Below are 56,129 nucleotides of genomic sequence, written 5' to 3'. Positions count from 1 at the left end.
AGTTAACTCAGGAAAAAGCGAAGACCCGCGATTACGCGGCGAGCATGGAACAACGTATTCGGATGCTACAACAGACCATCGAACAGGCGTTGCTTGATCAAGGTCGCATAACCGAAAAAACGGGCCAAAACTTTGAATAACACTTTTCGCTTTACTATGGTAAAGTGATTGTGAAAACAGAATTTCTCTGAGATGTTTGCAAGCGGGCCAGTCCCCTGAGCCGATATTTCATACCACAAGAATGTGGCGCTCCGCGGTTGGTGAGCATGCTCGGTTCGTCCGAGAAGCCTTAAAACTGTGACGACACATTCACCTTGAACCAAGGGTTCAAGGGTTACAGCCTGCGGCGGCATCTCGGAGATTCCCCTTCTGACTGGCGACAGCCATGACGCAACTTCCCGAACTCTCTTTATCACGACAAGAAATCCGCCGGATGATTCGGCAACGTCGCCGTGCGCTAACGCCAGAGCAGCAACGCCGTTTTGGTCAACAGGCCGCCGCCCGAATGCTCAGCTTTCCTCCCGTCGTGATGGCGCACACTGTCGCCGTGTTTCTCTCCTTTGATGGCGAACTCGACACCCAGCCGCTGATTGAACAGCTATGGCGAGCGGGCAAGCGCGTCTACCTTCCGGTTCTTCATCCCTTCAGCCCTGGCAACCTCCTGTTCCTGCACTATTATCCGCAGAGTGTGCTGGTGACCAACCGCTTAAAGATTCAGGAGCCACGGCTTGATGTCCGCGACGTATTGCCGCTGGCAAAGCTGGATGTGCTGGTAACGCCGTTAGTCGCGTTTGACGAAGACGGGCAGCGCCTGGGGATGGGCGGCGGATTTTATGACCGTACGTTGCAAAACTGGCAGCAGCATAAGATCCTACCTGTGGGCTACGCGCATGATTGCCAGTTAGTGGAAAAGTTGCCGGTTAAAGAGTGGGATATCCCGCTGCCTGCGGTGGTAACGCCATCCAAAATTTGGGAGTGGTAGCCGTGTTTTGCCGATTGACAGCGTCGCTTTTTTGACCTAAATTTCTCGGTGAAGGGTGAGGGAGGCGAACCTCCCTCCTGCGTACTCACTGTTAATATGCTGGGCAAGCGATGATTAACAGGATCAGCAGCATGATGACGTATCTCATCATCGTCCCTTTCCTTTTTAGAGCCCCTGCCTCGGTAGGGGCTTTCCCGTTTCAGCGCTATGCTGAGCCCTTATCGTAAATTCCTTTTATTGCTGTACAACACGCAACGCTGCCTTTAATTACCAATTGCGGCAAGGCTCGAAAACAGAATGTATGCGTTACACGAAGAGATGTTGAGGCAGGGAAACCAGAGAAAGGATGGGCAGGTCATCTCCTGCCCATTTAGCGGAAATTAGTACAGCAGACGGGCGCGAATGGTGCCCGGAATCGCCTTCATCGCCAGCAGCGCTTTCTCCGCCACATCGCCATCGGCTTCTATATCAATTACCACATACCCCATTCGGGCGGAGGTTTGCAGATACTGTGCGGCAATGTTAACGCCCTGCTCGGCAAAGATCTGGTTAAGCGCGGTCAATACGCCCGGGCGGTTTTCGTGGATGTGCATCAGGCGACGACCGCCGTGCAGCGGCAGCGACACTTCCGGGAAGTTCACGGCGGACAGCGTCGAGCCGTTATCCGAGTACTTAATCAGTTTTCCTGCGACTTCCAGACCGATGTTTTCTTGCGCCTCCTGCGTCGAGCCGCCGATATGCGGCGTCAGGATCACGTTATCGAATTCGCACAGCGGAGAGGTAAACGGATCGCTATTAGTGGCCGGTTCCGTCGGGAAGACGTCGATAGCCGCCCCCGCCAGATGTTTCGTCGCCAGCGCGTCGCACAAAGCCGGGATATCCACTACCGTACCGCGCGCGGCGTTAATCAGCAGCGAACCCGGCTTCATCAGGGCAATCTCTTTTGCGCCCATCATGTTTTTGGTGGAGGCGTTTTCAGGTACGTGCAGACTGACCACATCGCTCATATTCAGCAGTTCAGACAGGTGCTGCACCTGAGTCGCGTTACCAAGCGGCAGTTTATTTTCAATATCATAGAAATAGACATGCATCCCCAGCGATTCCGCCAGAATGCCCAACTGCGTTCCGATATGGCCGTAACCGATAATGCCAAGCTTTTTACCGCGCGCTTCGAACGATCCCGCCGCCAGTTTATTCCATACGCCGCGGTGCGCTTTGGCGTTCGCTTCCGGCACGCCGCGCAGCAGCAGCAATAGCTCGCCAATCACCAGCTCCGCCACGGAACGGGTATTCGAGAATGGCGCGTTAAAGACCGGAATACCGCGTTTTGCCGCCGCATTTAAATCCACCTGGTTGGTGCCGATGCAAAAACAGCCAATCGCCACCAGCTTCTCTGCGGCGTTAATCACTTCTTCTGTCAGATGAGTACGGGATCGCAGACCGATGAAGTGGGCATCGCGGATGGACGCTTTCAACTGTTCAGCGTCCAGCGCACCCTTGTGATATTCAATGTTGGTGTAACCTGCCGCACGAAGGCTTTCCAGCGCCTTTTGATGCACCCCTTCAACCAGCAGAAATTTAATTTTATCTTTCTCCAGCGATACCTTTGCCATTTCCCCGATCCTGTCTTTTTTTGCCATCTGATGTTGTGTGTGGATTTGCATCCGTCCTTCAACATATCAAAAAAAATTATCACGGCAATATGAACGTTTGCGCCAGCGTCGTGAAGGAATCGCATACAGCGGGAAATAGCAGATGAAAATACCGGGAATAACTTTTTCTTTGGAGGGATCGGCAGGGCAAACGATTAAACGTGATACATGTCACCAAATTTGCCCTGACCGAATTTTTTACGCGGCAGGAAATACGCCTGGCGGGATCATTTTACGATGGTTTTCACCCCGTCCGGCGTGCCGATCAGTGCGACATCGGCGCCACGGTTGGCGAACAACCCTACGGTCACGACGCCCGGAATCGCGTTAATGGCGTTTTCCAGCGCGATGGGATCAAGGATTTCCATACCATAAACATCCAGAATCACGTTGCCGTTATCCGTGACCACGTTCTGACGGTACTCCGGACGCCCGCCCAGCTTCACCAGTTGACGAGCGACCGCGCTGCGCGCCATCGGAATCACTTCGACCGGCAACGGGAATTTGCCAAGAATATCCACCTGTTTAGAGGCATCCGCAATACAGATAAATTTCTCCGCCACGGAAGCAATAATTTTCTCACGGGTTAATGCCGCGCCGCCGCCTTTGATCATCTGCATATGACCGTTGATTTCGTCCGCGCCATCGACATAGATACCCAGGCTATCCACTTCGTTGAGATCAAACACATGAATACCGAGGCCTTTGAGTTTTTCAGTCGAGGCGTCCGAGCTGGAGACCGCGCCTTCAATCTGGCCTTTCATTGTGCCCAGCGCATCAATAAAGTGTGCGGCCGTTGAGCCTGTACCAACGCCCACAATGGTGCCGGGCTGTACATACTGAAGTGCCGCCCATCCTACCGCTTTTTTCAGTTCATCCTGCGTCATAGATCGTTTCGCCTGTGGTGTGAAAATACAGCCGCATTATAGAACATTGTCGGGAAAAATCTCCGTGTCCGTACACAGGCTACGGATTTCATCTGTACCGACGGCAAATTTATGTCATAGTGCGGAAAAAAATAACAGGAGCATGACACAACAATGAAACGTCCGGACTACAGAACACTACAGGCGCTGGATGCCGTTATACGTGAACGAGGATTCGAGCGCGCCGCCCAGAAGCTGTGCATCACGCAATCCGCCGTCTCACAGCGCATAAAACAGCTTGAGAATATGTTCGGACAACCTTTGTTGGTGCGTACCGTTCCTCCTCGCCCCACGGAGCAAGGGCAAAAATTACTGGCTCTGCTGCGTCAGGTTGAACTGCTGGAAGAAGAGTGGCTGGGCGATGAACAAACCGGCTCTACACCGCTGCTGCTGTCGCTGGCGGTTAACGCCGATAGTCTGGCGACCTGGCTGCTTCCGGCGCTGGCGCCGGTGCTGGCGGACTCCCCTATCCGTCTCAATTTACAGGTGGAAGATGAAACGCGCACGCAAGAACGTCTGCGGCGCGGCGAGGTGGTGGGCGCGGTGAGTATTCAGCATCAGGCGCTGCCCAGTTGCCTGGTAGACAAACTGGGCGCGCTCGACTATCTGTTTGTCGCGTCAAGGCCGTTTGCCGAGCGCTATTTCCCCAATGGCGTTACCCGGTCGTCGCTGCTGAAAGCGCCCGCCGTCGCGTTCGACCATCTGGATGATATGCATCAGGCCTTTTTGCAACAGAATTTCGATCTACCGCCCGGCAGCGTGCCGTGCCATATCGTTAATTCATCCGAAGCATTTGTACAGCTTGCGCGTCAGGGCACGACCTGCTGCATGATCCCTCACCTGCAGATTGAGAAAGAGCTGGAAAGCGGCGAGTTGATCAACTTAACGCCTGGTTTGCTACAGCGCCGGATGCTTTACTGGCACCGCTTTGCCCCGGAAAGCCGGATGATGCGCAAAGTGACCGACGCGCTGCTGGAGTACGGGCACAAGGTGCTGCGTCAGGATTAGCCTCTCTATGAATGCCGGATGGCGGCGTGAACGTCTTATCCGGCCTGCATGACCCATTATTCCCTCGTCACTTCTTTGAAGTTCATCACAAAATCATTGCGTTCAGGCGGCAAAAAACGACGCGCCATTGGCTATTTTTTGCTGGCGACAAGGCGATTCAAAACGCTCACCGTATTAGCAAATCTTCATTTCAATGCGTAATACGGAGCAAAAAACGAGAACACCGGGAGAAAACGCGGCCTGGAAGCGCCCAGGCCGGGTGAGATTACTGCGTGCTGGCGGCCGTTGTCGACGTCTGCCCTGTTCCAGGTTCAAGCTGGAATACCACATCGACCTGATCGTCGAACTGAATGGTCGGCTGCTCGTAAGTTTCCTGCGCAGATACCGGCGCAGCATCTGCGGCTTTCATCATTCGCACCACCGGACTCGGCTGATAATTAGAGACATGGTAACGAACGCTGTAAACCGGCCCCAATTTGCTGTTAAAACCGGCTGCCAGCGCTTGCGCCTGATGAATCGCGTCATCAATGGCGGCTTTGCGGGCCTTGTCTTTATAGGCGTCCGGTTGCGCCACGCCCAGCGATACCGAACGAATCTCGTTCAGACCCGCCTTCAGCGCGCCGTCCAGCAGAGAATTAAGTTTATCTAACTGACGCAGTGTCACCTCAACGGTTCGCACCGCGCGATACCCTTTCAGAATGCTTTTACCGTTTTGGTAATCATAATCCGGCTGCGTGCGCAGATTCGCCGCGCTAATGTCTTTTTTCGCAATCTGATTTTGCTCAAGGAAGGAAAGATATTGCGCCACGCGCTCATCGGCCTGCTTCTTCGCCGTCGCCGCATCCTTCGCCGCGACGTTCACTTCAATCGCTAAGGTGGCGATATCAGGCACAGCATCGACGCTTGCCGTACCGGAAGTCACGATGTGCGGGCCTTCCGGCAGTTCGCTTGCCTGCGCCGACATTGCACTTAAACCCACTAATGCCGCCAGGGCCATCACTTTGAACTTCACAGTCTCTCCTCCATATTGCAGTCATTGCCCTGATATACAGGGCGCATGCAGGCAAGCTTAGCGGATATCGGCCTGTTGTCCATCAGACAACGCTTAGTTGAAAAGCGCGTGCATATGCGCGACGCCTTCCCGCGCCAGTTGGAAGGCGATAAGCCACATCACCACCCCAACCAGAATGTTGATAATGCGTTGAGCTTTCGCCGTACGCAGTCGAGGCGCAAGCCAGGCCGCCAGTAGCGCTAACCCAAAAAACCATAAGAACGACGCGCTAATCGTGCCGAGGGCGAACCAGCGCTTTGGCTCCATAGCCAGTTGTCCGCCGAGACTGCCCAACACGACAAACGTATCCAGATAAACGTGCGTGTTCAGCCACGTTACCGCCAGCATCGTAGCAATAATTTTCCAGCGCCCCTGCTTCATAACCTCGGCGCTGGCCAGCTCCAGATTACTGCTCATTGCCGTTTTCAGCGCGCCAAAACCGTACCATAACAAGAACGCAACCCCGCCCCATGTGACCAGCGCCAGCAGCCACGGCGACTGCATCAGCAACGCGCTACCGCCAAAAATACCGGCGCTAATCAGGACTAAATCACTTAACGCGCAAAGCAGCGCTATCATGAGGTGGTACTGGCGACGAATTCCCTGATTCATCACAAACGCATTTTGCGGGCCAAGCGGAAGGATCATGGCGGCGCCAAGGGCAACCCCTTGAAAATAATAAGATATCACGTTAACTACCCTGAGCTGTTTTTCTTAAAGGCAGACTATAGCGCGGGAATATTATTAGCGGAAATTGATAATTTTAATCACTAATAAGAAAAGCTAATAAAGAGACTGAATAACGGATGGCGGCTACGCTTATCCGCTCAATAGCCAGAGAATACTGGAGGCGGATAAGCGCAGCACCGGCAGGCAGCACGGGAGGAAAATTACTCCGCGGCGTTATCTTTCACGCGTTTAAAATTGACGTCCATCTGCGGGTACGGGAAGCTAATACCAGCGGCGTCGAATTCACGTTTAATACGTTCCAGCACGTCCCAGTAGACATTTTGCAGGTCGCTGCTTTTACTCCAGACACGCACCACAAAATTAATCGATGAGGCGCCCAGCTCATTCAAACGCACCGTCATTTCGCGATCTTTTAAAATACGATCGTCGGACTCGATAATCGTCGTTAGCAGTTGTTTCACCTGATCGATATCCGAATCGTAGGCCACACCAATAATGAATTCGTTACGGCGAACCGGCTCACGAGAATAGTTGATGATATTTCCCGCGATAATTTTGCCATTCGGAATCACAATAATTTTGCCGTCTACCGCGCGCATTGTCGTGGAAAAGATTTGCACGTTCAGTACCGTACCGGCAACGCCGCCCAAATCGACATACTCACCGGCGCGGAACGGACGGAACATAACCAGCAATACCCCAGCCGCAAGGTTAGAAAGCGATCCCTGTAATGCCAGGCCAACGGCTAAACCAGCGGCGCCCAGTACGGCAATAACCGAGGCGGTTTGAACCCCCACGCGACCCAGAGCCGCAATCAGCGTAAAAGCGATAACCCCATAGCGCACCAGCGCAGAAAGAAAGTCGGCTACTGTCGCATCAATATGACGCGCACGCATCAGACGATTTACCGTATTGGAGATCACGCGCGCTACAATCAAGCCGATGATGATAATAGCGATAGCCGCAACAATATTCACAGCATAGCTGAGCAATAACGCCTGGTTGCGTACCAGCCAGGTGCCCGCACCATTTATGCTGTCGACAACATTCAAATCTTCCATTCAATATTCCTTGGTCATAGCAAAACAAGCAAATGAGATCATTCTCACGAAAAGAACTTTTTAAAGGTAAACAAAAACAGAGGAATATGCCATTTTTCGGCATCATCCCAAAACCAAAAAAGGCAGGTACACTGTGAGTTGGCCGGATGAAAGCGCTAACTAACGCCGCTCTCCGGAAATAACGATAAAAAAATGGCTTCCCGAGGGAAGCCATTTCAATCAGCAGACTATATTACAGAACGTCAATCGCGTTCAGTTCTTTAAATGCTTTTTCCAGACGAGCGATCATCGAAGTCTGGCCAGCACGCAGCCATACGCGCGGGTCATAGTATTTCTTGTTCGGCTGATCTTCGCCTTTCGGGTTGCCCAGCTGACCTTGCAGATACGCTTCGTTTTCTTTGTAGTAGTTCAGAACACCTTCCCAGGTTGCCCATTGGGTATCGGTATCGATGTTCATTTTCACTACGCCGTAGCTTACGGAGTCTTTGATTTCCTGAGCAGTAGAACCGGAACCACCGTGGAAAACGAAGTTCAGGCTGTTGTGCGGCAGGTTATGTTTCTTAGAAACATAGTCCTGAGAATCACGCAGAATGGTCGGGGTCAGAACCACGTTACCCGGCTTGTAAACGCCGTGTACGTTACCGAAGGAAGCGGCAATGGTGAAACGCGGGCTGATTTTGCTCAGTTCAGTGTACGCGTAATCAACGTCTTCCGGCTGGGTGTACAGAGCAGAAGCGTCCATGTGGCTGTTGTCCACGCCGTCTTCTTCACCACCGGTGCAACCCAGTTCGATTTCCAGAGTCATGCCAATTTTGGACATGCGCGCCAGGTATTTGGAGCAGATTTCGATGTTTTCGTGCAGAGACTCTTCAGACAGGTCAATCATGTGAGAAGAGAACAGCGGTTTACCGGTAGCCGCGAAGTGTTTTTCACCCGCGTCCAGCAGACCGTCGATCCACGGCAGCAGTTTCTTCGCGCAGTGGTCAGTGTGCAGGATAACCGGCACGCCGTAGTGTTCAGCCATCTGGTGAACGTGATGCGCGCCAGAGATAGCGCCCAGGATTGCCGCGCCCTGAGGTACGTCAGTTTTCACGCCTTTACCCGCGATGAAGGACGCGCCGCCGTTGGAGAACTGAACGATGACCGGTGCTTTAACTTTTGCAGCGGTTTCCAGAACAGCGTTGATGGAATCAGTGCCCACGCAGTTAACTGCCGGCAGAGCAAAATTGTTTTCTTTTGCTACCTGGAACACTTTCTGTACGTCATCACCAGTGATCACGCCTGGTTTTACGAAATCAAAAATTTTAGACATGTTTCGTTGTCCTGTATCGTCGGGCTTTGGGAAAAAACACGGGCCGCCCTGAATGTCAGATCGGCGATAAATCAACGGGCAGGAATCCCTGCCCGTAACGATTACTTCTTAGCGCGCTCTTCGAGCATCGCTACGGCTGGCAGAACTTTACCTTCCACGAATTCGAGGAATGCGCCGCCGCCAGTAGAAATGTAGGAAATTTTGTCAGCAATGCCGAACAGGTCGATTGCCGCCAGGGTGTCGCCGCCGCCAGCGATGGAAAACGCTTCGCTATCAGCGATGGCATTCGCCACGATTTCAGTCCCTTTACGGAAGTTCGGGAACTCAAACACGCCAACCGGGCCGTTCCACAGAATGGTTTTGGCATTCTTGAGGATTTCAGCCAGCTGCTGAGCGGAAGCATCGCCGATATCCAGGATCTGCTCGTCTTCTTTCACGTCGTTAACGGATTTCAGAGTCGCCGGTGCGGTTTCGGAGAACTCGGTGGCAACGCGAACATCGGTCGGAACCGGGATATCGCAAGTGGTCAGCAGACGTTTTGCTTCGTCAACCAGGTCAGCTTCGTACAGGGATTTACCGACACTGTGGCCCTGAGCGGCAACGAAGGTGTTGGCGATACCGCCGCCGACAATCAGCTGGTCAGCGATTTTAGACAGGGAATCCAGAACGGTCAGTTTGGTAGATACTTTAGAACCACCAACGATAGCCACCATCGGACGAGCCGGTTCTTTCAGCGCTTTACCCAGAGCATCCAGTTCAGCGGCCAGCAGCGGGCCTGCGCACGCGACATCAGCAAATTTGCCGATACCGTGGGTAGAAGCCTGCGCGCGGTGCGCGGTACCAAAGGCGTCCATCACGAATACGTCACACAGGGCGGCATATTTTTTAGACAGCGCTTCGTCGTCTTTCTTTTCGCCTTTGTTAAAGCGAACGTTTTCCAGAACCACCAGCTCACCTTCGGCCACGTCAACGCCGTCCAGGTAATCTTTGACCAGGCGAACCGGGTTAGACAGTTTGTCTTTCAGGTAGTTAACAACCGGCAGCAGAGAGAATTCTTCGTTGTACTCGCCTTCGGTAGGACGACCCAGGTGGGAAGTTACCATCACTTTCGCGCCCTGTTTCAGAGCCAGTTCGATGGTCGGCAGAGAAGCGCGGATACGCGCGTCGCTGGTCACTTTCCCTTCTTTAACAGGTACGTTCAGATCCGCACGGATAAAAACGCGTTTCCCGGCCAGATCCAGATCGGTCATCTTAATTACAGACATGGTGAATCCTCTCAATGATGCTTAAAGTTTTGTCGACGCTGACGCGTCGAGCCTGAAACCAACTGCGGCCATCGCTAACGTGGTGTCGAGCATCCTGTTAGCAAAGCCCCATTCATTATCGCACCAGACCAGCGTCTTGATCAGGTGGGCGCCACTGACCCGGGTTTGCGTGCCATCAACAATGGCGCTGTGCGGGTCGTGGTTAAAATCTATCGAGACCAACGGTGATTCCGTATAGTCAACTATACCATGAAATGCACCTTGTGCTGCTTTTTGCAGCAACTGGTTGACTTCACTGGCTTTTACTGGTTTTTTCACCGTTACGCTTAAATCGATCGCCGTCACATTAATGGTTGGAACGCGCACCGCAATCGCCTCAAAACGGTCGTTAAACTGCGGGAATATACGCGTAATGCCTGCCGCCAGTTTTGTATCTACCGGGATAATCGACTGGCTGGCCGCGCGCGTGCGCCGCAGATCGGAGTGATACGCGTCGATCACCTGCTGATCGTTCATCGCGGAGTGGATCGTCGTGACGGTACCAGACTCGATGCCGTAAGCATCATCCAACAATTTAATGACGGGAATTATGCAATTCGTGGTACAGGATGCGTTTGAGACAATACGATGTTCCGCACGCAGTTGATTCTGGTTCACGCCAAAAACGACGGTGGCGTCAAGATCGTTGCTGCCCGGATGAGAAAAGAGCACTTTCTTCGCGCCAGCGGCAATATGCGCCTCGCCATGCTCCCGGTTGCCATATACGCCCGTACAATCCAACACGACATCCACGCCCAGTTCGCGCCACGGCAGATCCGCCAGCGTTCGTTCATGCAGAATACGAATGACATCGTCGCCGACAAAAAGCTGCTCGCGCTCGTGGCGAACCTCCCATGCAAAACGCCCGTGGCTGGTATCGTATTTCAACAAATGCGCCATGCCTGCGGCATCCGCCAGCTCGTTGATGGCCACCACGGTAATTTCCGCCCGACGTCCGGATTCATACAAAGCACGAACCACGTTACGCCCGATGCGACCAAAGCCATTAATCGCTATGCGTACGGTCATAGGTCTCCTGCAAGGCTATCCCGATTCAGATGAGGCTGACAGAGTAATGCAGCTCATCGTCGAGTAAAACCTCACCTGTCGCAAACTGCGACTGATTGGTTAATTGTCGAACATTTAATTAACTGAAACGCTTCAGCTAGAATAAGCGAAACGGGGAATAAAAGGAATGTTTGTCCAGTCGAAGAAGACAGTTATCTGACCTGCATCACATTTCATGGCCGCTTACGCTGCAATTTATTCCATATTTAAGAATCACCAGTACATCCGTCAGATCTTTTCATCGTCGCGTCACAAATACTGATTTATATCAGAAAGCGCTGTCGCCAGCGTCTATATTATCAGCGCCACGTCCGAGTCTCGGAGTCCTGTAACGATGACTGTATCTCACCACAATGCCTCTACAGCGCGCTTTTACGCGCTTCGTCTGCTTCCCGGCCAGGAAGTGTTTTCCCAATTACACGCCTTTGTGCAACAGAACCAATTACATGCCGCCTGGATTGCAGGGTGTACCGGCAGTCTGACCGACGTTGCGCTGCGTTATGCCGGGCAAGAAGCGACCACATCGCTCACCGGCACGTTTGAAGTTATCTCGCTAAACGGCACGCTTGAATTGACCGGCGAGCATCTGCATCTCGCGGTATCGGATCCCTACGGGGCCATGCTCGGCGGCCATATGATGCCAGGGTGTACCGTGCGTACCACGCTGGAACTGGTTATCGGCGAGCTGCCAGCGCTGACGTTCAGCCGTAAACCGTGCGCCATTTCCGGTTATGACGAACTGCATATTTCTTCCCGTTAATTGACGACTCTTTAAGAGGTACTTTATGGCGCGTCGCCCGTTTTCCAGCCAGTCTCTGGTGCTGATTGTCATCGCTATTGCCATCAATATGATTGGCGGACAGCTTATTAGCATGTTGAAGCTGCCTATTTTTCTCGACTCGATCGGCACCTTAATTAGCGCGGTACTGTTAGGGCCGTTCATCGGCATGTTGACTGGGCTTCTAACCAACTTGCTGTGGGGGCTACTTACCGACCCTATCGCTGCCGCGTTTGCCCCGGTAGCGATGGTTATCGGTCTGGTCGCCGGGTGGCTGGCGCGCGCAGGCTGGTTTCGTACCCTGCCCAAAGTGATCGTCAGCGGCGTCGTCATTACATTAGCGGTGACGCTGGTCGCCGTACCGCTTCGTACCGCGCTTTTTGGCGGCGTTACCGGTAGCGGCGCTGATTTATTCGTCGCCTGGATGCATTCAATGGGCCAAAACCTGGTGGAGTCGGTCGCGATTACCGTCATAGGCGCTAATCTGGTCGATAAAATTCTGACGGCGATCATCGTTTGGGTGCTGCTGCGTCAGCTACCGTTACGTACGACACGGCATTTTCCTGCGATGTCAGCCGTACGCTAAATGCATCCGTTTACCTCGTTAACCTTATGGGCGCTGGCGGCCTGCACCACGCTGCTACTCCCTGCGCAGACCGTGCTCCCGGTTTATAGCGCGGCGGCCTTCCTCTGTCTGCTGGCGCTGAAATCAACGCGGCGGCGGGCGAAGTATGTCGCCTGGCTGATGCTGTCTTTAGGGTTTGGGCTATGGCTGGTACATGGCGGTTGGCTAACGGAATGGATAAGCGGGCAGCCTCGCGATCCGCAGCGCTGGATATATGCCGTTACGCTATGGCTACGCCTGCTGGCGATCGTGTCGACGTCGCAGCTATGGATGCAGTATGTGCCGGTTCAGCGGTTTATTCGCGCCCTGTTCGCTTCACGTCTGCCCCCCGGCATCGCTTACCTGTTCGCTGGCCCGCTGCTGGTCGTCGAACAGCTCAAACGACAACTGACGATCGTTCATGAAGCCCAGCGCGCGCGCGGCGTACCGCTGGATGAAGGCTGGTATCAGCGGCTACGGGCGATGCCTGCGCTGATCGTGCCGCTTACGCAAAATGCGCTTAACGATCTGACAATACGCGGCGCGGCGTTGGATATGCGGGAGTTTCGGCTGCATCGAGCCCGAACCACGCTGTGGGCGCCGAAAGATAGCGTGTTACAACGGGTTGCGCGGTATGGCATGGTACTGCTAATAGTGGCGGAAGCGGGAGTATGGATATGGTTACGTTAGAGCAGTTTCGTTATCTTCCGTCCGATGCGACACGCCCGCCGGCATGTTTTGATTTCCACTATTCAACACCCGGAATAGTGGCGATAGTCGGCGATAACGGCAGCGGAAAAAGTACGCTGGCGCAACTGATGGCTGGCTGGTATCCGGATTATCTCCCCGGTGATATTGACGGCACAGGCTTACTGCTTGGCGTCCCTATCGGGCGGCTCCCGCTGGTAGAACAGTCGCCCACCATCCAGTTGGTGCAGCAATCGCCATATTTACAGCTTTCCGGCTGTACCTTTAGCGTAGAGGAAGAGGTGGCGTTTGGCCCGGAGAATCTCGGCCTCCATGAAGCGGAAATTCTACGGCGCATTGACGAGGCGCTGACTCTGACAAACTGCCAGTCGTTACGCCATCGCCATCCCGGCACGCTCTCCGGCGGCGAAACGCAGCGGGTAGTGATTGCCAGCGCGCTTGCCATGCAGCCCAGACTATTAGTTCTTGATGAAGCCTTCAGTCGACTGACCTCAGCGGCCACCGGGACACTGCTGGAACGGTTACAACAGTGGGCGCTGGAACGTCATTCTCTCATTGTGCTTTTTGAACGTAATCACTTTCCTTTTCTGACGCGATGCCAGCGGGTATGGCAATTGCGCGACGGAGCGCTAACCCCATTATGTTGACGTTAAATCAGGTCGCTTATCGCTGGCCGAATGCCGCAGCCGACTGTTTGCACGCTATCTCACTTGAACTTCGTGACGGCGAATGGCTGGCGTTGACCGGCGATAACGGCGCGGGAAAATCAACGCTGTTACGGATTATGGCCGGCCTGCTTTCCCCCACTTCCGGCTCGGTAACGCTTAATGGAGGGCCGATTGCGCAGCTTAAAAATCGTCAACGCGCCGCCGCTATCGGCGTACTCTTTCAGGAAGCGGAAAACCAGATTTTCCACAGCAATGTCGCGCAAGAGGTCGCTTTTGGGCTGAAACTACAACGCTTATCGGCAGAGGAAATTTCACGGCGCACGCAGGCCGCGCTGCGGTTATGCCAGCTAACGGACGTCGCCGAGGCGCACCCGCTTGATCTGCACGCCGCACAGCGCCGGATGGTGGCGGTCGCCAGTCTGGAGGCGATGGCGCCGCCTGTGTTATTGCTGGATGAACCCAGCCGGGATTTTGACTCCCACTGGCTAACCGTATTTGAACACTGGCTGGCGACATGCCGGGCACGGGGAACCAGCGTCGTGGCGATTAGCCATGACGCTGCGTTTACCCAGCGTCATTTTTCACGGGTGGTACGGCTGGAAAACGGCAGGTTGTCAAAGGGGGAATAAAAACGGGTCGCCGAAGCGACCCGTTTTATGCCGTATTAAGGATTACAGCAGCGCTTTCGCTTTGGCGATCACGTTGTCCACCGTGAAGCCAAACTCTTCAAACAACAGCTCTGCCGGGGCGGATTCACCGAAGGTGGTCATCCCGACAATAGCGCCGTTCAGGCCGACGTATTTGAACCAGTAGTCAGCGATACCCGCTTCAATCGCCACACGCGCAGAGACCGCCTTCGGCAGCACGGATTCACGGTAAGCCGCATCCTGCTTGTCGAACGCGTCGGTGGACGGCATGGAAACCACGCGCGCCTTCACGCCTTCGGCAGTCAGTTTTTCGTAAGCGGCAACCGCCAGCTCAACCTCTGAACCGGTCGCAATGAAGATAATCTGCGGCTGGCCCGCACAATCTTTCAGTACGTAACCACCGCGGGCGATATTCGCCAGTTGCTCTTCAGTACGTTCCTGCTGCGCCAGGTTCTGACGGGATAGAATCAGCGCGGTTGGGCCATCCTGACGCTCTACGCCATATTTCCACGCCACCGCGGATTCCACCTGGTCGCACGGACGCCATGTGGACATGTTCGGCGTTACGCGCAGGCTTGCCACCTGCTCGACCGGCTGGTGCGTCGGGCCATCTTCGCCCAGACCGATGGAGTCGTGGGTGTACACCATCACCTGACGTTGTTTCATCAACGCTGCCATACGCACTGCGTTACGGGCATATTCGACGAACATCAGGAAGGTGGAGGTGTACGGCAGGAAACCACCGTGCAGGGCGATACCGTTGGCGATAGCGGTCATACCGAATTCGCGCACACCGTAATGAATGTAGTTACCTGCGGCATCTTCGTTAATCGCTTTCGAACCGGACCACAGGGTCAGGTTAGAAGGAGCCAGGTCAGCGGAGCCGCCGAGGAATTCCGGCAACAGCGGACCGAAGGCTTCGATGGCATTCTGGGACGCTTTACGGCTGGCGATTTTGGATGGATTCGCCTGCAGTTTAGCGATGAACTCATTCGCTTTCGCATCGAAGTCAGCCGGCATGTCGCCTTTCATACGACGAGTGAACTCAGCAGCTTCCTGCGGGAAGGCTTTCTCATAAGCCGCGAATTTCTCATTCCATGCAGACTCTTTCGCCTGGCCGGCTTCTTTCGCATCCCACTGGGCGTAGATTTCAGACGGGATTTCGAACGGCGCGTATTTCCAGCCCAACTGTTCGCGGGTCAGCGCGATTTCCGCGTCGCCCAGCGGCGCGCCGTGGGAATCGTGGGTACCCTGTTTGTTCGGCGAACCAAAACCGATGATGGTTTTGCACATCAGCAGGGACGGTTTGTCAGTCACGGCGCGAGCTTCTTCCGTGGCGCGTTTAATGGCGTCGGCATCGTGACCATCAATGCCACGGATAACGTGCCAGCCGTAGGCTTCAAAACGTTTCGCGGTGTCATCGGTGAACCAGCCTTCAACATGACCATCGATAGAGATACCGTTGTCATCATAGAACGCGATCAGTTTGCCCAGTTTCAGAGTACCAGCCAGAGAGCACACTTCGTGAGAAATGCCTTCCATCATGCAGCCGTCGCCCATAAAGACGTAGGTGAAGTGGTCAACGATATCGTGGCCAGGACGATTAAACTGCGCCGCCAGAGTTTTCTCGGCAATCGCCATCCCGACGGCGTTGGCAATACCCTGACCCAGCGGGCCAGTAGTGGTTTCAACGCCAGCGGTGTAGCCCACTTCCGGGTGACCCGGGGTTTTTGAATGTAGCTGACGGAAATTCTGCAGTTCGGACATCGGCAGGTCATAACCGGTAAGGTGCAGCAGGCTGTAAATCAGCATTGAGCCGTGGCCATTGGACAGCACGAAGCGGTCGCGGTCGGCCCAGGACGGGTTGGTCGGGTTGTGGTTCAGGAAATCACGCCACAGGACTTCGGCAATGTCAGCCATACCCATCGGGGCACCCGGGTGACCGGATTTGGCTTTCTGTACTGCGTCCATGCTCAGCGCACGAATAGCATTGGCAAGCTCTTTACGTGAGGACATTTTGACTCCAGATCGGATGTTGAAAGGCCATGCCCGTAACGACTTGACGACAGCGCGTTTTGGGCTACGCCGGAAAATTTGCCAACAATTTACCCCAAGCCGCGCGTCATGTACATGGAACATCCTTTTACCGCTTCAGAAATCTCCGGATCGTGCTCGCATGTTGCGCAATTAGCTAACTTGCCTGCCACGCTTTTCTTTATACTTAACCCAGGCGCTAATTCATCTGCAACGAGCGCATTTCAAAATAATATTAATTCGTATGGAAGAGAAAAATGAAAATTCGCGCTTTACTGCTTGCTTTGGGCATGGCGACGGTGCTGACCGGTTGCCAGAATATGGACTCTAATGGACTGCTTTCTTCGGGCGCTGAAGCTTTTCAGGCCTATACGTTAAGCGATGCGCAGGTAAAAGCGTTGAGCGATCAATCCTGTCAAGAGCTCGACAGCAAAGCGAAAATCGCGCCGGCGAGCAGCGAATACGCTAAACGACTGGCAAAAATTGCCGCCGCGCTGGGGGATAACATTAACGGCCAGCCGGTGAACTATAAGGTTTACGAGACGAAAGACGTCAACGCGTTTGCAATGGCGAACGGTTGTATCCGCGTCTACAGCGGACTGATGGATATGATGACCGACAACGAAGTTGAAGCCGTGATCGGCCACGAAATGGGCCATGTCGCGCTGGGTCATGTAAAGAAAGGGATGCAGGTCGCGCTGGGCACTAACGCCGTTCGTGTTGCGGCGGCATCGGCAGGAGGCGTAGTCGGCAGCCTGTCGCAATCACAGCTTGGCGAGCTTGGCGAAAAACTGGTGAACTCGCAGTTCTCTCAGCGTCAGGAGTCCGAAGCGGATGATTATTCTTACGATCTGTTGCGCAAACGCGGTATCAGTCCGGCAGGACTCGCCACCAGCTTTGAGAAACTGGCAAAACTGGAAGCGGGTCGTCAAAGCTCGATGTTCGACGATCACCCGGCGTCCGCCGCACGCGCACAGCATGTGCGCGATCGTATGAGCGCAGACGGAATCAAATAACCCCCGAACAGTGCCGGATGGCGGCGTGAGCGCTTATCCGGCCTACAAGCATCAATCAGCTGTAGGCCGGATAAGCGCAGCGCCATCCGGCAAAACAACTTACTCGCCCTTCTTCGCCGCCTGGATATAGAGCATTTCTAATGCCAGCGTCGCGGCCGCCAGAGCGGTGATCTCCGACTGATCGTAAGCCGGCGCGACTTCCACTACATCCATACCGACAATGTTCAGATCTTTCAGACCGCGTACCAGTTTAATGGCGCGATCGGAGGTCAAACCGCCGATCACCGGCGTACCGGTGCCAGGCGCAAACGCCGGGTCCAGACAGTCGATATCAAAGGTCAGATAGACCGGCATATCGCCGACGATCTGTTTCACCTGAGCGAGGATATCATCCACGCCGCGATCGTTGACCTGGCAGGCATCCAGCACGGTAAAGCCATTGTCTTTGTCAAACTCAGTACGAATACCGATCTGTACCGAATGATGCGGATCGATCAGGCCTTCTTTCGGCGCGGTGTAGAACATCGTGCCGTGATCGAATTCGCAGCCGTTAGCGTAGGTATCGGTATGCGCATCAAAATGTACCAGCGCCATTTTGCCAAAATGTTTCGCGTGGGCGCGCAGCAGCGGCAGCGTGACGAAGTGGTCGCCGCCGAAAGAGAGCATACGCTTGCCTGCAGACAGCAGTTTTTCAGCGTGCGCCTGTAATTTTTCGCTCATTTCACGGGCATCGCCAAACGCATACACCAAATCGCCGCAGTCCACGACGTTCAGGCGCTCGCGCATGTCAAAATTCCACGGGAAACGGTGATGTTCCCAGGCGAGGTTGGTCGACACCTGACGGATCGCCGCCGGGCCATGACGGCCGCCAGCGCGACCGGACGTTGCCATATCAAACGGTACGCCAGTGATCACCCAGTCGGCATCGCTGTCATACGGCTGGAAGTTCATTGGCAGACGTAAAAAACCAAACGCATTAGAAACCAGTGAGTTATCGTACTGATGACCTAAGGTGCTCATGGCAAAAACCTCTTCTTAGTCAATATAAAAAAACCCTCCCGCGTCGTTAGGCCCGACGAGGAAGGGTTTGAATTTGTTTACGGCTCAAAGTTTACTCTGACAGACCGCATTATTGAAGTCAGTTTAGCCAGGTACAGTAGACAACGCCCGAAAAAAATATATATCCAGCGCAAATCAGTAGGCTCATACGTCCATCGCGGTCAGTTAAGAGGCCTTAGGGATTTGCCGCTGTAAAAACTCAAGCACTAATGCGTAAAACAGCGGTGTTTTTCCTGGCGTCTGGAAAATGGCGTGACCGCTACCGGGAATGAGGGTCATCTCCGCCTGAGGCAGCAGCCGGTACAGCTGCGTTACTTCTTCAACGGTGAAAAATTCATCCCGGTCGCCGTCCAGTAATAGCACAGGAATGTGGATTTTTTTCACCTCTTCTTCCGCCAGCGATGTGGGCGTTGTCCACATTGGCCAGACACCTTTGAGGAACGTGCGCCAGTAGTCTTTTTGCTCTGGATGATGCATGTTCTGATAAAATTTAACCATCCCGGGCGCATCCGAAGCCATTTTATCCAGATCGCGATCCGTCAATTGCCCCTGAGGCATTCCTTTACCATAAAAAATTTCCATCCCCTGCATGTAATGGGTCGTAGCAAAGCGATGCGTTGCGCCGCCGACGATAGCAGCGCGCGCTAGATCCGGGTATCGGCTGGTTAACTTCAGAACGACCATGCCGCCATCGCTGTAACCCATCACCAGCGGTTTTTCCAGCTTTAGCGCTTTAACAAAAGCCGCCATATCTTCCGTCATCAGATCATAGCTAAACGTTCCTTGCGGGTTATTGGTTAATCCATGTCCACGACTGTCCGGCATGATGACGCGAAAATATCGAGATGCCTCTTTCGCTAATCCCTGCCAGCTTTTCGCCGTCAGACCACCACCATGAATCAACAGCAGCGGAGGCCCCTCGCCCTCTTCAACGTAATGAATTTTGATACCATTCGCTTCCACAAATTTATCTTTGTCCATCGTTGTTGCTGAAGCATTTATTAAAAATATAATATTGATAATAAAAATAAATGCTAATTTAAAAATATGATTCATAACACCTCGCCAATCACTTCCCGTGTAAAAGACCATATTATTCAGATTGAACAAAAATAACATCAAAATCGATTTGTATCATTTTCACTTATTTACCGGGGAGACCCCGCATCCTCTTTTTACAGAACGTAAAAAGCCTTTCCGCGATTAGCCTCAACGCGAAAAGGCTCTGAAGTCAGAAAAGTGCCACCTTATTCATTCTGGCTGTAATTCAGGATGACTTGAAGGTCTCTTCCTGAATTGCATTTGGCGCTTTCTTTATTCCTTCGTCTGACAGGGCAAGCTTGACTCGCTAAATGCCGTGGCCGGAATTTTCACAATCGCTTTTTTAACCGGCGCAGGTTTACCACGCGTACAAAGCGGACGGTGGACCTGGTTGGGATAAAAAAGCGCGAAATCGCCAGGATTTAATGTAACGAACTGCTCATTAGCGACACATTCAGGAAAGATGATGTCATCAGGAAGATGCTCAAGCTCCTTTATCCTGGTATCAATTTTGTTGGAATAGCCAATCTCCTCATAACCGCTTAGTAAAATCTGAACATCGATATATTTTTTATGAAGTTCAGCTTTGCGGTTTAACGAAGAGTGTGTTTCTCCTTCGCTTATCATAAGAAATGACTCCGGGAAAGAAAGTTCATATCTACCAGCAGGCTGATCTTCAGCTATCTTCACCGCTTCGATGATAAGTTTTTTAATAATGTGGTTAACGTAAGGTAATAAAGTAAGCTGCTCTATATTTCCATATAGCATACTATAGTTATCCTAAATAATGGTCGTGATTATAATTATCAGCCAATCAGGTACTGGTAAATACCTTCAGCCACAGGAATACCTTCTTTTAAACATTTTTCTTTATAGGCGATTTGCGGATCGTTTGGCGCCAGCACTTTATCAACACCGGGCATCGGTTTTACAGCCCTTAGCTCATTGACCATTGTGCTCATTATTGAGGAAAACAGCGGATTGCCCAACATCTGCGGATCAATAACGATAACCAGACTCGCTAACTTGCGCATCTTGTCATAGTCGCCATACATCCGAACAATATGGTTGCTAAAGTTTGCCCCCATCAGGACGCCCGTGAGCGCATCAATCGCCAGGGCAATACCAGAACCTTTGTGCCCGCCAAAGGGCAGCAGATTTTCAATTTTATGCGGATCGGTAGTGATATGTCCCTCTTTATCCAGCGCCAGGCCGTGACCTATTGGTTTCCCGGTTTCTTTGGCGTGCAGAATTTTACCAAACGCAATGGCGCTGGTCGCCATATCGACGATCATCGGATGGCTGTCTTTAACGGGGAAGCCGAAGGCGATTGGGTTAGTCCCCAGAAAGCGCTCCGCGCCGCCATACGGCGCAACGCAGGTATCCGTTTGCGTCATGGCGATAGCCACCATTCCCTGGCTTGTCGCCTGCTCAATAAACCACGAGAGCGCGCCGCAGTGGGACGTATTTTTGACGCTGACGAAGCCCAGCCCCGTCTCTCTTGCCAGACTAATAGCGTGGTCTGTCGCCTTTATCAGCGCGCAGTGTCCCATTCCATCATCAGAGTCCAGAATAGCGACAGAAGGCGAAATCTGTTCGATGCTGAATGTTGCTTTTGGATTGAGCCCGCCTGCGTTCAGGCGGGTACAATAGTGCTCTACGCGAATAACGCCGTGGGAGTGAACGCCGGTAATATCGGCATGAACCAAAACGTCGGCTACCTGCTGCGCCGTTTGCGCGTCAAGACCCGCCTGGGTGAGTTTATTAAACGCCAGCGCTTTCAATTCATTTTCTTTGACTAATATTGTTGACATAACTATCCCGCTATTAAAATTTGATAACGCCTTTAACCAATTTTTTGTTTTCTACCACGTTCTTCTGGTACTGGTTGCCGAACGTATAGAAATCGAATTCCTGGTTTTTCATCATTGTTTCGCTAATAGCGCCCTGAGCCATTAGCTCAATGACACATTCGAAGTCTTCCCGCGTCGCGTTACGACTGCTCAATAGCGTGGTCTCTTTTTTATGGAAGGTCGGATCGTCAATGACGAGCTCGCCGATATACAGCCCGATGAAGACGATTTTTCCGCCGTGACGAATCAGATCGACAGCGCGGCTCATGGAGGATTTATTGCCGGTGGCATCAAGCACAGTGCCGGCTAATTCACCGGAGAAACAGGCTTTCAGCGCATCAATATAGCCGTCTGACGACGGATCGAGCGTTGCAACGCCTACCTTTTCGGCGACCAGACGACGGCGTTCGGCGTCAATATCAGCTACCGCGACGCGAGCGCCTTTGGCTTTTGCTATCGCGGCGGCGGCCAGCCCAATCGGCCCGGCGCCGACCACCAAAATGTTTTGCTGCGGCTTCACGTCAGCGCGGCGTACTGCATGGGCGCTGATGGCGAAACACTCAACCAGCGCGCCCGCGCTGTCGGTGAGGTTATCCGACAGTTCAACCAGATTTTGTTCACGAACGGCCAGATATTCGCTAAAGCCGCCGTCCTGGTGAACACCATACAGCGAGACGTTCTCACAGCAGTTGGTTTTTCCTTCCCGGCAGGCTGCGCAAGCGCCGCAAGGAATACAGGGAATAACGCTATAGCGTTGGCCGACCTTCGCCGTGCTGCACGATTTACCTAACATTTCAGCCACGCCGCAAATTTCATGACCCAGCACGCGCGGATAGGCAAAAAAGGGCTGGCGACCGGCAAACGCATGGATATCGGTGCCGCAAATACCAACCGCTTTAATTTTTAACAGTACTTCATCGTCTTTTAAATGAGGAATATCCCTTTCAATGTATTCGATATTTCCCGGATTATTACAGATAAGCGTTTTCATACTTAACCCTTTGAAGATAAACGGTGAATGGTGGCCGTGACGCCATGTAATTCAATATGGTTAAAGGCCTGCTGAATGTTGTTTAAAAAGTCTGCGTTGTCGCTGGCCAGCGTTCCAAAGATGCTATTTATCTGCAGCAAAGACAGCGCTTGTTCCCATCGCGTGTTTTTATTTTTAATAGCCGCATTGAAGGTATCATTGAGCGGGTCGGCCACGCTCTGCCCCTGAGAGAGCGTATTAATGACGTAATGGAGCCAGCCCGCAATCAGCGTCGCTAACGCCCTGCCCTTAACACCGCGCGCCTGGAGCGTCAGATAAGGATCGACGGCCCGCTGAGGCAGCTTCTGAGAACCGTCCATCGCAATCTGTCCGGTCTTATGTTTAATGTTCGGGTTGCTGAATCGCTCAATGAGCAACTGCGCATATTGATGTACATCTACCGCCAAATTCGGGCGCAGCGATTTTGCCTGCTCTTCCGTCATTAAATGATGTACGGCGGTTTTAAAAGCGTCGTCTTCCATGCACTGATAGATAAACTCATATCCGGCCAGGCTGCCGTTATAGGCGAGAAACGAATGGCTGCCATTCAGCATACGAAGTTTCATTTCTTCATAGGGAAGTACGTCCGAGACGAACATCGCCCCTGCTTTATCCCAGTCAGGACGACCGGCAACGAAATTATCTTCGATAACCCACTGACGGAAATCCTCGCATACGATGCCGCAGGGATCGGCAAAACCGATCTGGTCTTTAATCATGTCAAATTGCTCTGGCGTCATTGCCGGCACGATGCGATCGACCATGGTGCCAGGAAAGGTGACATGCTTCGCTATCCAGGCCGCCAGTTGCGGATCGAGATTATCGGCAAACGTAACGATCGCCGTTTTGGTCAAATGACCGTTTTCCGGAATGTTATCGCACGACAGTACACTAAACGGGGGAAGCCCTTGCTGGCGGCGTATCCGTAGCGCTTCGACGATCAGTCCGAGTGCTGACCGGGGATGTTCGGGATCGGCAAGATCGTGTTTGATGAGCGGATGGCTGAGATCGAGCGTTCTGGACCGTGGATCGGTGCAGTAACCTTTTTCCGTTATCGTCAACGAAACAATTTTTACCTGCGGCTCAGTCAGCTTCTCGATCGCCGCCTGAATACCTGACTTCGGCGTATGCAACGCGCCGGTGATGGTACGAACCAGGCGACTGTTGATGGCGCTGGCTGACGTTTCCACCACTGAAAACAGCCCCTGTTGCGCATTTAGCGCATCCACCAGCTCCGCATCGCCGAACAGATTCAGTTCAAAAATCCCCCAGCGGTTGCCGGTTATCTCATTCGTGAGATCGTTATAAACAGCCTGATGACCACGGTGAAAGGCGCCAAATCCAATATGTACGATGTTGGCTTCCATTCCCTGACGTGAATAAGTCGTTTTGAATTGGTGCCTTGCGGCGTCTAACTGGCGAGCTATGGTGTCCATGAATTTTTCCCACTCCTGCTTTGTTTACCAATTCTGCTTAAACACCATACCAAAATCCGTGAATATGATCACACTCATGGCACCAGATTCTTTACCCTGGTATGCTGACTAATAGCCAATGAACAAAAATAATTTATTTATCAAATAGTTACAAAAAGCACTTGTCAGGATAAATTTTACGATTCACAAAAGCGTGATTTTGATTAGAAAAATCGGCCACGAATTGGCATACCACCCATACAACCAGTAATCATTAAACACCATGAAAAACAATATCTTATTGAATAACACGCCCGCTGCGAGCGTATATGTCACGCATGATTGGTTCAATAATCACCCGAAATACAGCAAACCAAACCTGATAATTTGTCTAGTGAATTAATGAGCTCAATTTATTATCAGCATCAACGTTAACCTAAGAACATCAGTTACGGTTTTGATCATCCGGGTCGCTGCTAAAGAGATGAGGAGTGAGCCGCCTTTAGACGTAATTGGCAAATTAATCCATTGATTGAAAAAAGGAAAAAATTGATGAAGACGCAGATTAGGTACGTTGAAACAAAGCTTTCAAAGCCCCTCTGACCGAGGTCTTAGTTGACGCGAAACATGGCATAATAGCCATTTCGAACTGGTAACCACGACGATTACGCTGGAAGACGGTTCAACTGGCACCGGATATACCTATACCGGCGGAAAGGGAGGGTATGCAATTAAAGCGATGATCGACCACGATCTTGCCCCGGTACTGTCAGGGAAAGAGGCGCTGCGATTGACGATATCTATGACTTTATGGAATAGCATATTCACTATATGGGTTGCGGAGGCATCGCGTCGTTTGCGATGTCTGCAGTGGATATCGCCCTTTGGGATTTGAAAGGCAAACGTGAAAAACTGCCGCTGTGGAAAATGGCTGGTTGAAGGCGGCGCGTCTGTCGACGAATAGCGGTCGTTTGGTATGCTCGCTCGGTATGCAGGAATTACACGTCAGACTGGTTTCCGCATTCGAGACTGGCTGACTGGAGGTTCACAGTTTCCCGATCGATCAATATACCAAACATCCGCTGGTGGTCGACAATTATCGCGCCGTGGCACCGGACACCTACGGCATTGGCGTAGAGTTTGACTGGGATAAGCTGAGCGTTTACGAAGCCTGATTCCCTCTCTCCGGGTTTGTTTTTGGCGGCAGGCCCGGTTAATCGCTGACAAAAATGTCATCCGCCTGAAAATAGCCGTCAGGTGGCGAAGAAAAAATCATCAAAATCTTCCAGCGAATCATCCTGTTGGAAGATTTTTACCAGCTCATTTTTACTGTTTTCAAGATGGGTCCACGAGGCCTGTCTGGCCTGCTCAGCATCGCGTTTTTGCAATGCAAGGAAGATACTACGGTGATCTTCCACCCATTTCATTCTTAACTCTTTCTTATGTAAATACTTATAGTTTAACTGCTTCCAGCGCGGATTTTCGGTCCTGACAGCCCGCCACAGCTCGGCAGATTGTTTCATTAATACACGATTTTGCGTAGATTCCGCGATGATATTGTGGAACTGGCGATCCAGTTCTTCAAATTTGTCGCTGTCGCCGCCAATCTGCTTTTCCTGCTGCTCAATAATACGTTTAAGCTGCTTAAGTTCATTAAATCTTATTTGCGTAGCGGCAAAACCGGTGATGTTGCTTTCGATGACCTGCCGGGCCTGTAGCAATTCAAAGGGGCCAATGTCTGAGTAAGGCAAGAGCGCTTTTTGATTGATTTTCTCCAGACTATCAATAAAGTAAGTGCCTGCGCCTTGCTTAACCTCTACCACTCCCTTCAGCTCAAGCATAATAATCGCCTCACGAATCGTCGTGCGGCTGGTTTGAAAACGCTCGCTAAGTTCTCTCTCCGCCGGAAGTCGCTCGCCAGCTTTAAATACCCCTGAATAGAGTAGTTCTTCTATTTGCAGCCCTATATCAAAATAGCGCCGCTTGGTTAAAATTTGTTCCATGCACATACCTATGTAGACAGCAATTGCTCCACTTGAGGGTAGTGTAAACAAATCCTAATGTTTATGGTAAACAATTTCCCTGTCAGAGAGTGGTCGTTTCTTTCCCACAACCTACGGCTATGCGCGTCACACAGTCCTTCCCCACCAGACTCGGCAGGAAAGGCACTGATTCCCATAACGCATATTTGACGTTTGATGCCGGGTTTATTTGCGGCAAGGCGGCGGCGCATACCCGTTGTTGTCCGCCGGGAAAGCCTGCGAGGAACAAGGCGGTAGCGTATTTGTTGCTTTACCCTGCAATGCAAAGGCGGCAAAGCCGATGACGCCGATGTTGCGTACATCGCCCTGCGCGGAGTGGGCCGCATAAGCGTCAGCTATGTCGGCGAACTGGAATGCCGCCTCAGTGTGTTTATCTTTGCGAAACCCTTTAATCGCCAGTGAGTCGCCGGCGTTAACAATATAGCCATGATGATTCAGCGAGCCTGCTTTTCCGTTCAACACGTCCAGGCCATCAACCGTTGCGACGATTTCGTAATTGGTATCATGACTGTAATTACGAATATATAACTGATAGTTCATCCCTGATCTTGCAGGAATACTATATTGCCATTGTCCCATTGATGCGTTGTAGCGACGAGTAATTGGAATCGAATTAAAATTAGCGTCGCGCACAGCATATTCAAGATCGCTGATACGTATACTATAAACTTTATCGTAACCTGACGGATATTGAGTGGAGTAATTTATTATCACCATTTCGGCAGGTTCTCGATCGGCACGTTCTACCGAAACGCTTTGTACCGATGAATGCACGTCGCCGCCCCAGGCGGTGCCGACGTCGGATGAAGAGCCATTATTAGATTGCATTCCGCTGGAACAACCGCCTAACAGCAAAAACAAGCCAACAATGACGGCATTAAATTTAAATTTGCTCATACTTAACCCCCTTTTTAATTATTAGGGGGATTGTAGGCCCATAAAATTACATAGAGAAGCGGCACCGCTGATAATTAAGAATTTATAAAATATAAAAGGGTCGATTTAAATAATTAAATCGACCCACAAGCGGAATACTCTTAATTACTCATCTTCAAGATAAGTATAACCGTACAGTCCCGCTTCAAATTCCTCAAGGAACTGCTGCTGCAACGCATCGTCCAGATCCGTCTGTTTTACCTGGTCGCGGAAATGCGTTAACAGCGTTTTTGGATCCAGTTGCACATATTGCAGCATATCCGCAACGGTATCGCCTTCGTCCGACAGCTCAACCTCGACGCTACCATCCGGGAAGACAAACACGTCAACCGCTTCAGTATCGCCAAACAGGTTGTGCATGTTACCGAGGATCTCCTGATAGGCGCCGACCATAAAGAAGCCGAGCATCGGCGGATTCTCTGGATCGTATTCCGGCATCGGCATCGTCGTGGCGATACCGTCGCCATCGATATAGTGGTCGATAGCGCCATCGGAATCACAGGTAATATCCAGCAGCACGGCACGACGTTCCGGTACCTGATCTAACCCTTCCAGCGGCAGCACCGGAAAGAGCTGATCGATTCCCCACGCGTCCGGCATTGACTGGAACAGCGAGAAGTTGACGTACATTTTGTCCGCCATCCGCTCTTGCAGTTCGTCGATAATCGGGCGATGCGCACGGTTTTGCGGGTCCAGTTGCTTCTGCACTTCATGGCACATGCTGAGATAAAGTTGCTCCGCCCAGGCGCGCTCCTGCAAACTAAACGCGCCGGAAGAGTAGCCGATATGAATATCGTGCAGATCCATTTGGCTATCATGCAGCCATTCACGCAGCGAGCGGCGAGTGCCGGGCTTATGCATCTCCTGCCAGGTTTCCCACAGATTTTGCAGCGCGCGCGGCGCATCTTCAGCAGGGGCTGTCGGATCCGTGTATTCGTTACGCTCCACGCCGATAATGTTAGAGACCAGTACCGTATGGTGCGCAGTGACGGCGCGGCCAGACTCGGTAATCACCGTCGGATGCGGTAAACCATGCTCTTCGCAGGCATCGCCAATCGCCCAGATGATGTTATTGGCATATTCGTTCAGGCCATAGTTCACCGAACAGTCGGACTGCGAGCGGGTACCTTCATAATCCACGCCCAGACCGCCGCCCACGTCGAAGCACTGGATATTCACGCCCAGCTTATGCAGCTCAACATAGAAACGCGCGGACTCGCGCACGCCGGTCGCGATATCGCGAATGTTCGCCATCTGCGATCCCAGGTGGAAGTGCAACAGTTGCAGACTATCCAGACGCCCGGCGTCACGCAGGGTCTCCACCAGTTGCAGCACCTGCGTCGCCGCCAGGCCGAATTTTGATTTTTCGCCGCCGGAGGATTGCCACTTACCGGACCCCTGAGAGGCCAGACGCGCACGCACGCCCAGGCGAGGAACCACATTCAGGCGCTCGGCCTCTTCCAGCACAATCGCGATTTCAGACATCTTTTCGATGACCAGATAAACCTTATGGCCCATCTTCTCGCCAATCAGCGCCAGCCGAATGTATTCACGGTCTTTATAACCATTACAGACGATCACGCTACGGGTCATGCCGGCATGCGCCAGCACCGCCATCAATTCCGCTTTTGACCCCGCTTCCAGCCCCAACGGTTCACCGGAATGGATAAGGGACTCGATCACGCGGCGATGCTGATTGACCTTAATCGGATAAACGAGGAAGTAGTCGCCGTTATAACCGTAAGATTCACGCGCACGCTTAAACGCCGCGTTAATTGAACGCAAACGGTGTTGCAGGATCTGCGGGAAGCAGAACAGCGCCGGCAGACGCTGACCTTGCGCTTCGCGCGCTTTCACCAGTTTGGCAAGATCGACACGCGCTTCCGGTACGTCGGGATCGGGGCATACGCTAATATGGCCCAGCTCGTTGACGTCGTAGTAGTTATTGCCCCACCAGGCAATATTGTAAGTGCGCAGCATCTTGCTGGCTTCCTGGGAGCTCATTGCAACCTCCTGCATGGAGCGTAGTACACCCTGTTCGCCTGCTGACGAAGGCGAACCCATAGACATGTCGTCAGACATAGCGAACCTCAATTTTTATTAGCAAGTGTAAAACAGTTGACTACTATCGCAATCCGAAGACGCGATAACAACCCATAGACAAGCGGATTTTCCAGCAGATAGCGCTGATGCTCCGCCTGCGCGACCGGTTTCTTTTTCATATCATTGTAAACACGTAACCGAACTCACAGATAACGGTTCGGCGAAACCACGAGAAAACTCTTGCGTTAACAAGAGCGCCCTTGTTCAGTCTTCAGCGCCATTGCCGGCTCTGGAATCCTGAGAAGCGCCGAGATGGGTATAACATCGGCAGGTATGCAAAGCAGAGATGCAGATTGCGGGGGACATGCGCGCACCAGAACGATGCGACAGATTCAGCAGAATACAACGGTTCATTATCTCGTATCACCTCCACGGCCGCCTCGTAAGACGAACCCACAAGCCAAAGCAACGTTTTAACCCGGCTGGAAGTGGCGACACGAAGAAAACGTCGTGTGCTTTTGTATGAGCCGCGCGTCGCGTTTTATACCCAGAACGCAGAAAAAAAGCAAAGCATAAATGCGCATAATGTCAGCATTATCAGAAACGTTTATCGCCTGATTTTGACCGACATTGCGACGGCCTTCAAAAAAAGCTGGAAATTGGGCGAAGAAGTGACCTAAAATAGCCATCCAGATGTTAATCCATCCATACTGATTAACACTCAGACTGCCAGTGTCAGTAACCTTCAGACTCATGGTAGAATCTTCTGTCATGACTATTCCGCACAACAGTTTGAGCTAACTAAATTCTCCTTAGGTGAAATTAAATATGGCAAAACACCTTTTTACGTCTGAGTCCGTATCAGAAGGGCATCCTGACAAAATCGCAGACCAAATCTCTGATGCCGTGTTGGACGCTATCCTGCAACAGGATCCGAAAGCACGCGTCGCCTGTGAAACCTACGTTAAAACCGGCATGGTTTTAGTTGGCGGTGAGATCACCACCAGCGCCTGGGTCGATATCGAAGAGATTACCCGTAATACGGTGCGCGAAATTGGCTATGTGCATTCCGACATGGGCTTTGACGCCAACTCTTGCGCGGTACTGAGCGCAATTGGCAAACAGTCTCCGGATATCAACCAGGGCGTTGACCGCGCAGACCCGCTGGAACAAGGCGCGGGCGACCAGGGCCTGATGTTTGGCTACGCGACAAATGAAACCGACGTATTGATGCCTGCGCCAATCACCTACGCGCACCGTCTGGTACAGCGTCAGGCTGAAGTGCGTAAAAATGGCACCCTGCCATGGTTGCGTCCGGATGCAAAAAGCCAGGTCACTTTCCAGTATGACGACGGCAAAATCGTCGGTATCGACGCCGTGGTTCTCTCTACGCAGCACGCAGAAGATATCGACCAAAAATCGCTGCAAGAAGCGGTGATGGAAGAGATCATCAAACCCATTCTGCCGTCTGAATGGTTAAATACGTCCACTAAGTTTTTTATCAACCCAACCGGGCGTTTTGTTATCGGCGGCCCGATGGGCGATTGTGGTCTGACCGGTCGTAAGATCATCGTTGATACCTACGGCGGTATGGCACGTCACGGCGGCGGCGCCTTCTCCGGTAAAGATCCGTCTAAAGTTGACCGTTCTGCAGCTTACGCTGCGCGTTATGTCGCGAAAAACATCGTGGCGGCAGGTCTGGCGGATCGCTGTGAAATCCAGGTCTCCTACGCTATCGGCGTAGCGGAGCCGACGTCCATCATGGTGGAAACGTTCGGTACTGAAAAAGTGCCTGCTGAACAGTTGATTCTGCTGGTGCGCGAATTCTTCGACCTGCGCCCGTACGGCTTGATTCAGATGCTGGATCTGCTGCACCCGATCTACAAAGAAACTGCGGCTTACGGCCACTTCGGTCGCGAAAACTTCCCATGGGAAAAAACCGACAAAGCGCAACTGCTGCGCGATGCTGCCGGTCTGAAATAATCGCCCGCGCCTGACGCTGTTTTTCAGTCAGGTAAACCATACCGTACTTATCAAGGCCAGCGCCCTGCTGGCCTTTATCATTGCTGATACACGCAACGTTATCAGATATTCCAGCGTGAATTTATACTGACCTTTTTGTGATGCGCAGCACAATCCACTCTCCCCTTTCGTTTCTTCGACTACACTTTTTATCATTCAGTTTCAGTCATCATGAAAGCGGTTACATTCATTTTCATTAAGAACTGACCGCATCACTATCGGTATGCTAATTCTGCGATGAAAATATTACATAATTTTTCAACTTTGTCTGAATACCAGGCGATTGATATGGTTATAAGATTATTAAAACTATTATTTTTCAGATAATTAAATAATCACCGAGATAAATAGTAGTGTAAACGATTACACCATTGTGATTAGCCTCACATCTTTTTACGGCGTACTCACCTACTCTTAACATCGATAAAATTGCTAACCCAACCGGAGGGCATAATGCCTGACAATAAAAAACAAGGGCGTTCCAACAAGGCCATGACATTTTTTGTCTGCTTTCTTGCAGCCCTGGCAGGATTACTTTTTGGCCTGGATATCGGCGTTATCGCCGGTGCTTTACCCTTCATTACCGACGAGTTTCAGATTACCGCACACACTCAGGAATGGGTGGTCAGCTCCATGATGTTTGGCGCGGCCGTCGGCGCTGTCGGCAGCGGCTGGCTCTCCTTTAAGCTGGGTCGTAAAAAAAGCCTGATGATCGGCGCTATCCTGTTCGTCGCCGGTTCGCTGTTCTCCGCTGCGGCGCCTAACGTTGAAGTCCTGATTATTTCTCGCGTGCTGCTGGGTCTGGCCGTCGGCGTCGCTTCCTACACTGCACCGTTGTACCTGTCCGAGATCGCGCCGGAAAAAATTCGCGGCAGTATGATCTCAATGTACCAACTCATGATCACCATCGGGATTCTGGGCGCTTATCTGTCCGATACCGCGTTCAGCTACAGCGGCGCATGGCGCTGGATGCTCGGCGTGATCATCATCCCGGCCATTCTGCTGCTGATCGGCGTCTTCTTCCTGCCGGACAGCCCGCGCTGGTTTGCGGCGAAACGCCGTTTCCATGATGCTGAACGCGTCCTGTTGCGCCTGCGTGACACCAGTGCGGAAGCAAAACGTGAGCTCGATGAAATTCGCGAAAGTTTGCAGGTTAAACAGAGCGGTTGGGCGCTGTTCAAAGAGAACAGCAACTTCCGCCGCGCCGTGTTTCTTGGCATTTTGTTGCAGGTCATGCAGCAATTTACCGGGATGAACGTCATCATGTATTACGCGCCGAAAATCTTCGAACTGGCGGGGTACACGAATACCACGGAGCAGATGTGGGGCACCGTTATTGTTGGTCTGACTAACGTGCTGGCAACCTTCATCGCTATCGGCCTGGTTGACCGCTGGGGCCGCAAGCCGACCCTGACGCTGGGCTTCCTGGTCATGGCGATTGGTATGGGGATTCTGGGTACGATGATGCACATCGGCATCCATTCGCCGTCTGCGCAATACTTCGCTATCGCTATGCTGCTGATGTTCATCATTGGATTTGCGATGAGCGCTGGTCCGCTGATTTGGGTACTGTGCTCCGAAATCCAGCCGCTGAAAGGCCGCGATTTCGGCATCACCTGCTCCACCGCGACCAACTGGATCGCCAATATGATCGTCGGCGCAACGTTCCTGACCATGCTGAACAATCTGGGTAACGCCAACACCTTCTGGGTCTACGCTGGCCTGAACGTGCTGTTTATCCTGCTGACCCTGTGGCTGGTGCCGGAAACCAAACACGTTTCGCTGGAACACATTGAACGTAACCTGATGAAAGGTCGTAAACTGCGCGAAATCGGCGCCCACGACTAATCCCTCCACGCTTCCTCCTGCCACAGGAGGAAGCGTTTTTCTTGCAGTCCCTCTTCCGTCGCACTATTCTCTGCCGCTATGAAAACCCCTCGTCTCCCTATCGCTATCCAGCAGGCCGTGATGCGCCGTCTGCGGGAAAATCTCGCCCAGGCGAACCTCAAGCTCGATAGACATTATCCGGAGCCGAAACTGGTGTATACGCAACGCGGCACCTCGGCGGGCACCGCCTGGCTGGAGAGCTACGAAATCCGCCTCAACCCGGTGTTACTGCTGGAAAACATCGACACCTTTATAGCAGAGGTCGTGCCGCATGAACTGGCGCATCTGTTGGTGTGGAAGCACTTCGGACGCAAGGCTCCGCATGGCAAGGAATGGAAGTGGATGATGGAAAGCGTGCTGGGCGTTCCGGCCAGACGTACTCATCAATTTGCGCTGCAATCCGTACGGCGCAATACCTTTCCCTACCATTGCCAATGCCAGCAACATCAACTCACCGTCCGCCGTCATAATCGGGTAGTACGCGGCGAAGCGGTTTATCGTTGCGTTCACTGCGGCGAACCACTGGTCGCCGGGTAGTTCCCGAAACGTCCGGGAACTTTCCTGAGCGGACTGATTGCATACAGACACAACTTTCGTTACGTTGCGGGCTCGTTTTGCTATGGAGTGTGCAATGTACCGTAATTTTTCTTTTGCCGCTGCGTTGCTGGCCGCAGCGTTTTCAGGCCAGGCCCTGGCCGATGGCATTAACAATTTTTCTCAGGCCAAAGCGGCGAGCGTCAAAGTCAATGCCGACGCGCCCGGCAGCTTTTACTGCGGGTGCCAAATCCGCTGGCAGGGTAAAAAAGGCGTCGTAGACCTGGAGTCCTGCGGCTATAAGGTGCGTAAAAACGAGAATCGCGCCAGACGCATTGAGTGGGAGCACGTTGTCCCCGCCTGGCAATTCGGTCATCAGCGCCAGTGCTGGCAGGACGGCGGGCGAAAAAACTGCGCTAAAGACCCGGTCTACCGCAAAATGGAAAGCGATATGCATAACCTGCAACCCGCGATTGGCGAAGTGAATGGCGATCGCGGCAACTTTATGTATAGCCAGTGGAACGGCGGCGAAGGTCAGTACGGGCAATGCGCCATGAAAGTGGATTTTAAAGCGAAGCTCGCCGAGCCGCCCGCCCGCGCCCGTGGCGCAATCGCCCGCACTTATTTTTATATGCGCGACCAATACCAACTGAAACTTTCCCGCCAACAAACGCAGCTTTTTAACGTCTGGGATAAGCAGTACCCCGTTACCGCCTGGGAGTGCGAGCGCGATGCGCGTATCGCGAAGGTCCAGGGTAATCATAATCCCTATGTGCAACGCGCTTGCCAGGCGCGAAAGAGCTAACCTACACTAGCGGGATTCTTGTTAACCCATGCCCTGGATAGCCAAACGCCGGGGCCATGACGCGGATTTTTTTATTATGCGTATTCCCCGCATTTATCACCCTGAATTGTTGACGTCCGGTACGCAGATTTCGTTATGCGAAGATGCGGCCAACCATATTGGTCGTGTACTGCGCATGGGACCGGGACAAGCGTTACAGCTGTTTGACGGCAGCAATCAGGTATTCGATGCTGAAATCATTAGCGCCAGTAAGAAAAGCGTTGAAGTGCAAGTGATGAAAGGCGAAATCGACGATCGTGAATCGCCGCTGCATATCCATCTGGGCCAGGTGATGTCGCGCGGTGAAAAAATGGAATTTACTATCCAGAAATCGATCGAACTGGGTGTAAGCCTCATTACGCCACTGTTCTCTGAGCGCTGCGGCGTTAAACTGGATAATGAACGTCTGAACAAAAAGCGCCAGCAGTGGCAAAAGATCGCTATCGCCGCCTGCGAACAATGCGGGCGTAACCGGGTGCCGGAAATTCGCCCGCCGATGGCGCTGGAAGCCTGGTGCGCCGAGCAAGATTCCGGGCTGAAGCTCAATCTTCATCCGCGCGCCCATGCCAGCATCAACACTCTGCCGCTGCCGGTTGAACGCGTCCGACTGCTGATCGGCCCGGAAGGCGGGCTGTCGGCGGACGAAATCGCGATGACCGCGCGCTATCAGTTTACTGATATTCTGTTAGGACCTCGCGTTCTGCGTACTGAGACAACCGCGCTCACCGCCATTACCGCGCTACAGGTGCGTTTTGGCGACTTAGGATGAAGCGTTAACGGAGAAAATAATGATCAAGCTCGGCATCGTGATGGACCCCATCGCACACATCAACATCAAGAAAGACACCAGTTTCGCTATGCTGCTGGAAGCCCAACGTCGTGGTTATGAACTTCATTATATGGAGATGGCCGACCTTTATCTGATTAACGGCGAAGCCCGCGCCCGCACGCGAACGTTGAACGTGGAGCAAAATTACGATAAATGGTACGAGTTCGGCAGCGAGCAGGAGATTAAACTTGCCGACCTCGACGTTATCCTGATGCGTAAAGATCCGCCGTTTGATACCGAGTTTATTTATGCGACCTATATTCTGGAACGCGCTGAAGAGGAAGGGACGCTGATCGTCAACAAACCGCAAAGCCTGCGCGACTGTAATGAAAAACTGTATACCGCCTGGTTTGCCGACCTGACGCCGGAAACGCTGGTAACGCGCAATAAAGCGCAGCTCAAAGCGTTTTGGGAAAAACACGGCGATATCATTATGAAACCGCTGGACGGTATGGGCGGCGCGTCCATTTTCCGCGTTAAGGAAGGCGATCCTAACATAGGCGTTATCGCCGAAACGCTGACCGAGCTGGGCAACCGCTACTGCATGGCGCAGAACTATTTGCCCGCGATCAAAGATGGCGATAAGCGCGTACTGGTCGTCGACGGTGAGCCGGTGCCTTACTGCCTGGCGCGTATTCCGCAGGGCGGCGAAACCCGCGGCAACCTGGCGGCTGGTGGTCGCGGCGAACCCCGTCCGTTGAGCGAAAGCGACTGGGAAATCGCCCGCCGCGTTGGACCAACGCTTAAAGCCAAAGGGCTTATTTTCGTCGGTCTGGATATTATCGGCGACCGCTTAACGGAAATTAACGTGACCAGCCCAACCTGCGTGCGTGAAATTGAAGCGGAATACCCGATCTCTATCACCGGGATGTTGATGGACGCCATCGAAGCGCGTCTGGCGAAGTAAAGGTTTATTGCCCGGTGGCGTGCGCTTACCGGGCCTGAGCAATCACGCCGCCCCGGTCGGATAAGGCGGCGCGTCAGCATCGCCATCCGGCAGTCTATTGCCCGATAAGGCCGCCGTCCTTTGGCAAAAGACGGCTTATATGAGTGACAACCGTCCGCTTTCCCCACATACTGAACGCTGTCGTTTTTTTGAACCAGGAAACAGAACCTCTGACAATGAATTTACAGCATCACTTTCTTATTGCCATGCCTGCGCTCCAGGACCCGATTTTCCGCCGTTCCGTAGTGTATATTTGCGAGCACAACCAGGACGGCGCTATGGGGATTATTATTAATAAGCCTTTGGAAAATCTGCAAATTGAAGGGATTCTGGAAAAACTAAAAATTACGCCGGAACCGCGCGATTCGGCAATTCGTCTTGATAAAGCCGTGATGCTCGGCGGCCCGCTGGCGGAAGATCGCGGATTTATTCTCCATACTCCGCCGTCACGTTTCGCCTCCAGCATTCGTATCTCAGACAATACCGTGATTACCACCTCCCGCGATGTGCTGGAAACGTTAGGTACCCAACAACAGCCTTCCGATGTGCTGGTCGCGCTGGGCTACGCCTCCTGGGATAAAGGCCAGCTTGAACAAGAGTTGCTTGATAACGCCTGGCTTACCGCGCCCGCCGATCTCAATATTTTGTTCAAAACACCCATTGCCGAGCGCTGGCGCGAAGCGGCAAAACTTATTGGCATTGATATTCTGACCATGCCTGGCGTTGCGGGGCACGCCTGATGAGCGACACCTTACTGGCCTTTGACTTCGGCACAAAAAGCATCGGCGTTGCAATAGGACAACGCATTACCGGCACCGCCCGTCCGCTTCCGGCAATCAAAGCACAGGACGGCACGCCCGACTGGATGCTCATTGAACGTTTGCTGAAAGAGTGGCAGCCGGACGAAATTATTGTCGGGCTACCGCTCAATATGGATGGCACTGAACAACCGCTGACGGCGCGCGCACGTAAATTCGCCAACCGTATTCATGGGCGTTTCGGGGTAACTGTCACGCTGCACGATGAACGACTCAGCACCGTTGAAGCACGCTCCGGTCTGTTTGAACGAGGTGGGTATCGCGCGCTGAACAAAGGCAAAGTGGACTCGGCCTCCGCCGTGATTATCCTCGAAAGCTATTTTGAACAGGGGTATTAAAGCCGTTTTGTCAGCAGGCGGATAACGCGGTCACGGTTGCCAGGCTTACTGGGCAATAAGCTGGTTTAATGCCTTCAACGCCTGTAAACGCGCAGCCGCCTCCGCCTCATCAATCCGCCACATTCCCGCAAAGGCCAGCGCTGCGGCGTGCTTGCCTAGCGGTTGCGCCATAGAAACTTCACCATCAGCGTGATGCCACAGCACGTATCCCCGCTGGCGCTGCTGCGCCACATGCGGTGCCAGATTACGCCACTGCTCCGGAGTAAAACGCTGCATTAGCGCCTCATCGCTTTCTGCCGCCAGTAACGCCACTCCTGTTACCGACTGCCAGGCCGGGCACATACGAAACCCCGCCAGCGCCTGACTTCCCTGCGAACCCGGCCTAGAGTGATAAATATAGATAATCTGATCCTCCCATAGCACGCCTAATGCCACCACGATGTCTTTGGGCGCATGGAGCTCAAGGATAGGCAACGCATGGGAGAACAGCGCTGAACCGCGAATCGCCTGCGCCGCCAAAGCATGAATGCCTGGCCCGGGTAAATAGCGTCGGTGCTCATCCTGCATCGTGAGTCCAATAGAGGCCATCGTCATTAACAGGCGATTAACGCGCGTGGTATTAATATCCATCAGCCGGGCAAGCTCGCGACATCCGATAGCACGGTCGCTGGAAACCAGATATTGCAGACAGCGAATGCCATCTATCAGGCTTTGATTCGGTTGTGATGACATCGTTAAATGGCTTCGCTGTGGTTTTAACAAAGCTGCGATTTTAACGCCGGTTCGCCAGGATACAAGCCTGCATGCCGTTCAATCCACCGCGCCAGTCAACACTTTCCTCCCCCCCCTACGCCGCCATCTTCGCTACAGCCGTCCCTGCACCTGACGCCATTGCGCGCTCTGGGCGAATGTCATCATCCCCTGCTGCTGCCCGGTTTGTATCACGTGGGCCAACTGATGGAGTTTGCCTTCACGGATCAAATTCCCTGTGGCTGGCGTATTAATCAGTAATTCAAACAACGCCACGCGCCCATCCTGTCTGTCGACCTCCAGTTTTTGTGATAGTACGGCGCGCAGACTACCCGCCAGTTGGCTGCGTACCGGTTCTTTTTCCTGCGCCGGAAAACTATCCACTAATCTTTCCACCGCCTGCGCCGCACCGCGAGTATGCAGGGTTGCCAGTACCAGATGCCCCGTTTCCGCCGCCGTCAGCGCCAGGCGAATGGTCTCGCTGTCACGCAGCTCTCCCAGTAAAATGACATCGGGATCTTCACGTAACGCCGCGCGCAGCCCGGCGGCAAAAGTGGCGCAATGCTGGCCGATTTCCCGCTGCTGTATCAGGCAACGCTTGCTGGTGTAACGGTACTCAATAGGATCTTCCAGCGTCAGGATGTGTTTATCGGCATGTTGATTAAGATATCCCACCATCGCCGCCAGCGTGGTGGACTTCCCGCAGCCAGTAGCGCCAGTGACCAGAATCAGTCCGTTCTCGCTGGCAAGCAGTGCGGGTACTATCGGCGGCGTCTGGATTTTCGCCAGATCAGGACAGCGCTCGGGCAATAGCCGTAGCGCCAGCGACGTTCCCTGTTGATGTGTGAACGCACTGGCGCGCAGGCGCCGCGTGCCAGACAGCGAGACGGCGAAATCAAGCTGGCCGTGCGTTCGCCACTGATATTGTTGCGCATCATTAAGCCAATCAAGCAGAAGCCTGTCGACATCAGGCGCGGTAAAAGGCGCGTTCTCCATGCGTCCTTGTTTGCGCCATCGCGCAGGCCAGGCGTTACACAGGTGTAGATCCGAGACGTTATGCTTTACACTAAGCGTCACAATTTCTTCCATATTCATATAAACATCCTCGGAAAATGAACGATATCGCGCATAACCTGGCATACATCCGGGACAAAATCTCCGCCGCGGCGACGCGTTGCGGCCGCTCTTCAGAAGAAGTTACGTTGCTTGCAGTGAGTAAAACCAAACCTGCGAGCGACATCGCAGAAGCCATTGCCGCCGGACAACGGGCATTTGGTGAAAATTATGTACAAGAGGGGGTGGAAAAAATCCGCCACTTTCAGGAAGCGAAAGTGGAAGGCCTGCACTGGCACTTTATTGGCCCTTTACAGTCCAACAAAAGTCGGCTGGTGGCCGAGCATTTTGACTGGTGTCATACCATCGATCGCCTGCGTATCGCCTCGCGGCTGAGCGAACAGCGCCCGGATAATCTGCCGGCGCTAAATGTTCTGATCCAAATTAATATCAGCGATGAAAACAGCAAATCAGGCATTCCGCTGGCGGAACTGGATGAGCTGGCCGCTGCGGTGGCTACACTGCCGCGTCTGCGGCTTCGCGGACTGATGGCGATCCCGGCGCCAGAGTCAGATTATGTAAGGCAGTTTGAAGTCGCACGTCAAATGGCTGTAGCATTTGCCGGGCTGAAAGCGCGCTACCCTGACGTTGATACCTTATCTCTGGGTATGAGCGACGATATGGAAGCCGCGATTGCGGCAGGTAGCACAATGGTGCGCATCGGCACCGCTATCTTTGGTGCTCGTGATTACACAAAAAATTAAGGAAAACTGAGGAACGCCATGAATACGTTGACCTTCCTGCTCTCAACGGTAATTGAGCTGTATACCATGGTGCTATTATTGCGCGTGTGGATGCAGTGGGCCCGCTGTGACTTTTACAACCCTTTCTCCCAGTTCGTGGTGAAAATTACGCAGCCCATCATCGGACCGCTGCGTCGTATTATCCCGCCAATGGGGCCGATTGACAGCGCTTCCCTGCTGGTGGCGTTTATTCTTAGCGTTATTAAGGCGATAGTGCTGTTTAAGGTCATTACGTTTCAGGCGATTATCTGGATTGCCGCGGTGCTTATCTTGCTTAAAACAATCGGCCTGCTGATCTTCTGGGTGCTGCTGGTCATGGCTATCATGAGCTGGGTGAGCCAGGGTCGTAGCCCAATTGAATATGTATTGATTCAGCTTGCCGAGCCGCTGCTCAGCCCGATTCGCCGTATACTGCCTGCGATGGGCGGCATCGACTTCTCGCCGATGGTTCTGGTGCTGCTACTGTATGTCGTTAATATGGGGATCGCTGAAGTCTTACAAGCGACAGGCAACATGTTGCTGCCGGGGCTGTGGATGGCGCTATGAGTGCTGTGACTCGCTGCGAAGACGGTCTGGTGTTACGGCTTTATATTCAGCCGAAAGCCAGCCGCGACAGTATTGTGGGCTTACATGGCGACGAGGTGAAAGTCGCCATTACTGCCCCGCCGGTTGACGGTCAGGCAAACAGCCATCTGACCAAGTTTCTTGGTAAACAGTTTCGCGTGGCGAAAAGTCAGATCGTCATCGAAAAAGGCGAGCTGGGCCGTCACAAACAGGTAAAAATTATTCACCCGCAACAGATCCCGCCGGAAATTGCGGCGTTAACTGAGTAGGTATTCCATGCAAAAAGTTGTTCTCGCAACCGGCAACGCCGGTAAAGTGCGCGAGCTCGCGTCGCTGTTAAGCGATTTTGGGCTTGATGTGGTAGCGCAAACGGAACTGGGCGTTGACTCCGCGGAAGAAACCGGCCTGACGTTTATTGAAAACGCGATTATCAAAGCGCGCCATGCCGCTAAAATGACCGGTCTGCCCGCCATTGCCGATGACTCCGGTCTGGCCGTTGACGTTTTAGGCGGCGCGCCGGGTATCTATTCCGCGCGCTATTCTGGTGAAAACGCGACAGATCAGCAAAATCTGGAAAAACTGCTGCATACTCTACGGGATGTTCCGGACGACAAACGCCAGGCGCGATTCCATTGTGTACTGGTTTATTTGCGTCATGCCGAAGATCCCACACCGATAGTCTGTCACGGTAGCTGGCCTGGCGTCATTACTCGCCAGGCGGCCGGAAATGGCGGATTTGGCTATGATCCTATTTTCTTCGTACCGTCTGAAGGCAAAACCGCCGCAGAACTGACCCGTGAAGAAAAAAGCGCGATTTCCCACCGAGGACAAGCGCTCAAGCTGCTGCTGGATGCGTTACGCAATGGCTAAACTACCGCCGCTCAGTCTTTATATTCATATTCCCTGGTGTGTACAAAAATGTCCATATTGCGACTTCAATTCCCATGCGTTGAAGGGCGAGGTGCCGCATGACGACTACGTCCAGCATCTGTTAAGCGATCTGGATGCCGACGTCGCCTGGGCGCAAGGGCGTGAAGTAAAGACCATTTTTATTGGCGGCGGTACGCCAAGCCTGCTTTCCGGGCCGGCGATGCAAACGCTGCTGGACGGCGTGCGTGCGCGCCTGAATCTGGCGGCGGATGCGGAAATTACCATGGAAGCGAACCCCGGCACGGTCGAAGCCGACCGCTTCATCGACTATCAGCGCGCCGGCGTAAACCGGATCTCCATTGGCGTGCAGAGCTTTAGTGAGCCTAAGCTGAAACGTCTTGGCCGTATTCACGGTCCACAAGAGGCGATGCGGGCAGCAAGACTGGCAAATGGGCTTGGACTACGCAGCTTTAACCTCGACTTGATGCATGGATTGCCGGATCAAACGCTGGAAGAGGCGCTGAATGATTTGCGACAGGCGATTGCGCTTAATCCGCCGCATCTCTCATGGTATCAATTGACGATTGAACCCAACACTTTGTTCGGTTCGCGTCCGCCGGTTTTACCGGACGATGACGCACTGTGGGATATCTTTGAGCAGGGCCACCAGTTATTAACCGCTGCTGGCTATCAGCAATACGAAACGTCGGCCTATGCCAAACCCGGTTATCAGTGCCAGCATAATCTGAACTACTGGCGCTTTGGCGACTATCTGGGGATTGGCTGCGGCGCCCACGGTAAAGTCACCTTCCCGGGCGGCAGGATCCTGCGCACCACCAAAACCCGTCACCCACGCGGTTATATGCAGGGACGTTACCTGGAAAGCCAGCGTGACGTGAGTGATGACGATAAACCCTTTGAGTTCTTTATGAATCGTTTTCGGTTGCTGGAGCGCGCGCCTCGCGCCGAATTTGTCGACTACACCGGGCTTACGGAAGCGGTTATTCGTCAGCCAATCGACGAGGCTATTGCCCAGGGCTACCTGACCGAATGCGAGCAATACTGGCAGATTACCCGGCACGGTAAACTGTTTTTAAACTCTCTTCTTGAGTTGTTTCTCGCGGAATAACAAGGAATAAGCCTGTCGCGCCAGCGGGTAAAATACCTGATGGCGCGACGCTTACCGACCTGTGGCGGTTAATGCGCCGCCGGCAAGCGCATTATTTAATAACCCCTTTACGACGCAAATCGTCCGTATCTTTTTTCCAGCGCTCGTAACCGTCATTAATATCCATAATTTTCACACGGATATCACTCTGTTGCATCTGAAGTTTCTGTACCGCTATATTCAGCGGATATTGTCCTTTCTCTAACGTTATCCAGTCATTCTGCGCTTTTCGACGCAGCTCTTCTGATTTCAAAAATACCTGCCGCCGTTGCTCGTGTATGTCTAAATCTCTTTTCTGCTGAATAGCCGCTTCATTGCACGGCTCACTCTGCTTACGACACGCGTCTAATGCCGGTTGATAGACCTCTTTTTCGTATTTCTCGGCATATACGCTGCTATCGTTGGCTTTTACATAATCATCGAGCTCTTTTAACGTCTTTTTAAACGCCTCGGCGCGGGTCAACGGTTTCCCATCAGCGCCTTTTCCCCAATACGCGTCCGCTTCTTTTTTAGCTACCGCTATTTTCTTATCCAGGGCAGAGAGTTGTTCTTCAAGACCGGGGATCGACGCTTTCTGCGCACGCCAGGAGGCTTCAATGTTGCCAAACCGATAGTTAAAGTCATCACTGTTGACGATCAGGTATTTATCATTCGTTTTAATGTCGTCAATAGCCCGGCCCTGATCGCTGGCTGCCATTTGTAATGAGTAATAGTTCACCGTCCAGCCAGAGGCTGGCGTCCCTTTACTGGTTAACATGGCAGAAAATTTAACGGGACGATCTTTGGTCCAGGTTTTTTCAACAAAATAATAATCCGCCGCCATACCAACGCCGGTATACATATCTTCACGGGAAGAAATATCCCCTTCGGCAGACCAGGTGGCCTGATTGCCCGTCGAATCAAGATTTTTTAAGGTAATGGAATCCAGTTTAAGTATGCCGTGGTACTGCTTACTAAACTGTTCTTTTAAGATGTTATCGGAGGGTTGAGCAACCTCTGCCCAACTATAGCCTGAAATCAGGGCAAACAGCGCTGCGCCAGCAATCCATTGTCGAACCACTTGTGGACCTCCCGTCCAGAGACATGACGCCCACGATTATCATAACCAGGATGATAATTAGCAAGGTAATAGTGTTGGTTGTGCGAGAGATCTTCCAAAGATAGCCCCGGCCTTCCGACCGGGGCATTATCTTTAATACTGATTGAACATCGTCTGGATCTGTTTTGGATCTTTAGTCTGGGTTAACGCCAGTTGCAGTAAGACACGCGCTTTTTGCGGGTTCAGCGTGCCGGAAGCGACAAAGCCGTATTTTGCATCGTCAACTTCCGCATCCTGCGTGGTTGCGCCAGTCGGCACACGTGAAGAACGCACCACTACCGTACCGTTGTGCGCGGCGGTCGCCAGGGTATCAAAGACCGTTTTATACAGGTTGCCGTTACCCACACCTGCGCTCACGATCCCGTCATAACCCGCGTCTACCAGCGCTTTTGCCGGCAGATCGGACGCATTCGCATAGTTATAAACGATACCGACTTTCGGCAACGCGGTCAGCTTCGACACGTCGAACGGGGTGGAGGTGGTATGTTTACGCTCTGGCGTACGCTGGTAGTCAATTTTACCGTTGTGGATATAACCCAGCGGGCCGTAGTTAACCGCTTTAAACGTCGCCACGTCAGTCGTATTGGTCTTAGTGACGTCGCGTCCGTCCATGACGGTATCATTCATTACCACCAGCACGCCGCGGTTGGCAGACTGTTTATCAGCCGCTGTTACTACCGCATTATAGAGGTTGAACGGGCCATCTGCGCTCATTGACGTGGAAGGACGCATCGCGCCGACCAGTACCACCGGTTTATTGCATTTCACGGTCAGATCGAGGAAATAAGCGGTCTCTTCCATCGTATCAGTACCGTGGGTGATCACGAAACCGTCGGTGCTGTCGCACTCGGTATTGATTTTTTTCGCCAGCGTGAGCCAGACTTCATCGTTCATATCCTGCGAGCCAATGTTAACGACCTGCTCGCCTTTCACTACCGCAATGTCCTTCAATTGAGGAACGGCATCCACCAGATTTTCGACGCCGACTTTACCTGCCGTATAATTTGATTTTGTTGCTGAATCACCACCGCCAGCGATCGTTCCGCCGGTCGCTAAGATGGTGATATTCGGTAAAGCGAACGCTGCGCCGCTGAAACCCATTACCAGAGCAGCTAATGCCGTTTTCCTGAAAAACTCCATGTTATATCTCCAGTTATGTCAACTGGTCGCATTATCCCTATATTGCAGACGAATAATGTGACGCCATACGATTAACCAGCGATATATATCCAACAGAGAGTATTTTTTAGAGATGGATAACAAAATGCAGGAAAAAACAGAATAAAAAGGCGCAGATACGATCTACGCCATTGTTTAAAAAGGAAAGATTACTTCAGGCTGCCAACCAGCGCTTTGCGGCTATCTTCTAAGGTTACTACGCGGCTACAGACATCTTTGCCAAACTGCTGGAAATCTTTCTCCTGATTTTTCCATTCGTTCTGGATAGAGGTTTGCAAACCACCGAGGCTGCCCATCACACCCTGTAAAGGATTGCCGCCGCCTTTAAGCACCGCTTTGGCGCCCATTTCGTTAATGCTGTCCTGCAAAATACCGCCCATCGCCTGATTCACCAACTGCTGACCGTCGGCACGCACCTGGTCGATAGCCTTATAGTGGAACGTCAGGCCGTCCGTACGATGTTCGATAATGCGGTTCATTTGCGCTTTTAATTGCGCATCAAGCTTCGTCAGACGGCTACGCATGTTGCTGCTTTCGCCCACCTCTTTAGCGATGATTTTATCCAGCGCCACGCGGCCTTTTTCGACGCGCGATCGGGCGCCCTCATCAATCCACGGCAGCGCGCTTCGCAGCTCCGCCTGGTAATCTTTCGCTTGCTCGCGCTGCGCGGCGCTAAGGGTGTACTGCTTACCGTTGTACATCACATTGCCGTCCGGCGTGATCACCAGGTTGCCGTTTTCACCTTTCACCTGCACCGTTTGTGGACTCAGGATCACATCGTCACGCGGCGTGACGCTGCATTTGTAATCTGCATGAGCGGCCATCGCCGTCAACGTTAGCACTGCCGCCAGCAGCGTTTTGCGCATCATAACTTTCCCTCAAGACAAAGCGGGCCGGCATTTGCCGACCCTGTACTCATTAGTCCCACCAAACGTCGAAAAGTTCGCTGGTTCGGACTTCTTCAAGGTTGCGCGCTTCCAGCCACTTACGCACAATCGCCTGATGTTCTTCGGTACATTTACCGATTTCCTGCATACAAATCAGCCCTTCCCAGGCCAGGTAGCCGCTGCCGTCAAACGCCAGTTTATTAGGCTCAATAACGTCATTAATAAAGTCATCGACAGTCTTATCGACCTGCTCTTCAGATGTACCTTCCGGAAAACGCCATGCCACCGAAAATCCTAATTCCTGGAATTCGTCAATGTGCATTTTTTTACGCAGACGACGACTACGGTTCTTTGCCATTATTTCACCCTCTCGAACATTAAGTCCCATACGCCATGACCAAGACGATGGCCACGTTGTTCAAATTTCGTTACCGGGCGCGATTCCGGGCGCGGTACATAATCATTGCTCTCTGACAGATTTTTGTACCCGTCGATAGAAGACATGACTTCAAGCATGTGTTCCGCATACGCTTCCCAGTCGGTCGCCATATGGAAAACGCCGCCCAATTTCAGCTTGCTCAATACCAGTTCAGCAAACGGCACCTGAACGATACGGCGTTTATTATGACGCGCTTTATGCCACGGGTCAGGGAAAAAGAGCTGAACCATCGATAAAGAATTGTCAGGAATCATTGTATGCAACACTTCTACCGCGTCGTGGCACATGACGCGCAGGTTTTCAACGCCCTCTTCATGAGCGGACGCCAGACACGCGCCGACACCGGGTGAATGCACTTCAATGCCGAGGAAATTCTGCTCCGGGCGCGCTTTCGCCATCGCCACCAGAGACGCCCCCATGCCAAAACCAATCTCCAGCGTCACCGGCGCTTCGCGACCAAACAACGTGGCGAAATCTACCGGCGCTTCGCTGAACTCGACGCCCATCACCGGCCAGTAGTTTTCCAGCGCGTGCTCTTGCCCCTTTGTCAGTCGCCCCTGGCGACGAACAAAACTACGAATACGGCGCAGCGGGCGACCGTTTTCATCAAATTCCGGTGAAATGACGTCGTTTTTCATAAAAGTGTAGTCTGCTGTGTTTGAGTTCTGAAAACGGGCATTATCCAAAGTTAGTTGCCGGATGCAAGCATGAAGCGCACTGCGGAAAGTTCCGGTTTACACCCTGCGGCCTCTGTGCTGCAATCTTGCCCCCGGCAATAATGAATGAGTTTCCATGCAAGCGTCTCAATTTTCAGCCCAGGTTCTGGACTGGTACGACAAATACGGGCGGAAAACGCTGCCCTGGCAAATTAACAAGACGCCTTACAAAGTATGGCTCTCGGAAGTCATGTTGCAACAAACGCAGGTGACGACGGTGATTCCTTACTTTGAGCGATTTATGGCGCACTTTCCGACGGTAACGGATTTAGCGAATGCGCCGCTGGATGAAGTGCTCCATTTATGGACCGGGCTCGGCTATTACGCCCGCGCGCGTAATTTGCATAAAGCGGCGCAACAGGTGGCGACGCTTCACGGTGGAGAATTCCCGCAAACTTTTGCCGAAATCGCCGCGCTACCCGGCGTCGGGCGTTCAACCGCCGGCGCAATTCTCTCCCTCGCGTTAGGTAAACATTATCCGATTCTTGATGGAAACGTTAAACGTGTGCTGGCTCGCTGTTATGCTGTTAGCGGCTGGCCTGGAAAAAAAGAGGTGGAGAATACGCTGTGGACGTTGAGCGAGCAAGTGACGCCCGCACGCGGCGTGGAGCGTTTTAATCAGGCGATGATGGATCTGGGCGCGATGGTTTGTACGCGCTCAAAGCCAAAGTGCACCCTGTGTCCGCTGCAAAACGGTTGTATCGCCGCTGCGCATGAAAGCTGGTCACACTATCCGGGCAAGAAACCGAAACAGACGTTGCCGGAGCGGACGGGTTACTTTTTATTGTTACAGCATAATCAGGAGATTTTCCTGGCGCAGCGTCCTCCCAGCGGTTTATGGGGCGGACTCTACTGCTTTCCGCAGTTCGCCAGCGAAGATGAATTACGTGAATGGCTGGCGCAACGGCATGTTAACGCTGATAATTTGACCCAGCTTAACGCGTTTCGCCACACATTTAGCCATTTCCACCTGGATATTGTGCCTATGTGGCTTCCCGTGTCGTCACTGGACGCCTGCATGGATGAAGGCAGCGCGCTCTGGTATAACTTAGCGCAACCGCCGTCAGTCGGACTGGCGGCCCCCGTGGAGCGCTTGTTACAGCAGTTACGTACCGGAGCGCCAGTTTAACGCCCCGGTCGATGAAGAGGATGACTTATGAGCAGAACGATTTTTTGTACTTACCTGCAACGCGACGCTGAAGGGCAAGATTTTCAGCTCTACCCTGGCGAACTGGGAAAACGTATCTATAACGAGATCTCTAAGGACGCGTGGGCGCAGTGGCAGCATAAGCAGACCATGTTGATTAACGAGAAAAAGCTCAACATGATGAACGCCGAGCACCGTAAGCTGCTGGAACAGGAGATGGTGAGCTTCCTGTTCGAAGGCAAAGACGTTCATATCGAAGGTTATACGCCGGAAGATAAAAAATAGGCCCGTTGCTGAATGACGCTGCGCTTATTCGGCCTGTGAGTTATGCCGGATAAGCCCTTAGCGCCGCTGCCCGGCAACATGGCATAACGACAACACAACATGCACTCCCGGAATGATGAAAAAATTACTCGCGCTTGCTGTTATTGCGCCGTTGCTCATCTCCTGCTCCAGTTCGACCAAAAAAGGCGAGACGTATAATGAAGCCTGGGTCAAGGATACCAACGGCTTTGATATTTTGATGGGGCAATTTGCCAACAATATTGAAAATCTGTGGGGATATAAGGAAGTCCTGATCGCCGGGCCGAAAGACTACGTCAAATATACCGATCAGTTCCAGACCCGTAGCCACATCAACTTTGATGATGGGACCATTACCGTTGAAACCATCGCCGGGACGGAACCTACCGCACATCTGCGCCGGGCTATTATTAAAACGTTGCTCATGGGTGACGACCCAACCTCCGTCGATCTTTACTCCGATGTCGATGACATAAAAATTTCTAAAGAACCCTTCCTGTATGGTCAGGTCCTCGACAATACCGGCCAGCCTATTCGCTGGGAAGGCCGCGCCACGACATTCGCGGATTACTTGCTGAAAACGCGGCTCAAAAGCCGCAGTAACGGCCTGCGTATTATTTACAGCGTCACCATTAATCTGGTGCCGAACCACCTTGATAAACGCGCGCATAAATACATTGGCATGGTACGCCAGGCCTCCCGTAAATACGGCGTTGACGAGTCGCTGATTCTGGCGATTATGCAAACGGAGTCCTCGTTTAACCCGTATGCGGTCAGCCATGCGGATGCGCTGGGCCTGATGCAGGTGGTGCAACACAGCGCCGGGAAAGATGTTTTCCGTTCTCAGGGTAAGTCCGGCACGCCAAGCCGTAACTTCCTGTTCGACCCCGCCAGCAATATCGATACCGGCACAGCGTATCTGGCAATGTTGAATAATGTCTATCTGAGCGGTATCGAGAATCCGACGTCGCGGCGCTATGCGGTCATTACCGCCTACAATGGCGGCGCAGGCAGCGTATTACGCGTATTCTCGAACGATAAGATTCAGGCCGCGAATATGATTAACCGCATGTCGCCGGGGGATGTGTACCAGATATTAACCACCCGACATCCATCTGCGGAGTCGCGCCGCTATCTGTATAAGGTGAATTCCGCCCAGCGATCGTATCGCCGCCGATAAACCATCGCATCCCGCCTCTGGCTGGCAAATGACAGAGGCGGGAAAGGTAAAAGTGTTAACTCCGTCACCCTTTTGCTTTGCAATCAGAAATTGTTTGCAAATATTTGTCACAGGTAACAAAAAAAGCCCGCCGCTCATTGATAGAATCACAACGGCAAATGTGCCTTTTAAAACATTCATCCGCTCTCAGGTGTGAGGAAATTAACATGAATCTTAAGCTGCAGCTTAAAATACTCTCTTTTCTGCAGTTCTGTCTGTGGGGAAGCTGGCTCACTACCCTGGGCTCGTATATGTTCGTCACCTTAAAATTTGACGGCGCATCTATTGGCGCAGTTTATAGTTCACTGGGGATTGCCGCCGTCTTTATGCCGACCTTGTTAGGCATTGTGGCTGACAAATGGCTGAGCGCGAAATGGGTCTATGCCCTGTGCCATGTCGTCGGCGCCATCACGCTATTCATGGCCGCGGAAGTCACTACGCCTGGGGCGATGTTCTTTGTGATCTTGCTTAACTCGTTGGCCTATATGCCGACGTTGGGCTTGATCAATACCATATCGTATTACCGCCTGCAGTCTGCCGGCATGGATATTGTGACTGACTTTCCGCCTATCCGTATCTGGGGCACCATTGGCTTTATTTTGGCGATGTGGGGCGTGAGTTTCTCCGGTTTCGAGCTGAGCCATATGCAGCTTTATATCGGCGCGACGCTTTCCGTTCTGCTGGTACTGTTTACCTTTACCCTGCCGCACATTCCGGTGGCGAACCAACAGAAAAACCAGAGCTGGACATCAATGCTGGGCCTTGACGCTTTTGCGCTGTTTAAAAATAAGCGGATGGCGATTTTCTTCATCTTCTCCATGATGCTGGGCGCGGAACTGCAGATCACCAACATGTTTGGCAACACCTTCCTGCATAGCTTTGATAAAGATCCGCTATTCGCCAGTAGCTTTATCGTGCAGCACGCCTCGGTGATGATGTCGATTTCGCAGATTTCTGAAACGTTATTCATCCTGACCATTCCGTTCTTCCTGAGCCGTTATGGTATTAAGAATGTTATGCTTATCAGTATTGTGGCGTGGATGCTGCGTTTCGGCCTGTTCGCTTATGGCGACCCGACGCCGTTCGGTACCGTTCTGCTGGTATTGTCGATGATTGTGTACGGCTGCGCCTTCGACTTCTTCAACATTTCTGGCTCGGTGTTTGTCGAAAAAGAAGTACGCCCGGAAATCCGCGCCAGCGCGCAGGGGATGTTCCTGATGATGACCAATGGCTTCGGCTGTATCCTGGGCGGCATTGTGAGCGGTAAAGTGGTGGAGTATTACACTCAAAACGGCATTACCGACTGGCAGACCGTGTGGCTCATCTTCGCAGGCTACTCGCTGGTGCTGGCCTTCGCGTTCGTAGCCTTGTTCAAATACAAACACGTTCGCGTTCCGGCAGGTTCGCAACCCGTTGCACATTAATCCTTGCCCTGTTTCGCAGGCCGGATAAGGCGTAAATGCCTTATCCGGCCTGCAGGCAACGTTACTTTAAAACATATCCGTACAAGCGTTGAATTCCATCGGCATCGGTCTCGCTATACACTCCCTGCAATTCCGGCGAAAAACCGGGCAACAGATTGATGCCCTCTTCCAGCGCCAAAAAATAACGCTGCGCCGCGCCGCCCCAAATCTCCCCCGGCACCACGCACAGTACGCCCGGCGGGTATGGCAATGCCCCCTCGGCAGCAATACGCCCGCCCGCTTCGCTGATACGCACCAGCTCTACATCGCCGCGAATAAAGGCGCTGTTGGCATCCTGCGGGTTCATCGCCACATGCGGCAGGCTTTCTTTGCGGAACATCGCTTTTTGCAGATCCTTAACGTCAAAGCTAACGTACAGGTTGTGCATCTCCTGACATAGCTCACGCAGGGTGTAATCGCGGTAGCGCACCGGGTATTTCTGAAAAACCGTCGGCAATACATCCGCAAGCGGCGTATCGTCTTCAATGTGTCGTTCAAATTGCGCCAGCATCGCGACCAGTCGCGCCAGTTTCTCTTCGCTCTCGGCAGGTGTCAGCAAGAACAGAATCGAGTTGAGATCGCACTTCTCAGGCACAATACCGTTCTCACGCAGATAGTGGGCGAGAATGGTCGCCGGGATGCCGAATTCGGTGTACCGCCCACTATCGGCATCAATACCTGGCGTGGTCAGTAACAGTTTACAAGGATCGACAAAATACTGGTCATCCGCATAACCCTCAAAGCCATGCCATTTCGCCCCAGGTTCAAAACTGAAGAAACGACGATTGCTGGCAATGGTCTCCGTCGGATATGTCTGCCACGGCTTGCCGTCAACCACCAGTGGGATAAAGGGCTGAAGCAGTTTGCAGCGGGCGAGAATGGCTTTACGCGCGTCAATGCCCAGCGCAACGCACTCCGCCCACAGGCGGCGACCGCTCTCCCCTTCGTGGATTTTGGCATTGATATCCAGCGCCGCAAACAGCGGGTAGAACGGGCTGGTCGAGGCGTGCAACATGAAGGCGTTGTTCAGGCGTTTGTGCGGACAAAAACGCGCCTGGCCGCGAATATGGTTATCTTTTTTGTGGATCTGCGAGGTTTGTGAGAACCCCGCCTGTTGCTTATGTACCGATTGGGTCACAAAGATCCCTGGGTCGTTTTCATTAAGCTCCAGCCGCAACGGCGAGGTATCCGCCATCATATTGATAAACTGCTCATAGCCTACCCACGCGGAGTCAAACAGAATGTAATCGCAGAGATGTCCGATTTTATCCACCACCTGACGGGCGTTGTAAATAGTGCCGTCATAGGTACCCAGCTGAATGATCGCCAGACGGAACGGACGCAGCGCATCGGCGCTTTCCGGCATCACGTCACGAATCTGGTCGCGCAGGTACGTTTCATCAAAACAGTGCGCATCAATGCCACCGATAAAACCAAACGGGTTACGCGCCGCTTCAAGATAGACTGGCGTCGCCCCGGCCTGAATCAGGGCGCCGTGGTGGTTGGATTTGTGATTATTACGATCAAACAGCACCAGATCGCCGCGCGTCAGCAGGGCGTTGGTGACCACTTTATTCGCCGCCGAAGTTCCATTCAGCACAAAATAGGTTTTATCCGCATTAAACACTTTTGCCGCAAATTTCTGCGCGTGTTTGGCAGAACCTTCATGTATTAGCAGATCGCCAAGTTTCACATCGGCGTTACACATATCCGCACGAAACAGGTTTTCACCAAAAAAGTCATAAAAATGGCGGCCTGCGGGATGTTTTCTAAAAAACTCGCCATGCTGGTGCCCCGGGCAAGCAAAGGTACTATTCCCCATGTCGACATACTGGGTCAGGGTGCCATAAAAGGGCGGCAGAAGCTCCGCTTCGTAGCGACAGGCAGCGTTTTCCAGCTCCAGCCATTCCTGCGCGTTCCCGCCTATTACCGCCGTAACGCCGACAGGCGCGCTGACGGGTTCATCCGCAAGCATAAACACCGGCAGGTGAAAACCGGTGCGTTTAAGCAACGCCAGAATACCGCTACGGCTGTCGGCAGTGGTAATGACGACTGCGGCCACATCGGTAAAGTCGGTACTGTCCAGCGCCACTACGTTTCGGTGGGTGGAGAGACGGGGGATGAGTTCACCGCTGGCGGCAATATTCATTGATTTCATAAGCGCAAATACCCGTTTCGGGAGTAGAGTAACCCCGGACAAGGCCCGATGCCTTGCCCAACGAGATGCCGGGTCAAACTGGATACCAGCTCCGACCGCCAGACATCAGTAAAAACAGACTGTTTCTGATTTTACTGTTGTCCTGCAGTGAGCGTGCGCTGCCCTCACCGCATAGCGGGGATGACAAAAAAAGGAAAGAAAGGGGCAAACCTCGCGCAGTCAGGCGACAGTGAAGACAATATAAAGGCGCTATGTTCATCCCGGCGAGCCCCATGCTGGCAGGAGAAATTTCGCGCAATCATGGCACCTTTCACCAGGCGGCGCAAGGTAAAATCAGCGCTCTATACGTCACAGATAATCAAGCTATTAACAGCTTAATCGCGTGATAATAAGGCAATTTGAAAGACAAATAACAGGAGTCATTGTGGTAATTGGACCTTTTATTAACGCTGGCGCAATTTTATTCGGCGGCGTTATTGGCGCGCTGTTAAGTCAGCGTCTGCCAGAACGGATTCGCGTCTCAATGACGTCTATTTTTGGTCTGTGCTCTCTAGGAATTGGTATTCTGCTGGTGATGAAGTGCGCTAATCTTCCGGTGATGGTGCTGGCGACGCTGGTCGGCGCGCTCATCGGCGAGTTTTGTTTGCTGGAAAAAGGCATTAATGGCGCAGTCGCGAAAATCCAACAATTATTTATGGCATCGGGTAAGAAACCGACACACGACTCATTTATTCAAAGTTACGTCGCTATCATTGTACTTTTTTGCGCCAGCGGCACCGGTATTTTCGGCGCGATGCATGAAGGGATGACCGGCGATCCAAACATTTTGATCGCTAAATCTTTTCTGGATTTTTTCACTGCCATAATTTTCGCCTGTTCGCTTGGCATCGCCGTTTCGGCGATTTGCGCACCGATGTTGATTATCCAGTTAACGCTTGCCGCCTGCGCCACCCTCATTCTTCCACTGACTACGCCGGCAATGATGGGCGACTTTAGCGCCGTGGGCGGACTGCTGCTGGTGGCGACCGGCTTGCGTGTATGTGGAATCAAAATGTTTCCGGTAGTGAATATGCTCCCGGCGCTGTTGCTGGCGATGCCGATCTCCGCCGCATGGGCGATGTTTTTTGCCTGATTCTGCGTGCAATAACAACAAAGTGGTGATAGATTGTGCAGTCTACGTTGATTTGAAGAAATTTCGTTGACGAAGCGAGGCGATTACGGTTTAATGCGCCTCGTTGCCCGGATAGCTCAGTCGGTAGAGCAGGGGATTGAAAATCCCCGTGTCCTTGGTTCGATTCCGAGTCCGGGCACCACCTTTCCTTTTTTATGCTTTCTTATGAATACCTCGATGTCTTCAAGTCAATAAGTCTGAACATAGACTCTTTCCAGAAATTATTGCCATATGATCTCCATTAGACCAATATAAACGGATGCGTGATCATAATAAAGGCAGTAATAGTAAGTTTTAACATTAAACATACTGCGAAATTTCAATTAAGTTTCCATCAGGGTCCCTGATGTAGATAGACATTATCTCGCCTGTGGCTCCAGTTCTCTCAACCGGGCCTTCAACAATGGGAATGCCTGCCTGTAAGATCTCAGACACAACATCATTTATCGGTGTCGATGTAATAAAACATAAATCGGCAGATCCCGGCGTTGGTCTACTCGCTTTTGGTTCGAACTCCATTTCTTGCTGATGGAGGTTAATTTTTTGCGCTCCAAATATTAACGCTTTTCTGTTTTGTTTAAATGTTACCGCAGAAAAACCAAGTACCTCTTCGTAGAATCTTATTGTGGTTGATATATCAGATACCGTTAATACAAGGTGATCAATTCTGTCAATTATCATTTGAATAGACTCATGATGTTTATATTTTAGGGATGCTACATTAAAAAATAGCATTAACCTACTTTTAAATCAGATGCATTTTTTTTGCATCTACTCTAAGTTGCTGCCGAAAATTGGGATGTGCCAATTCAATGATGCTGAGCGCACGCTCGGTTGAAGAGAGCCCCTTCAGGTTTACGGAGCCAAATTCAGTGACTATCCAGTGCGTATCCGTTCGTGGGGTTGTTACAGGCCCCTCAAGGCGGGGAACAATACGAGAAATCGTATCATTCGCGGCCGTTGAGCGGGTCGTAATAATGGAACGACCTCCTTTAGATGCATATGCGCCTCTGACAAAATCCAATTGCCCTCCTGAAGCGCTGTACTGGTGTCCAAGCAAATATTCAGAGTTACAGGCACCAGTGAGATCGATTTGTAAGGTAGCGTTAATGGAGACAACATTCTCATTTTGCGCAATGATCCCCGGATCGTTAACATAATCGACAGGCCGACTAAAAAAAGAGGGGTTGTCGTTGAGATAGTCATACATATCCTTTTGTCCCATAGCAAAAGTAAATACAGACATTCCCCGGTCGATATTTTTACGCTGATTGGTAACGACGCCTTGTTGAATCAAACTTACCAACCCCGGATTCAGCGCCTCTGTATGGACTCCCAGATCATTATGTTCCTTGAGCGCATTACAGATGAGCTCCGGTAATGCGCCGACCCCCATCTGGAGACAAGCGCCATCTGGCACAAGAGAAGCGATAATCTGACTGATAGCAATATCTTCGGCTACGGCAGTACGTATTGGTAGTTCAATTAAAGGGACATGGTTTTCAACAATGGCGTCAATTTCTGAAATATGGATTGCAGCACCTTCTCCATGAACGCGCGGCATATATTTGTTAACTTCGACAATAAGCTTTTTAGCTGTCCTCGCAATCCGGGTGGAATAATCGTTTCCAGTTCCAAAATTAAAATAGCCATACTTATCCATAGGGGACACGGTGTGAATAAAGGTATCAATACCAATATCATCAGCTAGTAATCGCGTCGCCTGATGAAAATTTGAAGGTACATAGTTAACTATTTTTCGCCCGGAACTCTCAATCCCCTGACGTATTAAAGCCCGTTCAATACCGGTAATAAACATACTGTAGAGATGAATATAGTCACTTAGCTCATAACGGAAAATAGTGTTCCCGGCAATGCTGGCTGTTTCATAACAGTAAACCCGCAGATCGTTGATTTCTCCCCTTTTCGCTCGCTTTGCCAGCGCATTCAGCAAAGCTGGAGGCTCTGCTGCAAACATTCCCATAGAGAGGTGA

Annotated in this window: 59 protein-coding genes, 1 tRNA gene and 1 other RNA gene (2 of these 61 only partly in view); 30 read left to right on the top strand and 31 right to left on the bottom strand. The window is 52.3% G+C overall.

Features of this window, described 5'->3' with window-relative positions; all coding sequences use genetic code 11:
• From zapA to ACLJTG_RS07455, 3 genes are all read left to right on the top strand, one after another.
• On the top strand, positions 1–140 hold the final stretch of the coding sequence (gene zapA, locus ACLJTG_RS07465) for a cell division protein ZapA (RefSeq protein ID WP_001276011.1). Its footprint begins 190 nt before the window's first position; only the last 140 of its 330 coding nucleotides appear in the window; the start codon falls outside the window, past its left edge; it ends in the stop codon at positions 138–140.
• A gap of 41 nt (positions 141–181) precedes the next feature.
• A non-coding RNA gene (gene ssrS / locus ACLJTG_RS07460) (6S RNA) lies at positions 182–365 on the top strand.
• Positions 366–385: 20 nt separating this feature from the next.
• The gene (locus ACLJTG_RS07455; RefSeq protein WP_001520956.1) at positions 386–982 is read left to right on the top strand and encodes a 5-formyltetrahydrofolate cyclo-ligase; all 597 of its coding nucleotides are present in this window, start codon (positions 386–388) and stop codon (positions 980–982) included.
• A gap of 380 nt (positions 983–1,362) precedes the next feature.
• On the opposite strand, the gene serA is transcribed toward ACLJTG_RS07455, so the two are convergent.
• Positions 1,363–2,595 carry a phosphoglycerate dehydrogenase gene (gene serA / locus ACLJTG_RS07450; RefSeq protein WP_001151627.1) on the bottom strand — a complete coding sequence of 411 codons (1,233 nt, stop codon included), beginning with the start codon at positions 2,593–2,595 and terminating at the stop codon, positions 1,363–1,365.
• Positions 2,596–2,861: 266 nt separating this feature from the next.
• A complete protein-coding gene (rpiA, locus tag ACLJTG_RS07445) occupies positions 2,862–3,521 on the bottom strand; it encodes a ribose-5-phosphate isomerase RpiA (RefSeq protein WP_000189741.1) in 660 nt (219 codons plus the stop codon).
• Positions 3,522–3,674: 153 nt separating this feature from the next.
• On the opposite strand from rpiA, the gene argP reads away from it, so the two are divergent.
• Positions 3,675–4,568 (top strand): DNA-binding transcriptional regulator ArgP, encoded by an 894-nt coding sequence (gene argP, locus ACLJTG_RS07440; protein WP_000828348.1) that lies wholly within the window; start codon positions 3,675–3,677, stop codon positions 4,566–4,568.
• A gap of 265 nt (positions 4,569–4,833) precedes the next feature.
• Here the strand turns inward: argP and ACLJTG_RS07435 are convergent, their stop codons facing one another.
• From ACLJTG_RS07435 to epd, 6 genes are all read right to left on the bottom strand, one after another.
• Entirely contained in the window at positions 4,834–5,580 is a 747-nt protein-coding gene (locus ACLJTG_RS07435; RefSeq protein WP_000669854.1) for an oxidative stress defense protein, read from the bottom strand.
• Between the two features lie 93 nt (positions 5,581–5,673).
• Entirely contained in the window at positions 5,674–6,309 is a 636-nt protein-coding gene (gene argO / locus ACLJTG_RS07430) for an arginine exporter ArgO (RefSeq protein ID WP_410958916.1), read from the bottom strand.
• 200 nt (positions 6,310–6,509) lie between these two features.
• Positions 6,510–7,370: a small-conductance mechanosensitive channel MscS gene (locus ACLJTG_RS07425; RefSeq protein WP_000389833.1), complete on the bottom strand. Its 861-nt coding sequence runs from the start codon at positions 7,368–7,370 to the stop codon at positions 6,510–6,512.
• A gap of 232 nt (positions 7,371–7,602) precedes the next feature.
• Positions 7,603–8,682, bottom strand: coding sequence for a class II fructose-bisphosphate aldolase (gene fbaA / locus ACLJTG_RS07420; RefSeq protein WP_000034386.1), 1,080 nt, complete (start codon positions 8,680–8,682; stop codon positions 7,603–7,605).
• Positions 8,683–8,783: 101 nt separating this feature from the next.
• Complete coding sequence (gene pgk, locus ACLJTG_RS07415) at positions 8,784–9,947, bottom strand: phosphoglycerate kinase (RefSeq protein ID WP_000111274.1); 1,164 nt, start codon at positions 9,945–9,947, stop codon at positions 8,784–8,786.
• 21 nt (positions 9,948–9,968) lie between these two features.
• Positions 9,969–11,015, bottom strand: a complete 1,047-nt coding sequence (epd, locus tag ACLJTG_RS07410) for an erythrose-4-phosphate dehydrogenase (protein ID WP_000218338.1) — start codon at positions 11,013–11,015, stop codon at positions 9,969–9,971.
• 373 nt (positions 11,016–11,388) lie between these two features.
• Between epd and ACLJTG_RS07405 the strand changes: the two genes are divergently transcribed.
• Genes ACLJTG_RS07405 through ACLJTG_RS07385 form a run of 5 tightly spaced genes read left to right on the top strand, consistent with a single transcriptional unit; the run spans position 11,389 to position 14,441 of the window.
• Entirely contained in the window at positions 11,389–11,814 is a 426-nt protein-coding gene (locus ACLJTG_RS07405) for a PPC domain-containing DNA-binding protein (protein WP_079951101.1), read from the top strand.
• A 25-nt stretch (positions 11,815–11,839) separates the two neighbouring features.
• Positions 11,840–12,418 carry an ECF transporter S component gene (locus ACLJTG_RS07400; protein WP_000124001.1) on the top strand — a complete coding sequence of 193 codons (579 nt, stop codon included), beginning with the start codon at positions 11,840–11,842 and terminating at the stop codon, positions 12,416–12,418.
• A complete protein-coding gene (locus tag ACLJTG_RS07395; protein WP_410958915.1) occupies positions 12,419–13,126 on the top strand; it encodes an energy-coupling factor transporter transmembrane component T in 708 nt (235 codons plus the stop codon). It abuts the gene before it with no gap.
• A complete protein-coding gene (locus ACLJTG_RS07390) occupies positions 13,114–13,791 on the top strand; it encodes an ABC transporter ATP-binding protein (RefSeq protein WP_001517914.1) in 678 nt (225 codons plus the stop codon). Before ACLJTG_RS07395 ends, ACLJTG_RS07390 begins: the two co-directional genes overlap by 13 nt.
• Positions 13,785–14,441 carry an ABC transporter ATP-binding protein gene (locus tag ACLJTG_RS07385; RefSeq protein ID WP_023244889.1) on the top strand — a complete coding sequence of 219 codons (657 nt, stop codon included), beginning with the start codon at positions 13,785–13,787 and terminating at the stop codon, positions 14,439–14,441. The genes ACLJTG_RS07390 and ACLJTG_RS07385 overlap by 7 nt, the downstream gene beginning before the upstream one ends.
• 42 nt (positions 14,442–14,483) lie before the next feature.
• Here the strand turns inward: ACLJTG_RS07385 and tkt are convergent, their stop codons facing one another.
• Positions 14,484–16,475, bottom strand: a complete 1,992-nt coding sequence (gene tkt / locus ACLJTG_RS07380) for a transketolase (RefSeq protein WP_000098651.1) — start codon at positions 16,473–16,475, stop codon at positions 14,484–14,486.
• Positions 16,476–16,750: 275 nt separating this feature from the next.
• Between tkt and ACLJTG_RS07375 the strand changes: the two genes are divergently transcribed.
• Positions 16,751–17,509, top strand: a complete 759-nt coding sequence (locus ACLJTG_RS07375) for a M48 family metallopeptidase (RefSeq protein ID WP_410958914.1) — start codon at positions 16,751–16,753, stop codon at positions 17,507–17,509.
• Between the two features lie 99 nt (positions 17,510–17,608).
• Here the strand turns inward: ACLJTG_RS07375 and speB are convergent, their stop codons facing one another.
• The 6 genes from speB to ACLJTG_RS07345 form a co-directional block, all read right to left on the bottom strand.
• Entirely contained in the window at positions 17,609–18,529 is a 921-nt protein-coding gene (gene speB / locus ACLJTG_RS07370) for an agmatinase (RefSeq protein WP_000105550.1), read from the bottom strand.
• 204 nt (positions 18,530–18,733) lie between these two features.
• Positions 18,734–19,690: an alpha/beta fold hydrolase gene (locus ACLJTG_RS07365; RefSeq protein WP_079898912.1), complete on the bottom strand. Its 957-nt coding sequence runs from the start codon at positions 19,688–19,690 to the stop codon at positions 18,734–18,736.
• 192 nt (positions 19,691–19,882) lie between these two features.
• Complete coding sequence (locus tag ACLJTG_RS07360) at positions 19,883–20,377, bottom strand: YhcH/YjgK/YiaL family protein (protein WP_000965539.1); 495 nt, start codon at positions 20,375–20,377, stop codon at positions 19,883–19,885.
• 38 nt (positions 20,378–20,415) lie between these two features.
• On the bottom strand, positions 20,416–21,423 hold the full coding sequence (locus ACLJTG_RS07355; protein WP_000104231.1) for an Ldh family oxidoreductase: 1,008 nt from the start codon (positions 21,421–21,423) through the stop codon (positions 20,416–20,418).
• A 13-nt stretch (positions 21,424–21,436) separates the two neighbouring features.
• Positions 21,437–22,453, bottom strand: a complete 1,017-nt coding sequence (locus ACLJTG_RS07350) for a zinc-binding alcohol dehydrogenase family protein (protein ID WP_023209125.1) — start codon at positions 22,451–22,453, stop codon at positions 21,437–21,439.
• Positions 22,454–22,455: 2 nt separating this feature from the next.
• Positions 22,456–23,928 carry a mannitol dehydrogenase family protein gene (locus tag ACLJTG_RS07345; RefSeq protein ID WP_000379527.1) on the bottom strand — a complete coding sequence of 491 codons (1,473 nt, stop codon included), beginning with the start codon at positions 23,926–23,928 and terminating at the stop codon, positions 22,456–22,458.
• A gap of 810 nt (positions 23,929–24,738) precedes the next feature.
• Between ACLJTG_RS07345 and ACLJTG_RS07340 the strand changes: the two genes are divergently transcribed.
• On the top strand, positions 24,739–24,846 hold the full coding sequence (locus ACLJTG_RS07340) for a racemase (protein ID WP_001667677.1): 108 nt from the start codon (positions 24,739–24,741) through the stop codon (positions 24,844–24,846).
• 314 nt (positions 24,847–25,160) lie between these two features.
• Here the strand turns inward: ACLJTG_RS07340 and ACLJTG_RS07335 are convergent, their stop codons facing one another.
• The 6 genes from ACLJTG_RS07335 to ACLJTG_RS07310 all read right to left on the bottom strand — a co-directional run bounded on the left by ACLJTG_RS07335 (position 25,161) and on the right by ACLJTG_RS07310 (position 29,701).
• Positions 25,161–25,961: a FadR/GntR family transcriptional regulator gene (locus ACLJTG_RS07335; RefSeq protein WP_001576357.1), complete on the bottom strand. Its 801-nt coding sequence runs from the start codon at positions 25,959–25,961 to the stop codon at positions 25,161–25,163.
• 153 nt (positions 25,962–26,114) lie between these two features.
• Positions 26,115–26,846, bottom strand: coding sequence for a hypothetical protein (locus ACLJTG_RS07330; protein WP_000032792.1), 732 nt, complete (start codon positions 26,844–26,846; stop codon positions 26,115–26,117).
• A gap of 144 nt (positions 26,847–26,990) precedes the next feature.
• The gene (gene speA / locus ACLJTG_RS07325) at positions 26,991–28,967 is read right to left on the bottom strand and encodes a biosynthetic arginine decarboxylase (RefSeq protein ID WP_001278580.1); all 1,977 of its coding nucleotides are present in this window, start codon (positions 28,965–28,967) and stop codon (positions 26,991–26,993) included.
• Positions 28,968–28,975: 8 nt separating this feature from the next.
• Positions 28,976–29,107 carry an acid stress response protein YqgB gene (gene yqgB / locus ACLJTG_RS07320; protein WP_000729109.1) on the bottom strand — a complete coding sequence of 44 codons (132 nt, stop codon included), beginning with the start codon at positions 29,105–29,107 and terminating at the stop codon, positions 28,976–28,978.
• A gap of 85 nt (positions 29,108–29,192) precedes the next feature.
• Positions 29,193–29,342 carry a hypothetical protein gene (locus tag ACLJTG_RS07315; RefSeq protein ID WP_001751809.1) on the bottom strand — a complete coding sequence of 50 codons (150 nt, stop codon included), beginning with the start codon at positions 29,340–29,342 and terminating at the stop codon, positions 29,193–29,195.
• A gap of 59 nt (positions 29,343–29,401) precedes the next feature.
• A complete protein-coding gene (locus ACLJTG_RS07310) occupies positions 29,402–29,701 on the bottom strand; it encodes a hypothetical protein (protein ID WP_198898180.1) in 300 nt (99 codons plus the stop codon).
• A gap of 55 nt (positions 29,702–29,756) precedes the next feature.
• Here ACLJTG_RS07310 and metK point away from each other — a divergent pair, with 55 nt between their 5' ends.
• The 8 genes from metK to ruvX all read left to right on the top strand — a co-directional run bounded on the left by metK (position 29,757) and on the right by ruvX (position 37,146).
• Positions 29,757–30,911: a methionine adenosyltransferase gene (gene metK, locus ACLJTG_RS07305; RefSeq protein WP_001062140.1), complete on the top strand. Its 1,155-nt coding sequence runs from the start codon at positions 29,757–29,759 to the stop codon at positions 30,909–30,911.
• Positions 30,912–31,403: 492 nt separating this feature from the next.
• Entirely contained in the window at positions 31,404–32,798 is a 1,395-nt protein-coding gene (gene galP / locus ACLJTG_RS07300) for a galactose/proton symporter (protein ID WP_001113171.1), read from the top strand.
• Between the two features lie 78 nt (positions 32,799–32,876).
• A complete protein-coding gene (locus ACLJTG_RS07295; RefSeq protein ID WP_000856775.1) occupies positions 32,877–33,374 on the top strand; it encodes a SprT family zinc-dependent metalloprotease in 498 nt (165 codons plus the stop codon).
• Positions 33,375–33,468: 94 nt separating this feature from the next.
• The gene (gene endA, locus ACLJTG_RS07290; protein WP_000286124.1) at positions 33,469–34,176 is read left to right on the top strand and encodes a deoxyribonuclease I; all 708 of its coding nucleotides are present in this window, start codon (positions 33,469–33,471) and stop codon (positions 34,174–34,176) included.
• A 76-nt stretch (positions 34,177–34,252) separates the two neighbouring features.
• On the top strand, positions 34,253–34,984 hold the full coding sequence (gene rsmE, locus ACLJTG_RS07285) for a 16S rRNA (uracil(1498)-N(3))-methyltransferase (RefSeq protein ID WP_001222488.1): 732 nt from the start codon (positions 34,253–34,255) through the stop codon (positions 34,982–34,984).
• A gap of 19 nt (positions 34,985–35,003) precedes the next feature.
• Positions 35,004–35,951, top strand: a complete 948-nt coding sequence (gene gshB / locus ACLJTG_RS07280; protein WP_000593243.1) for a glutathione synthase — start codon at positions 35,004–35,006, stop codon at positions 35,949–35,951.
• Positions 35,952–36,166: 215 nt separating this feature from the next.
• Entirely contained in the window at positions 36,167–36,730 is a 564-nt protein-coding gene (locus tag ACLJTG_RS07275; protein WP_001053167.1) for a YqgE/AlgH family protein, read from the top strand.
• On the top strand, positions 36,730–37,146 hold the full coding sequence (gene ruvX, locus ACLJTG_RS07270; protein WP_001285490.1) for a Holliday junction resolvase RuvX: 417 nt from the start codon (positions 36,730–36,732) through the stop codon (positions 37,144–37,146). Before ACLJTG_RS07275 ends, ruvX begins: the two co-directional genes overlap by 1 nt.
• A gap of 45 nt (positions 37,147–37,191) precedes the next feature.
• On the opposite strand, the gene ACLJTG_RS07265 is transcribed toward ruvX, so the two are convergent.
• Together ACLJTG_RS07265 and ACLJTG_RS07260 are read right to left on the bottom strand one after the other, a co-directional pair.
• Positions 37,192–37,878, bottom strand: a complete 687-nt coding sequence (locus tag ACLJTG_RS07265) for an IclR family transcriptional regulator (RefSeq protein WP_198898182.1) — start codon at positions 37,876–37,878, stop codon at positions 37,192–37,194.
• Between the two features lie 132 nt (positions 37,879–38,010).
• Positions 38,011–38,991 (bottom strand): type IV pilus twitching motility protein PilT, encoded by a 981-nt coding sequence (locus tag ACLJTG_RS07260; RefSeq protein ID WP_080092538.1) that lies wholly within the window; start codon positions 38,989–38,991, stop codon positions 38,011–38,013.
• Positions 38,992–39,008: 17 nt separating this feature from the next.
• On the opposite strand from ACLJTG_RS07260, the gene ACLJTG_RS07255 reads away from it, so the two are divergent.
• The 5 genes from ACLJTG_RS07255 to hemW are packed head-to-tail and all read left to right on the top strand — an operon-like array spanning position 39,009 to position 42,315.
• Positions 39,009–39,713 carry a YggS family pyridoxal phosphate-dependent enzyme gene (locus tag ACLJTG_RS07255; protein WP_000997812.1) on the top strand — a complete coding sequence of 235 codons (705 nt, stop codon included), beginning with the start codon at positions 39,009–39,011 and terminating at the stop codon, positions 39,711–39,713.
• Positions 39,714–39,731: 18 nt separating this feature from the next.
• Positions 39,732–40,298, top strand: coding sequence for a YggT family protein (locus ACLJTG_RS07250; RefSeq protein ID WP_001094848.1), 567 nt, complete (start codon positions 39,732–39,734; stop codon positions 40,296–40,298).
• Positions 40,295–40,585: a DUF167 family protein YggU gene (yggU, locus tag ACLJTG_RS07245; protein ID WP_001277205.1), complete on the top strand. Its 291-nt coding sequence runs from the start codon at positions 40,295–40,297 to the stop codon at positions 40,583–40,585. Before ACLJTG_RS07250 ends, yggU begins: the two co-directional genes overlap by 4 nt.
• 7 nt (positions 40,586–40,592) lie before the next feature.
• Positions 40,593–41,186, top strand: coding sequence for an XTP/dITP diphosphatase (locus ACLJTG_RS07240; protein ID WP_001174764.1), 594 nt, complete (start codon positions 40,593–40,595; stop codon positions 41,184–41,186).
• Complete coding sequence (gene hemW, locus ACLJTG_RS07235) at positions 41,179–42,315, top strand: radical SAM family heme chaperone HemW (protein ID WP_001096532.1); 1,137 nt, start codon at positions 41,179–41,181, stop codon at positions 42,313–42,315. Before ACLJTG_RS07240 ends, hemW begins: the two co-directional genes overlap by 8 nt.
• 91 nt (positions 42,316–42,406) lie before the next feature.
• Here the strand turns inward: hemW and ACLJTG_RS07230 are convergent, their stop codons facing one another.
• The 5 genes from ACLJTG_RS07230 to trmB all read right to left on the bottom strand — a co-directional run bounded on the left by ACLJTG_RS07230 (position 42,407) and on the right by trmB (position 46,596).
• Positions 42,407–43,414, bottom strand: a complete 1,008-nt coding sequence (locus ACLJTG_RS07230) for a DUF1202 domain-containing protein (RefSeq protein WP_410958913.1) — start codon at positions 43,412–43,414, stop codon at positions 42,407–42,409.
• A gap of 132 nt (positions 43,415–43,546) precedes the next feature.
• On the bottom strand, positions 43,547–44,593 hold the full coding sequence (ansB, locus tag ACLJTG_RS07225; RefSeq protein ID WP_000394189.1) for an L-asparaginase 2: 1,047 nt from the start codon (positions 44,591–44,593) through the stop codon (positions 43,547–43,549).
• A gap of 188 nt (positions 44,594–44,781) precedes the next feature.
• The gene (locus ACLJTG_RS07220; RefSeq protein ID WP_198898183.1) at positions 44,782–45,501 is read right to left on the bottom strand and encodes a DUF2884 family protein; all 720 of its coding nucleotides are present in this window, start codon (positions 45,499–45,501) and stop codon (positions 44,782–44,784) included.
• 49 nt (positions 45,502–45,550) lie between these two features.
• A complete protein-coding gene (locus ACLJTG_RS07215) occupies positions 45,551–45,877 on the bottom strand; it encodes a YggL family protein (RefSeq protein ID WP_001107574.1) in 327 nt (108 codons plus the stop codon).
• Entirely contained in the window at positions 45,877–46,596 is a 720-nt protein-coding gene (trmB, locus tag ACLJTG_RS07210) for a tRNA (guanosine(46)-N7)-methyltransferase TrmB (protein WP_000786893.1), read from the bottom strand. The genes ACLJTG_RS07215 and trmB overlap by 1 nt, the downstream gene beginning before the upstream one ends.
• A 154-nt stretch (positions 46,597–46,750) precedes the next feature.
• Here trmB and mutY point away from each other — a divergent pair, with 154 nt between their 5' ends.
• From mutY to ACLJTG_RS07190, 4 genes are all read left to right on the top strand, one after another.
• Positions 46,751–47,803, top strand: a complete 1,053-nt coding sequence (gene mutY / locus ACLJTG_RS07205; RefSeq protein ID WP_198898184.1) for an A/G-specific adenine glycosylase — start codon at positions 46,751–46,753, stop codon at positions 47,801–47,803.
• Between the two features lie 27 nt (positions 47,804–47,830).
• The gene (locus ACLJTG_RS07200) at positions 47,831–48,106 is read left to right on the top strand and encodes an oxidative damage protection protein (RefSeq protein ID WP_000091706.1); all 276 of its coding nucleotides are present in this window, start codon (positions 47,831–47,833) and stop codon (positions 48,104–48,106) included.
• A 112-nt stretch (positions 48,107–48,218) separates the two neighbouring features.
• The gene (gene mltC / locus ACLJTG_RS07195; RefSeq protein WP_000976289.1) at positions 48,219–49,304 is read left to right on the top strand and encodes a membrane-bound lytic murein transglycosylase MltC; all 1,086 of its coding nucleotides are present in this window, start codon (positions 48,219–48,221) and stop codon (positions 49,302–49,304) included.
• Between the two features lie 206 nt (positions 49,305–49,510).
• A complete protein-coding gene (locus tag ACLJTG_RS07190; RefSeq protein WP_001049803.1) occupies positions 49,511–50,767 on the top strand; it encodes a nucleoside permease in 1,257 nt (418 codons plus the stop codon).
• Positions 50,768–50,828: 61 nt separating this feature from the next.
• Here ACLJTG_RS07190 and ACLJTG_RS07185 read toward each other — a convergent pair whose 3' ends face one another.
• Positions 50,829–52,964 (bottom strand): ornithine decarboxylase, encoded by a 2,136-nt coding sequence (locus ACLJTG_RS07185; protein WP_000839728.1) that lies wholly within the window; start codon positions 52,962–52,964, stop codon positions 50,829–50,831.
• Between the two features lie 424 nt (positions 52,965–53,388).
• Between ACLJTG_RS07185 and ACLJTG_RS07180 the strand changes: the two genes are divergently transcribed.
• Both ACLJTG_RS07180 and ACLJTG_RS07175 read left to right on the top strand, forming a co-directional pair.
• The gene (locus ACLJTG_RS07180) at positions 53,389–54,096 is read left to right on the top strand and encodes a DUF554 domain-containing protein (protein WP_000234466.1); all 708 of its coding nucleotides are present in this window, start codon (positions 53,389–53,391) and stop codon (positions 54,094–54,096) included.
• Between the two features lie 105 nt (positions 54,097–54,201).
• Positions 54,202–54,277 (top strand) — tRNA-Phe (locus ACLJTG_RS07175).
• Positions 54,278–54,435: 158 nt separating this feature from the next.
• Here the strand turns inward: ACLJTG_RS07175 and ACLJTG_RS07170 are convergent.
• Positions 54,436–54,816 (bottom strand): VOC family protein, encoded by a 381-nt coding sequence (locus ACLJTG_RS07170; protein ID WP_000582672.1) that lies wholly within the window; start codon positions 54,814–54,816, stop codon positions 54,436–54,438.
• Between the two features lie 64 nt (positions 54,817–54,880).
• Positions 54,881–56,129: the 3' portion of an itaconate CoA-transferase RipA/Ict gene (gene ripA / locus ACLJTG_RS07165; protein ID WP_000982337.1), read on the bottom strand. It continues 77 nt past the right edge of the window; 1,249 of the gene's 1,326 nt are visible here — the last part of the coding sequence; its start codon lies beyond the right edge, outside the window; the stop codon is at positions 54,881–54,883.

It is taken from the genome of Salmonella sp. SAL00672 (assembly GCF_046552175.1).
Classification (GTDB): Bacteria; Pseudomonadota; Gammaproteobacteria; order Enterobacterales; family Enterobacteriaceae; genus Salmonella; species Salmonella enterica.
Note: the sequence above shows the minus strand (reverse complement) of the source record. Positions and strands in the feature narration are given on the sequence as shown.

Excerpts from the sequence above, each read along its gene's own strand:
- ACLJTG_RS07315 (WP_001751809.1), bottom strand. The coding sequence starts at position 29,342 with ATGAACCGTTGTATTCTGCTGAATCTGTCGCATCGTTCTGGTGCGCGC.
- ACLJTG_RS07170 (WP_000582672.1), bottom strand. The coding sequence starts at position 54,816 with ATGATAATTGACAGAATTGATCACCTTGTATTAACGGTATCTGATATA.
- gshB (WP_000593243.1), top strand. The coding sequence starts at position 35,004 with ATGATCAAGCTCGGCATCGTGATGGACCCCATCGCACACATCAACATC.
- ACLJTG_RS07375 (WP_410958914.1), top strand. The coding sequence starts at position 16,751 with ATGAAAATTCGCGCTTTACTGCTTGCTTTGGGCATGGCGACGGTGCTG.
- ACLJTG_RS07355 (WP_000104231.1), bottom strand. The coding sequence starts at position 21,423 with ATGTCAACAATATTAGTCAAAGAAAATGAATTGAAAGCGCTGGCGTTT.
- endA (WP_000286124.1), top strand. The coding sequence starts at position 33,469 with ATGTACCGTAATTTTTCTTTTGCCGCTGCGTTGCTGGCCGCAGCGTTT.
- ACLJTG_RS07340 (WP_001667677.1), top strand. The coding sequence starts at position 24,739 with ATGGGTTGCGGAGGCATCGCGTCGTTTGCGATGTCTGCAGTGGATATC.
- ACLJTG_RS07330 (WP_000032792.1), bottom strand. The coding sequence starts at position 26,846 with ATGAGCAAATTTAAATTTAATGCCGTCATTGTTGGCTTGTTTTTGCTG.
- ACLJTG_RS07185 (WP_000839728.1), bottom strand. The coding sequence starts at position 52,964 with ATGAAATCAATGAATATTGCCGCCAGCGGTGAACTCATCCCCCGTCTC.
- ACLJTG_RS07215 (WP_001107574.1), bottom strand. The coding sequence starts at position 45,877 with ATGGCAAAGAACCGTAGTCGTCGTCTGCGTAAAAAAATGCACATTGAC.
- mutY (WP_198898184.1), top strand. The coding sequence starts at position 46,751 with ATGCAAGCGTCTCAATTTTCAGCCCAGGTTCTGGACTGGTACGACAAA.
- tkt (WP_000098651.1), bottom strand. The coding sequence starts at position 16,475 with ATGTCCTCACGTAAAGAGCTTGCCAATGCTATTCGTGCGCTGAGCATG.
- trmB (WP_000786893.1), bottom strand. The coding sequence starts at position 46,596 with ATGAAAAACGACGTCATTTCACCGGAATTTGATGAAAACGGTCGCCCG.
- ACLJTG_RS07345 (WP_000379527.1), bottom strand. The coding sequence starts at position 23,928 with ATGGACACCATAGCTCGCCAGTTAGACGCCGCAAGGCACCAATTCAAA.
- mltC (WP_000976289.1), top strand. The coding sequence starts at position 48,219 with ATGATGAAAAAATTACTCGCGCTTGCTGTTATTGCGCCGTTGCTCATC.
- yggU (WP_001277205.1), top strand. The coding sequence starts at position 40,295 with ATGAGTGCTGTGACTCGCTGCGAAGACGGTCTGGTGTTACGGCTTTAT.
- speA (WP_001278580.1), bottom strand. The coding sequence starts at position 28,967 with ATGTCTGACGACATGTCTATGGGTTCGCCTTCGTCAGCAGGCGAACAG.
- ACLJTG_RS07360 (WP_000965539.1), bottom strand. The coding sequence starts at position 20,377 with ATGCTATATGGAAATATAGAGCAGCTTACTTTATTACCTTACGTTAAC.
- hemW (WP_001096532.1), top strand. The coding sequence starts at position 41,179 with ATGGCTAAACTACCGCCGCTCAGTCTTTATATTCATATTCCCTGGTGT.
- speB (WP_000105550.1), bottom strand. The coding sequence starts at position 18,529 with ATGAGCACCTTAGGTCATCAGTACGATAACTCACTGGTTTCTAATGCG.
- ACLJTG_RS07275 (WP_001053167.1), top strand. The coding sequence starts at position 36,167 with ATGAATTTACAGCATCACTTTCTTATTGCCATGCCTGCGCTCCAGGAC.
- ACLJTG_RS07310 (WP_198898180.1), bottom strand. The coding sequence starts at position 29,701 with ATGACAGAAGATTCTACCATGAGTCTGAAGGTTACTGACACTGGCAGT.
- ruvX (WP_001285490.1), top strand. The coding sequence starts at position 36,730 with ATGAGCGACACCTTACTGGCCTTTGACTTCGGCACAAAAAGCATCGGC.
- ACLJTG_RS07260 (WP_080092538.1), bottom strand. The coding sequence starts at position 38,991 with ATGAATATGGAAGAAATTGTGACGCTTAGTGTAAAGCATAACGTCTCG.
- ACLJTG_RS07350 (WP_023209125.1), bottom strand. The coding sequence starts at position 22,453 with ATGAAAACGCTTATCTGTAATAATCCGGGAAATATCGAATACATTGAA.
- yqgB (WP_000729109.1), bottom strand. The coding sequence starts at position 29,107 with ATGAAAAAGAAACCGGTCGCGCAGGCGGAGCATCAGCGCTATCTGCTG.
- serA (WP_001151627.1), bottom strand. The coding sequence starts at position 2,595 with ATGGCAAAGGTATCGCTGGAGAAAGATAAAATTAAATTTCTGCTGGTT.
- ACLJTG_RS07425 (WP_000389833.1), bottom strand. The coding sequence starts at position 7,370 with ATGGAAGATTTGAATGTTGTCGACAGCATAAATGGTGCGGGCACCTGG.
- ansB (WP_000394189.1), bottom strand. The coding sequence starts at position 44,593 with ATGGAGTTTTTCAGGAAAACGGCATTAGCTGCTCTGGTAATGGGTTTC.
- rpiA (WP_000189741.1), bottom strand. The coding sequence starts at position 3,521 with ATGACGCAGGATGAACTGAAAAAAGCGGTAGGATGGGCGGCACTTCAG.
- ACLJTG_RS07200 (WP_000091706.1), top strand. The coding sequence starts at position 47,831 with ATGAGCAGAACGATTTTTTGTACTTACCTGCAACGCGACGCTGAAGGG.
- ACLJTG_RS07385 (WP_023244889.1), top strand. The coding sequence starts at position 13,785 with ATGTTGACGTTAAATCAGGTCGCTTATCGCTGGCCGAATGCCGCAGCC.
- rsmE (WP_001222488.1), top strand. The coding sequence starts at position 34,253 with ATGCGTATTCCCCGCATTTATCACCCTGAATTGTTGACGTCCGGTACG.
- ACLJTG_RS07240 (WP_001174764.1), top strand. The coding sequence starts at position 40,593 with ATGCAAAAAGTTGTTCTCGCAACCGGCAACGCCGGTAAAGTGCGCGAG.
- ACLJTG_RS07405 (WP_079951101.1), top strand. The coding sequence starts at position 11,389 with ATGACTGTATCTCACCACAATGCCTCTACAGCGCGCTTTTACGCGCTT.
- ACLJTG_RS07220 (WP_198898183.1), bottom strand. The coding sequence starts at position 45,501 with ATGATGCGCAAAACGCTGCTGGCGGCAGTGCTAACGTTGACGGCGATG.
- galP (WP_001113171.1), top strand. The coding sequence starts at position 31,404 with ATGCCTGACAATAAAAAACAAGGGCGTTCCAACAAGGCCATGACATTT.
- epd (WP_000218338.1), bottom strand. The coding sequence starts at position 11,015 with ATGACCGTACGCATAGCGATTAATGGCTTTGGTCGCATCGGGCGTAAC.
- ACLJTG_RS07265 (WP_198898182.1), bottom strand. The coding sequence starts at position 37,878 with ATGTCATCACAACCGAATCAAAGCCTGATAGATGGCATTCGCTGTCTG.
- ACLJTG_RS07255 (WP_000997812.1), top strand. The coding sequence starts at position 39,009 with ATGAACGATATCGCGCATAACCTGGCATACATCCGGGACAAAATCTCC.
- metK (WP_001062140.1), top strand. The coding sequence starts at position 29,757 with ATGGCAAAACACCTTTTTACGTCTGAGTCCGTATCAGAAGGGCATCCT.
- ACLJTG_RS07390 (WP_001517914.1), top strand. The coding sequence starts at position 13,114 with ATGGTTACGTTAGAGCAGTTTCGTTATCTTCCGTCCGATGCGACACGC.
- pgk (WP_000111274.1), bottom strand. The coding sequence starts at position 9,947 with ATGTCTGTAATTAAGATGACCGATCTGGATCTGGCCGGGAAACGCGTT.
- ACLJTG_RS07455 (WP_001520956.1), top strand. The coding sequence starts at position 386 with ATGACGCAACTTCCCGAACTCTCTTTATCACGACAAGAAATCCGCCGG.
- fbaA (WP_000034386.1), bottom strand. The coding sequence starts at position 8,682 with ATGTCTAAAATTTTTGATTTCGTAAAACCAGGCGTGATCACTGGTGAT.
- ACLJTG_RS07190 (WP_001049803.1), top strand. The coding sequence starts at position 49,511 with ATGAATCTTAAGCTGCAGCTTAAAATACTCTCTTTTCTGCAGTTCTGT.
- ACLJTG_RS07400 (WP_000124001.1), top strand. The coding sequence starts at position 11,840 with ATGGCGCGTCGCCCGTTTTCCAGCCAGTCTCTGGTGCTGATTGTCATC.
- ACLJTG_RS07250 (WP_001094848.1), top strand. The coding sequence starts at position 39,732 with ATGAATACGTTGACCTTCCTGCTCTCAACGGTAATTGAGCTGTATACC.
- argP (WP_000828348.1), top strand. The coding sequence starts at position 3,675 with ATGAAACGTCCGGACTACAGAACACTACAGGCGCTGGATGCCGTTATA.
- ACLJTG_RS07295 (WP_000856775.1), top strand. The coding sequence starts at position 32,877 with ATGAAAACCCCTCGTCTCCCTATCGCTATCCAGCAGGCCGTGATGCGC.
- ACLJTG_RS07395 (WP_410958915.1), top strand. The coding sequence starts at position 12,419 with ATGCATCCGTTTACCTCGTTAACCTTATGGGCGCTGGCGGCCTGCACC.